Raw genomic sequence first — 57,671 nt, forward strand, 5'->3', positions numbered from 1 at the left:
AGTGTCATGGATGGAATCAAAGCAGCGGGTCTTCAGCTCGAAGGTCTATACAGCTTCTTAAATCAATATGTACCGCTGTTTGAGGCGGGGATGGGATGGGTTGTACCAGCTATAGTGGGAGCAATCATCGGCCTTATTTTACCAGCAAATCAAAAGCAGTCAGATGCCGAAACCAAACAGAAAGTAAGTTAATAAAGACAATCATTGAAACAGGAGGACAGCGAATAGAGCTGTCCTCTTTTTGATGTCTGCCCGATATTCTGTTTCGGCTATAAAAGTCCTAATCATGCCTAAAAGGTAATGGGTCTAAAATTTGCAACATATACTATAGAAATCGTTTGTTGGGGGGATTAAATGGTAACAGCTTATAAGCATGAACCATTGACAGACTTTACTGTTGAAGAGAATAAACGGGCGTTCATGGGTGCATTAAAAAAAGTAAATCGACAATTAGGAAAGGAATATCCATTACTCATTAACGGTCAGAGAATCACGAGCGGAGAGGTGATTGCCAGCTATAATCCTGCAAGAAAAACGGAATTAATCGGAACGGTATCAGCCGCAAATAAAGAGCTAGCAGAGCAGGCAATGCAGGCGGCACTATCAGCCTTTTCCTTCTGGAAAAATTGGTCTCCAGAGGCAAGAGCGCATGTTTTACTGAAGGCAGCGGCGATTATAAGAAGGCGGAAACATGAATTCTCGGCGTATTTAGTCAAGGAAGCCGGAAAGCCCTGGAAGGAAGCGGATGCGGATACAGCAGAGGCGATTGATTTCCTTGAATATTATGCACGGCAAATGCTTTGTCTTGAAGGTGGTGCACCGGTTAACAGCAGGGAGGGAGAGAACAATCAGTATGGCTATATCCCGCTTGGGGTTGGAGTGGTTATTTCCCCGTTCAATTTCCCACTCGCCATTATGGCTGGAACAACGGTGGCAGCGATTGTAACGGGAAATACCGTTCTATTAAAGCCGTCCAATAATACACCGGTTGTGGCGGCAAAGTTTGTAGAGGTGATGGAGGAAGCGGGTCTTCCAAAGGGTGTCCTTAATTTTATTCCAGGAAGCGGTGCTGAAATTGGGGACTACTTAGTTGACCATCCGAAAACACGGTTTGTGTCCTTTACAGGGTCACGTGAAGTAGGGTGTCGGATTTATGAGCGTGCAGCAAAGGTGCATCCAGGCCAGATATGGTTAAAGCGCGTGATTGCTGAAATGGGTGGAAAGGATACAGTTGTGGTGGATGAGGATGCAAATCTTGATTTAGCGGCAGCTTCGATTGTCTACTCAGGCTTTGGCTTCTCAGGTCAAAAATGCTCGGCAGGGTCGAGAGCCGTGGTTCATGAGAAAATTTATGAGCAGGTGTTAGAAAGGGCAGTTAAGCTAACGAAATCATTGACGGTTGGGAGCCCGGAGGAAGCCGAAACCTATATGGGTCCTGTCATTGATCAAGCTGCCTATAATAAAATAATGTCCTATATTGAAATTGGTAAGGAAGAAGGCAGACTTGTTGCAGGGGGTGAAGGTAATCCGGAAAGGGGGTTCTTTATCCAACCGACAATCATTGCCGATGTCAAGGAGAAAGCTCGTATTATGCAGGAGGAAATCTTTGGTCCTGTGATTGCTTTTTGTAAGGCTGGTAGTGTAGATCAGCTTCTAGAGATTGCTAATAATACAGATTATGGTCTAACCGGGGCCTTTATTTCAAAAAATCGTGACCATATCGAACGGGCAAAAAGAGAATTTCATGTTGGGAATTTATATATTAATCGTACCTGTACGGGTGCGATTGTCGGCTATCAGCCTTTTGGCGGCTTTCAAATGTCTGGAACCGATTCAAAAGCAGGTGGTCCTGATTATCTTCTTCTCCATATGCAGGCGCAAACTGTTTCGGAAACATACTAATCTCAGAATAAAACGACCAGCACAGTAACGATAGGTTATTTTCATAAATAAGGGATTCTTTTCGATACGGCTGAAAGGGTCCCTTTTGGCATAGGATCATGACCTTCTAGAAGGAGGGATCTTATTATGTTATCAGCCTTATCAAAGGGATTTTTCCTTTATTTATCAAAAAATAAAATGTTGAACAGAGCGGCGAAAAAATGGGGATTAAAGCTCGGTGCGTCGCAGGTTGTTGCGGGAAATTCGATTGAAATGATGGTAGGGAAAGTACGGGAATTAAATGAGAGAGGCTTGCTGTGTACACTTGATCATTTAGGTGAATTTGTAAACAGCAAGGAGGAGGCCGAGTCGGCAACAGCGGCCGCTATTCAGACATTAGAGGCTATCGCGAAGGAGGGATTAAATAGCCATTTATCCGTTAAAATGACTCAGCTAGGTGTCGATATCGACCGAGAATTCTGTGTTCAAAATATGAGAAGGATTTTAGAAACGGCGAGAAAATATGGGAACTTTGTCAGAATTGACATGGAGGATTATTCACATTACAAAGTAACCTTAGAAATTTTACAACACCTAAGAGAAAGCTATCCAAATGTCGGGACGGTCATTCAAGCCTATTTACGATGTGCGGAGGAGGATATGAGGCAGCTTCAGGGGGTACCATTGCGGTTAGTAAAAGGAGCCTATAAAGAGTCTCCAAAAGTTGCTTTCCAAAGTAAAAAGGAAATTGATGAAAATTTTATCAAGCTGATTAAGCTTCATTTGCTTAGTGGAAGCTATACTGCGGTGGCGACCCATGATCATCAAATCATTGCTCAGGTTATCTCATTTGTTGAGGAGCAAAGCATTTCGAGGAATCAGTTTGAATTTCAAATGCTCTATGGCTTCAGGACAGAAATGCAGCAGAATCTTGCAAACGAGGGCTATAAAATGAGGATTTATGTACCCTATGGCAATGATTGGTTTGCCTATTATATGCGGAGACTAGCCGAAAGGCCGCAGAATGTATCCTTTGCATTAAAGGGATTGCTGTTAAAATAGAAAAGGCAAACCGTCTGTTTGGTTTGCCTTTTCTCCGTTAACGGAGAAGGTGGGATTCGAACCCACGCAACGGTTGCCCGCCCTAACGCATTTCGAGTGCGCCCCCTTAGACCACTTGGGTACTTCTCCATCATATGGAGCGGGTGAGGGGAATCGAACCCCCGTCATCAGCTTGGGAAGCTGGTATTCTACCATTAAACTACACCCGCATGTTTTACTATATTAGTATATCATAATCAATAGTATTTTTCAGCAGTTAACCTCAAGGCACAGTAAAAAGTAATTCTCATCATGAAAATAGATCATTCTCATTTCTTTTACAATGAATAAGGTCTACTATATAATTATCGTATTTAAAACTAATTTTTCAGAAAAAGAATAAGAGGAGATAAACATTTATATGAGAGAGCGTGAATTACCGCTACATGAAAAAAGCATTGTTTTTGTTGGGTTCATGGGGGTTGGAAAAACAACGATAGGCAAGCTGGTTGCAGAAAAGTTAAATCGTGATTTTATTGATGTCGATGAAGTGATTGAAAAGGAGTTTGGCATGACTCCGAGAGAGATATTCGAAGCCTATGGAGAGAAGACCTTTCGTGAGCGGGAGAAAGCTTTGTCCATATCCTTGAGCAAACAGCCCTCTCAGGTTATTTCATTAGGCGGTGGTGCCTTCCTAAATGAAGAAATAAGACAAGCCTGTTTGGAGAATAGCCATGTTATTTTCCTTGATTTATCGTGGGAAGCCTGGAAGGAGCGGCTCAGCCTGATCCTCGACAGCCGGCCTGTTTTGCAAAATAAAAGCCTGGAGGAAATCGAAGAATTATTTTACAGCAGGCAAAAGGCTTATTCTCTAAGTCACATTAAGGTGAGTACGGATCACTTAAATGAAGAGGAAGCTGCTAATCATATTATGGAATCCTTAAAGCTGTCATGAGAATCGGAGGCCTAGCCATTTTAAAACACTCGTTATCATTTTAGATAACGAGTTTTTCTGTTTGGAGTTTGCTATCATTTTGGCATGAAATAACCACTTTTGGTAACGATAAGCATGACTAATGAATGAAGGTCTTTCAAGAAATTAGTCCTGTTTATAGGACCATGAAAGGGGTGCTTAATGTGAAAAGAATGAAGGATGCCCTGTCGATACAAGAGATGGTGGACTTTATTGCAGAGGAATTTGAAGCCTCCTTTGACTTCATGAAGAAAAAATTAGAAATCGAAGACAAAAGAGCCTTGCTTTTATACATTAAAACAGTTGTAAATGGTACCGAACTCCAGGAATATGTAATCAAGCCATTTTTTGAGCTACCCAACGAGCAGCATTTTAAAGCCTATATCACCTCTCTCCCACAGCAGATGGAGATAACAGGTAAGGAACAGCTACTCGATCAACTTACAAAAGGTGCTATTATCGTGGTCGTACAGGAAAGTATTCTCCTGTTAGATATGAAAAAGGTGAATACTGATTCAGTACAGCAGGTGAATCTTGAACCCACTATTCAGGGACCGGAATTAGCCTTAAGTGAGGATATCGCAACCAATATCAATTTAATTCGCCAGCGTTATCATAAGCCTTCACTTATAGTGGAAACTCAGGATATTGGTGAAAAGTCAAATCAATCCCTTGCCATTATGTATGACAGCGAATTTGTGAATGAGGATGTCCTAGAAAAAATAAAAAAGAAAGTCATGTCGATCAAGCATACTCCCTTAATACAAACAACGGCTGAGATGCAGCGGCTATTGAATGAAAAGAAACGGTCGCTCTTACCGATTTCGATGTTAACAGAACGAACCGATCGAATTATCTATAATATCGCAGGCGGTAAGGTGGTGTTATTACTTGACGGTAATCCGGTATCGCTGATTGCACCTGCTATATTTTTTGACTTTATGTCGGCAACAGAAGATAATTACCGACCGTATTGGTTGACGATTTTTAATAAATTCCTGCGGTACTTAGGTTAATTATTTGTTTAACATTGCCCGCCCTCTATGTTGCCATCACCTCCTATAATCCCGAGGTTTTCCGGTTTGAATTAGCGCTATCTGTGTCAGGTAGCCGCATCGGTGTTCCCTATCCGTCCTTCATCGAGGTACTTTTTATGTTAATTGTAATGGAGCTGTTAATTGAAGCAAGTATTCGCCTGCCAAAGGTGATTGCTGGCACGGCCACAACGGTAGGGGGCTTGATTTTGGGAACGGCTGCAACAGAGGCTGCCTTGACCTCTACGATTATGATTATCATTGTATCCGCAATGGCTATTTCCACCTTTGTGATTCCGATTAACGAAATGGGCTTTGCCGTTCGAATTATTAAATACGGTGTACTTCTGTTTGCGACGATTGGCGGATTGCTGGGATTAGTCTTATTTTTACTTGGCTTCTTTATGTATATGGCGAACATGGAAAGCTTCGGAGAGCCCTATTTTAAGCTGTATATTCAAAGGAAAACGGCTGAAATAAAGGGGGATACAACATGAGCCGCTATTTTTACTATATAACCTTTATTAATATGGTAACGAGCATGACTGCTTCGATGCCGAAAATACTATTGATGGAAAGAGACGGTGGAGCGATAGTAAGCATACTTGTTTCTGTTCCAATTGGCCTAGTGGTTTGTTATTTAATTGGGCGTTTTTATCAGAATTACCCTGGGAAGGGGTTGCCGGAATTAATGGATGATTATATACCTAAATGGATTAAACTCCCCTTTTTATTCATAATAGGTGTTGTTTGGTTTGTTGCAGGACTCCTTTCCGTTGTGATGTATTCGTTTTTTATTAAACGCTTCTTAGCACCTAATGCGAATTTAACGTATATCGTATCCATGATATTGCTCTTTATTTACTATGGAGCTTTAATGAAGTCAAAAAAAATTCTATATATACTAGAATTGATTTTTATTTTTACCGTTCCCTTTATTATGCTGTTGATTTTTAAAGGCTTTACAACTGATTATTTTGAAATAGATTATGTCATGGTTGCCGTGATGCATATACAGAATTATCCGACCTATGATTCGATTTGTGCCGCTTCGTTTATTTTTTGGGGTCCAGCAAATTTAATCATTTTTAATCAAGTACTGACAAAAAAACAAGAGATGTCTTGGAAATCGGTTGTTATTATTGGTTTATTTGGGGCGGGTGTGCTGCTAACAAGTTATTTTTCGCCAATCGGCCTGCTTGGATTTGAGAATGTCGGAACCGTGATAAATCCTGGCATTACCGCCTCCGATACTCTGCAATTTCGTTATGGGATTATTGAGCGTGTGTTATTCGTGGTGTTAACACTTTTTTTAGCGATTACATTTGCTAGCATGTTAACTCATTGGCATGTTGCGCTAGAGGTATTAAAGAATGTGATTTATTTCGAGAAATTCCAATGGAAAAAACACAATCTTACCTCCCATCTTTTCCTTGTTCTTTTTTGGATCATAAGCCTACGGGTTGTAACTTATTTATCGGAATACCAGCTTGTTAAATATACAAGCTATTTTTATAATTTGTTTCCTGCTCTTCTAACAGTAATGTTCCTATTATTCTGGATGATCAGAAGGAGGGCTAAGGCGTGAAAGTTAATCTGCGAAAGTGGAAATTCACCTTCCTTGCGCTGGTTCTCGTTGGAAATAGTCTTCTACAGACCGGCTGTGGTTTTAAAGACATTGATAAACGATTGTTTGTATTAGCGATTGGTGTTGACCAAGCTGAAGGCAAAGAAAATCGCTACAAGGTAACCTTGAAGCTAGCCTTGCCTTCTGGCTCATTAAAAGAAGCAACCGCCACCATGTATACTTATGTAACGAAAGAGAGCACAAAGCTGGCAGACGCGATCCGCCAGTTGAAGACCTATGTCGATAAAGAATTTGACTTTGGTCATCTGAAGACGATAGTGATTGGAAAGGCGCTGATGAATGATGATGTAAGTGAAATTACGGATATGTTTTTAAGAAGAAGAGACTTTCAACGAATAACATGGGTGGCGGTTGGCGATCCAACCGCTGAAAAGGTGTTAAAAACAGAACCAAAATCAGAGATGCCGGCATCGGTCTCGTTATTTAATCTTTTTGCCGAAACGGGTGTAGAAAGTCCCTATATTGTGACTACTTATCTTTTTGAATTAAGACGAAGAATGAAGGAGCACGGAATTGATCCAGTCCTGCCGGTTATACAGGTGAATAAAAAAAGCACCAGCTTAATTGTCAATCACCTTCTTATCTTAACTGGACGGAGAGAGCCGTTAGAGCTGAATCCGAGACAAACCAAAATCTATAACATGCTGAGGAATAACCTCAATAAAATGGAGATCAAGGTTAAAAAAGAGGACCTTGAATACATCATATCGATTGACTCACTTAAATCGAACTATAAAATTGTGACTTCAAACAAATCTAAGCCGGTAGTAAAAATGAACGTGGATTTAGTTGGAATCATCGAAGAATCGGATCAGTACATAAATGGAAGAAAATTAGATGAATTGGGAAGCTTTGCGGGGAAAGAAGTGGAGAATTGGGTTCACGATTTGTTTACGACGTTGCAGGAAAAGAACACGGATCCCATCGGCTTCGGACTACGTTACAAGGCAACTCGATTACATCATAAGGATCTTTTTTCGAACTGGAAACAAGAAATATATCCTAACTTAACATTAGATGTAAAGGTTAACGTAGGAATCAAGAGTACGGGAATGATTGAGTAAATGTTGAGGTGTGAAGAATAAATAAAAAAAAGAGAGGCTAGCGCAGGTTCTTAGAATCGAACTGCGGGCCTCTTTTTTTAGCCTATAGATTGATCAGCATTCTGTCCGGAGAATTGGCTGTGATATAGCTCCGCATAAAACCCATTTTGTGCTACCAATTCTTTATGGTTTCCTTGTTCAATCACCTTACCCTCATTCATCACAAGGATTACGTCAGCATCCTTAATTGTAGACAAGCGATGGGCAATGACAAAGCTGGTCCGGCCTTTCATTAAATGATTCATCGCGTTTTGAATATGTATCTCTGTCCGAGTGTCTACACTGCTTGTTGCTTCGTCTAAGATTAATATCGGTGGGTCAGCTAAAATAGCGCGGGCAATGGTTAATAATTGCTTTTGACCTTGAGAGATATTGGTAGCTTCTTCGTTCAGGATGGTATCATAGCCATCCGGCAGCGTCCGAATAAAATGGTCAGCGTGTGCTGCCTTTGCGGCTTGAATGACATCATCATCGGAAGCACCTTCACGACCATAGGCAATATTGTCGGCAATACTGCCATGAAACAGCCATGTATCCTGTAGCACCATCCCAAACAGGCTGTGTAAATCGCCGCGCTTTAGCTCCGTGATATCGATCCCATCAATCGTAATATGACCCTTATTGATTTCATAGAAACGCATCAATAGGTTAACGAGCGTCGTTTTTCCAGCACCTGTTGGCCCAACAATGGCGACGGTTTGACCAGGCCGAACAGTTAGATTCATATCCTCAATCAGTAATTGATCCTCCGTATAGCCAAAGTCAACATGCGCAAATGAAACTCTGCCCTTTGGCAAGGTAATCACTTTGGTCTCACTCGCTTCCGGAACCTGTTCCTCTTCATCCAAAAATTCAAACACCCTTTCAGCAGAGGCAACAGTTGCTTGAATAATGTTGGCAATGTTGGCTGTTTGAGCTATAGGCTGTGTAAACTGGCGTGAATACTGAATAAATGCTTGGATATCCCCGACTGAAATAAATCCTTTGGTGACAAACACACCGCCGACAATACTAATCAGAACATAGGCGAAGTTCCCGACAAATGACATCAAGGGCATGATAATGCCGGAGATGAATTGGGCTCTCCAACTATGCTGATACAATTCTTCGTTGATATCCGTAAATTTCTTAATTGCCTTTTTTTCATAGCTGAACGCTTTGATAATCTCATGTCCGGTATACATCTCTTCGACATGACCACTTAATTGCCCTAATGTTTTTTGCTGTCCGACAAAATACCGTTGTGATTTTTTAGCAACAAACATCGTGATGACCGCACTTAGCGGCAGGGTAACAAGCAGTATCAGTGTCATAACAGGACTTATCGTAAGCATCATAATGATAACCCCAATAATGGTGACGATAGAGGTTATGATCTGCGTCAAGCTTTGCTGCAGTGTTGTACTAATAGTATCGACATCATTGACAATTCGGCTTAAGGTTTCTCCTGTTGTTGTGCCATCAAAGTATTTAAGAGGTAGCCTATTTATTTTTGCCTCAGCTTCCTCCCTTAACGTATAGACGGTTCTTTGCGCAACACTGGCCATCACATACTGCTGAATCCAGCCGAACAAGGAGCTGAGTAAATAAAGTCCGGCTAACAGCCCGAGGATTCGAAAGAGATAGTCGAAATCAATTCCGGCACCAGGAATGCCGTTGAATTTGTCCATCATTCCTTCAAAAATTTTCGTTGTCGCCATTCCGAGTAGTTTTGGTCCTAATATGGAAAATACCGTACTGAGGATGGCGGCAATTAAAACCGTTAGTAATCGAAATCGATAGGGAGCTAAATAGCGGATTAATCTTTTTAACGTTCCTTTAAAATCCTTTGCCTTTTGCACAGGGAGCCCCATCCCTCCATGCGGTCCAAAACCGGGCCCCTGATGCTTAGCAGGTTGTTTTTCCTTACTCATGCTAATTCCTCCTCTGTGGCTTGAGAAGAGACAATTTCCTGATAGACTCGGCAGGTTCTTATCAATTCATTATGGGAGCCGATTCCCGCCACATTACCTTCATCAAGAACTATAATTTGGTCAGCGTCCCTGACTGTTGACACCCGCTGTGCCACAATCAATAGGGCCGCATTTCTCGTTTCACGCTTTAAAGCTGCACGCAGCTTAGCATCTGTTTTGTAATCTAACGCAGAAAAACTATCATCAAACAAGTAAATCTCCGGCTTTCTTACAAGAGCTCTAGCAATGGACAGACGCTGCTTCTGTCCTCCGGATAGATTAGTCCCGCCTTGGGAAATAGTCGATTCTAGTCCTTTTTCTAGCTTTGAGACAAACTCATCGGCCTGTGCTGTCTGAACAGCCTCAAGTAGTTCTTCATCTGAACTGTTTTCATTACCGAACAACAGATTTTCCTTCACTGTTCCAGTAAAAAGAACAGCCTTTTGCGGTACGAGGCCAATTTTTCCACGAAGAGTTTCTAGCGTCATGTCCTTGATGTCTATTCCATCGACAAGAATCGCACCGGAATCTGTTTCATAGAAACGGGGAATCAGCTTCAGCAATGTAGACTTGCCTGAACCTGTCCCGCCGATAATGGCAGTAGTTTCACCGGGGCCTGCTTGAAATGTTAGGTTTTTCAGGGCAGGAACCTCAGCACCTGGATAGCTGAATGTCACATTCCGGAATTCTAGATAGCCCTTCCTTTGGGGACTAACCGGGTTGGAGGTTTCCTGCATATCAGGCTGCATTTGCAGCACTTCCTGAATCCGCACTGCAGAGGCTGAGGCACGTGGTATCATGACAAACATCATCGACAGCATAATCATTGAAAACATAATTTGCATCGCGTACTGAATGAACGCCATTAAGCCTCCAACCTGCATATCCCCTGTATCAATTCGAACGGCTCCGAACCAAATAATGGAGATAACGGTGTAGTTCATTATCAGCATTAAGGCAGGCATTAACAGAGCCATGATTTTATTCACTTTGATGGAGGTGTCAGTTAAATCAGCATTTGCCCGTTGAAATCGCTTCTTTTCAAAGGCAATTCGGTTAAAGGAACGAATGACTCGAATTCCGGTTAAATTTTCCCGTAATACACGATTCACCTGATCCAGCCGTTTCTGAACAAGCTTAAATAATGGAATACCCTTCCATACGGTAAGTAAAATGACAGCAAAAAGAACCGGTATAGCCACAAGAAAAATTTTCGTCAATTCCGGGTCCTGAGAGAAAGCCATGATGATACCGCCTACTGCCATGATTGGCGCCGTTACCATCATGCGAAGAATCATATTAACGACCTGCTGGACCTGTGTAATATCGTTTGTTGTTCTAGTAATTAATGATGCCGTTCCAAATTGATCAAACTCCTGGAGGGTAAAGTTTTCAACATGGGTAAAAATCCTGTGACGCAGGTCTTTCCCGAACGACATTGATACTTTTGCGCTATAGTAACTGGCAGCTATCGCACAGAGAGTACCAAGAGCAGCCACCAAGAGCATGTAGCCACCTATTTTCCAAATGTAAGGGATGTCCTGGTGGACCACACCCTTATCAATAATATCTGCCATTAAAGTCGGTAAATACAATTCAGACAGAGATTGGAAAAAGATGAGGGCAAGCACAAGAACAATCAAAAGTTGATATGGCCTTAAATAACGTATTAATTTAAGCAATTTACATTCATCTCCATTTGTGATTCTCTTCAATAGACTTTATTTATAATACTATAAAAAATAGTATAGGAGTAAACTTTTGGAAGATATATCTCCGATGGGGAGAAAGGACTGTGGTGGGTTTATAAGCAGGCAAAATCATGTTGATACAAAAAGGGTGTCACTTAAGACACCCTTAAAATTATTTCGTTAATGTGCATGGGAACGTGGATGGTTACGAAACAAGGTATACCCATTCCGGCGCATATGGAAGAGAAATCCAAGAATCATTTCCAGCAATCCGATTCCCAAGAAAGCGTAATGCAGCCAATTAACTCCGCTTAGCCAATATAATTGAGCTAAAATCCACAGAACCAAAATAAATCCAAGAATCATAGTGAGCATTCCGGCATAACGATAATTCTTAAAAGCTAAATAAGAGACCATTAAGCTGCCGATTCCATTAACAAAGAATAAGAAGATAGCAGGAATTAAATAGTTCTCAAACGGGGAATTCTCTAGAAGCGCGAGCTGAACACCCATACTCTCACCGCTCGGGTCTAAAATGGCCCCCAATCCACCAGCTGCTGCTCCGATTCCCACAAACAACAATATGGCCCCAGTAACAGTAGGTAAAAACTTCCTTTTGTTCATGTCCTCAACCTCTTTCAATTAAAATTAGAAGAAGCGCAGTCAAAGCAAATGAAGTATTTTCCTACTTTTATTATATAATATTTTGGAGAATTGATATATGGCGTTCGAGGTAGCGACTCAAATTTCAGAAGAAATTGAGATACCCTCTTCGTATCCTATATAATTTTACCAATAAAACAATAAGGTATAAGTCTAGCGATAATGATCCAAAGGAGGGTTCCACAGTGAAACATCAGAACAATGAAATCATCTATTGGTCCTTACTAGAACATAACTACTGGAAAATGTATTTGGCTGCAACCGAAAAGGGGCTTTGCTTTGTCGGGTCACTTAATAAGCCCTTTGATGAAGTAACGAGCTGGTCCCAAAAGGCGATTCCGGGAAGTACATTGGTGGAAGATGCCAAGAAGCTTCAGCCCTATATCGCGCAAATCAAGGAATACCTTGAAGGTACCCGCACAAGCTTTTCCATACCCTTTGACTATCAAGGAACTGAGTTTCAACAGGCTGTCTGGAAGGCGCTTTGTGAAATTCCATATGGAGTAACGAAATCCTATTCAGATATTGCCCAGCATATCCAAAAGCCTTCAGCAGTCCGAGCTGTAGGGACAGCGATTGGGAAAAACCCGATTCTTATTTCTATTCCCTGCCATCGTGTTGTTGGAAAAAATGGTGCCTTAACCGGTTTTCGGGGCGGATTAGAGATGAAAAAGCTACTGCTAGATTTAGAACGGAGAGGTTGAACGGAAGGAGATTTATCTATTAATAAGGTTCTATGACTATATTCAAACCTTAATTCGAGCGAACAGTGACATCACTGCTCGCTCTTTGTCTACCTTAGGAAGCGACCTTAATCGCTCTACCAAACGGGACCTTTGGCAGGAATTCATCCGGTACAAGCCAAAACATTTCATAATCTACGTTTTCCATGTCCTCATAGATATAGCCGGTCACATCAGTAATATAAAATAAGGTATCAATCTTTTCTGTCTCCGCCCACTCTAATACTAAAGTGTAGGAAGCTTTTCCATGGGTTTGATATTTAATTGTATCGGCCTTCACCGGCGCAATGCTTCTTATTTTATAGTCGGCTTGCACGAGCAGGGTATCAGGCTTTACCGTCTCAAAAAGCTTGACGATATTATTAATCAGGATGGTTGGAACCTCGCTTGTAGAGGTATCGACAGCGAGTGCAATTTTTTTGTCTTGTCGAGCTTGAATCATAGATAATAAGGTCTTTTGCCATTTCAAATCAAACATCCCCTTTTCAGACATTTAGCAGCAGTTCTTATTTTGCATTTTAGTAGGAAAAATATTAGGCTGAAGTCAAAAAAATTAGCCTCGTAGAACATTTCTTGTACATAAAAAAGCTGTAAACTCCATGATAGAGAGAATACAGTTTTTATTTGTTTTCATAAAAGTAAGCCTCGTATTATGTATCAATATTTAATCTAAACAAACCATCAGTGGAAAAAATCCCCACTGATGGAGTCATTATTATGATAATCGGTTGCTATAATCCTCAAAGCCAAACTGTCTAATCACTTTAATACCTTCTTCATCATTATAGGAAGCGATAGAAGGCAGGTTTACCCCATTAAACATATGGTTTTTCACCATTGTATAGTGGGCCATGTCCGTGAAGACCACCTTATCACCAGGCTTTAACGGCTGTTTGAAGGAATAATCACCAATCACGTCGCCAGCAAGGCAGGTCATACCGCCAAGTCGGTACGTGTATTCATTCTCATTCGGCTTGCCGGCATCGATAATCGTTGGTCGATACGGCATTTCGAGTACATCCGGCATATGGCAGGTTGCGGATGTATCAAGAATGGCAATTGGCATACCATTATCAACAATATCAAGCACTGTTGTTACAAGATAACCGGTATTCAAGGCAATCGCTTCACCAGGCTCTAAATAGATATCCACGTCATATTTGTTTTTCATAAAAAGAATGGATTCCACTAAGGTGTCAATATCATAATCGGGTCTTGTAATATGATGACCACCACCAAAGTTCAGCCATTTCATTCCTTTTATATACTCACCAAACTTTTCATCAACCACTTTGATCGTACGAGCAAGCGTATCGGAATTCTGCTCACACATCGTGTGGAAATGCAAGCCGTCAATCCCGTCAAGCTCATCTGGTTTAAAGTTATCTAAGGTAACGCCAAGTCGAGAAAACTTATAGCAAGGGTCATACAGTGCGGTCTCAATCTCGGAATATTCCGGGTTGATGCGAATCCCCGCTTCAATTTTTTTCGGATGGTTCTTCACCTTGTCCTTAAATTTCTGCCACTGTGGAAAGGAATTGAACACAATATGATCAACATAGCCTAAAAGCTCATCAATCTCACCATCTGAATAGGCGGGGGCATACGCATGAACCTCCTTGCCCATTTTCTCATAGCCTAAGCGAGCCTCAAATAAGGAGCTGGAGGTGACACCCTTTAAATATTGACCAACTAAAGGAAATACAGAATGCATGGAAAATCCCTTTAGTGCGAGCAGAATACTGCATCCTGTCCGCTCTTGAACGGAGTTTAAAATTTCAAGATTCTTTATTAACAGTCTTTCATCTACCACATAGGCAGGTGACGGTAAAGCAGCAAAATCAATTTTCTTCATTTCATATACCTCAATCTAATAGCGTTGGCGAGAAGCTTTCTTGCCATGGCAGCCCATTTTTATTTAATTCGTCCATAAATGGATCGGGGTCAAACTCTTCGACATTGTATACACCAGGCTTTTTCCAGATCCCTTTCATGACAAGCATGGCACCGATCATGGCTGGAACACCCGTTGTATAGGAAATGGCTTGTGAGCCAACTTCTCGATAGCATTCCTGATGGTCACAAACATTGTACACATAATAGGTTTGCGGTTTCCCATCCTTAACACCTTGAATAATACAGCCGATATTGGTTTTCCCTTTCGTTCTTGGTCCTAATGATGCTGGATCAGGGAGGACGGCTTTAAGAAACTGCAGGGGAATGATTTCTTTTCCTTCAAATTCGATTGGCTCGATGGAAGTCATTCCAACATTTTCAAGTACCTTTAAATGCGTTAAATACTGTTCAGAGAAGGTCATCCAAAAACGAATGCGCTTAACTCCTTTAATATGAACGGCTAAAGACTCTAATTCCTCATGGTACATCAGGTAGATATCCTTAGGACCGATTTCCGGTAAATCATAGACCTTTTTTTCTGCTAATGGCGGTGTTTCAACCCATTCCCCATTCTCATAATAACGGCCGTTTGCGGTTATTTCACGAATATTAATTTCCGGGTTAAAGTTTGTTGCAAATGGGTATCCGTGGTCACCTGCATTGGCATCGACAATATCAATCGTATGAATTTCGTCAAAATAATGCTTTTGCGCATAGGCTGTAAATACGCCTGTCACACCTGGATCAAAGCCGCTACCAAGAAGTGCGGTCAGCCCGGACTGCTCAAACTTTTCTTTATAGGCCCATTGCCACTTGTACTCAAATTTCGCAGTCTCAGGCGGCTCATAATTTGCAGTATCCACATAATGTACACCTGTTGCAAGACAAGCATCCATGATGGTTAAATCTTGATAAGGGAGAGCAACATTGATCACTATATCTGGTTTGAAGCTTTTTATGAGGTCAATCACTTCTTCAGTATGGTCAGCATCCACTTGTGCTGTAGTGACTTTTGTTTTGCCGCCCTCAACTTTATTTTTTATTGCCTCACATTTTGCAAGCGTTCTGCTTGCAATACAAATTTCCTCAAAGACATCCGGGTTCTGACAGCATTTATGTACAACAACATTGGCTACGCCGCCAGCGCCAATAATCAACGCTTTTCCCAATCTAATCCCCCCTAATCAATATTGAAAAGCCAATCAGGCTGATTATACAGAAATTATAAAAAGCAATCAATAAAATACGACAAAATATGAGTCTCCTTTTTAGTAATGTCGTAATCGCTCTTGTCTATTCCTATTTTAAAAAAAAAGAAAAAATAAAACTCCTGCTGACTCGTAATCAGCAGGAGCTGGGGAATGGGAAATGCATTGAAACCATTATGCCTTTAATGATTTAATGCTTACTGCACATGCTTTAAATTCAGCGGTTCCAGAAATAGGGTCATATTCGTTTAGCGTTAAGACATTTGTTGGAACGTCACTGAAATGGAAGCTCATGAACACAAGACCTGGAGCAACCTGCTCTGTGACCTTGACTTTTACGGTAAGGGTGCCCCGTCTTGACGATACCTCAACCAAATCACCCGTTTCAATGCCAAGTCTTTCGGCATCGAGTGGATGAATATCAAGGCTTTCCTCTTTTTGCTTTATCTTCACTCCGCTTGCATAGAAACGGGTTTGTGAATGTGTGTTATAGGATTCATATCTTCTTCCTGTTGTTAGTGTAAATGGATACTCTTCATCAGGAAGCTCAAGCGGCTCGGTATAGGTAACAGGTACAAATGGTGACAATTGCGCATCTGTAGTCTTATTTTCATGGAACCGCGTGTGAAGAATAAATGTTCCTGGATGTGACTCATCAGGACAAGGATAGTGGAGACTATATTCCTTATCAAGCCGGGAATATGGCATACCTCCATACATTTCCCAGGCAAGTGCTCTTAGCTCATCCCAAATTTCTTCACTGCTTTGATAGCTCATTGGGTAACCAAGCCGGGTAGATAGATCACATAAAATCTCCCAATCATCCTTCGTATTTGGATGTGGAGTGACTGCCTGGCGGACACGCTGAATGCGGCGGTCGGTGTTCGTATAGGTTCCTTCCACCTCGCCCCATGATCTTGCAGGTAGAACGACATCAGCAAGCCTAGCTGTTTCCGTTAAGAAAATATCCTGCACAATTAACAAATCAAGCTTTTCCAGCAGCTGCTTTGTATGGTTCATATGAACATCTGCCATCAGTGGATTTTCACCGATGACATAAAGAGCTTTCACTTCCCCGCGTTCCATTCGCTCAAAGGTTCTTGTCTGCGTATCGCCTGCGATGGGATTGATGGATACCTTCCATGCCTTTTCGAAGCGGGCACGGTACTCATCATTTGTTAAGCTTACAGCACCTGGCAGCTGGTTTGGAAGACAGCCCATATCACCGGCACCTTGGACATTGTTTTGTCCGCGCAGCGGCATAATTCCACAGCCTTCTTTGCCAATATGGCCTGTCAGTAAGGCAAGATTGGCAACATCAAAGACATTGTTGACACCGCAATGATGCTCTGTAATCCCAAGTGTATAGGCAATCATGGCACTGTCTGCCGTTGCGTACTCCCTTGCTGTGTCCACAATATCCTGTGCTGACAAGCCGGTTATCGTAGCGGCATATTCCGGTGTATACCTTTCCGTCATTTCTTTTAATCTATCAAAGTCATTTGTATAGTTTTCAATAAAAGCAGGGTCATATAATTGTTCATTAATAATGACATGAATCATCGCATTCATCAGCGCAATATCTGTCCCGACATGAAGCGGCAGGTGACGATGAGCACTTTTGACCATGTCAATTTTGCGCGGGTCAATGACAATCAGCTTCATCCCTGATTTGACTGCCTTCTTCATTCGATTCGCAATAATCGGATGTGCTTCTGTTGTATTGGAGCCCATTAGTAAAAGGACCTCTGTACGATCAAAGTCCTCGAGTGTGTTTGTTGGAAACCCACTACCAAATATAGTTGCCAGACCGGCAACGCTTGGAGCGTGTCAGGTTCGGTTACAGCCGTCAATATTATTGCTGCCGATAGCTGCTCTCATGAATTTTTGCGTTATATAGTTTACTTCATTCGTACTTCTGGCAGTTGCAAAGGCCGTAATCGCCTCTGGACCAAATTCAAGCTTAATGGCTTTTAATTTATCAGCGATATAGCTATAAGCCTCTTCCCAAGTGGTTTCCACCAGCTGTCCGGCTTTACGGATAAGCGGTGAAGTTAAACGGCTTTTAGCATGAACATATTCATAAGCAAAGGAACCCTTCACACATGTCTGTCCTTTATTGACAGGAGCATCTTTATCTCCACGGATTTTGACAATCCGGTTTTCTTCTACTTCAACAACTAATCCGCAGCCGGTACCGCAATAGCCGCAAACGGTTTTAAACTTTGTTGTCTCTCCCATACATACTCCTCCCATTTGGATCATTATGGTGCTTCTAACTTCATTCAGCAAAAGTCCTCCACTTCTACAAGTGGGGGATGAAGGCAAATGGTTCTTCGATTCAGTGGGGGTTCAAACCCCGGCTGAATGAAGTTAAGCCTCCGGTGGATGTCACGGATTTTTTATAGGTAGTTTATCGAGCGAGCTCGATAAAAATCCGGACGCAAATTCGTCGGGCGAATTTGATTTCGAATTGGGGTTTATTTCATAAATGAAGAATCGTTTAGTAAGATATATTCGTAAACGCTTTCGAACATTTCATATTGAATACATTAAGCCCCATATTTATTATACAAAATAATAAAAACAGCAACGGTGACGGTTGTCACAAAAGTGTGAACAATAAAGAACCCAACAAAACAATAGAGGATGCTTGTCGGGTTCAAAGAAGAAAGGTAATAAAGCTTATCCTGCCTGATTTATTTTCGTTTCAGGTGGTAGTTTATTTTTTGTATTCGGAATTTTATTAGGTTGAAATTGTATTTCATCTGAGGAAAAGACAAGGACAATCATCATACCGTGAATTGCCTTCGCTTTAATTAAAATTGGTTCATTATATATATTCTTGAAGGTAAAGTCTGGTCCGTACCAGCTGACCGTTGCATCACGCCCAGGCGGAACATAACGGACACGTTTACTATGAGAGTACCGCTCCATTATTTTCATACCGGAACGGTCTACAGCGTTAAAGAGAGTAGAGGATACCTGGCAAATACCGCCGCCAATTCCTTCAGAAAGCTCTCCCTTGACAATGATGGGTGCCGATAAATAGCCCTTTTCCTTTGTCCGTTTGCCAACTATTTTATTAAAGGAAAATACTTCTCCAGGAAATACAACATAATTATCAATCGCTTCAGCGGCCAAAAAAATATTATGAGACCGTTCTTTATTTCGGCTATTAAAGTAAGTAACATAATGGCCAATGCGTTTGTTCTTGATATTAGACAGTATTTCACTATCAACGCGGGGATATATAGTCCTTGTTGGAGCCGGCAGGGTAGAAGCTGGACCATTTTGATAAAAATAAGTAAAAAGCTGCTCCATAAATGCTTTTTGGTTCAATTCAATGCCCGCTTGCTCCGGAATAATCCGGCCTGAATCATCAATCTCGGCGTCAACTGCTTCTCTTCTAATCTGGCTATCGAGCTGATCTGACAACTGATTGAGCTTTTGCATATCCGGAAGTGGGAATCCGGGTATAGGTGAAGTTAAATCGGATTGACTGATGATCATGATGGGTTCATTTTCATAGGTAATGGTCAGTTGATCAGAATCCTGCTGCTGCTGGAGAACAAGAAAAAGTCCTAAAATCCATGCTAAATTCACTCTATTCACCTCAACATTAGTATTAGAAGGGTGAATATTTTTATGTGAAAAAAGTGAAAATTCCTGGTGAAAAAGTCTATCAGCAAATTTTTTGAATTAATTGCGGTGAATTATTCTTTGGCGAATTAACTAAGCTAGACACCTCATAGGCTTCGATTAATTCCTCTGGAAGCGGCTTTAATAATTGATTCAATTCCCGTGTATCATGGTTCGACGGATTTAACCAAGTCTGTTCATCCTCTTTTTTCAGAATAACAGGCATCCGGTCATGAATATCCTTTACCACTGCATTGGGTGTCGTTGTGATGACAGTACAAGTATAAATTGTGTTTCCACTAGGTTCTTTCCATCTCTCCCAAAGTCCTGCCATCGCAAAAAGCTCATCTGATTTCAGCTTAATACGCATGGGTGTTTTATTCTTTTGATCCTGTCTTTTCCACTCGTAAAAGCTGTCAGCAATCACTAAACAGCGTCTTTTTTTATAGGCCTCACGAAAGCTAGGTTTTTCGGCTAACGTTTCAGCTCTTGCATTAATGAGCTTGAAGCCAATTTTTTCATCCTTTGCCCAGGAAGGGATGAATCCCCATTTTAAATAACCTAAGCGATTTCTGGTGCCGTCATTAATAACTGATAATACCGAATGAGAGGGGGCTATGTTGTAGCTCATATGATAGAGCTCCTCTTCCAGCGCTGCCTCAATTTCAAATCGATTAATAATCTCTGTAAAATCAGCTGTTAAAGTAAACCTTCCGCACATGCTCCATCACCTCTTACTGTAGATACAATAATTGTAACCTTCCTAGTAAGGGAATAGCAAAGGGCTGGAGCTGGAATTAAAGCGGTATCAAGGTAGAAGAGGGCCTGTTCCAAACATACTTGTGAAGTATGAATGATCGTGGCGTAATCTTTGGAACAAGCACCATTAAGATCATCTAGTCTATGACCAAGGCTTCCACCATTTTTTCTTTTCCTTCTTTGTAGCCGCGACTTCTCTGTAGCTTGAAATCATTTCTTGGAAAATTTCCTCTCTTTTTTGGACTTCCTCCTGTGATTGCTTGAGCTCATTAATAGATTCAATTAAATAATCCTGCTGAACATCAAAGAATTGGGAGACGCTTTTCATTTCCTCCTTGGCTTCATTCACCTTTTTCGATACCTTCTCTAGGAGCTTCTGATTGTCTCTTTCCGCCATTTTAGCATTTGCGTTAATCCGCTTAGCAATCCTTTCGTAAGTAGATTCCGAGCCCTTCAGAATATCGTAGGAAAGAGTTCCGAAGGTTTCGGAGGTCTTTTCCGAAGCCCTCACGATGGCATTGGAGATTTCCTCAACCTCTATTTTTCTTTTATCATTAGATCTTTGAATCGACTTAGATATCTCTCTTACGGTGACGAGAGAAGAATTTGAAATTTCATTTTTCATGCCATCCAGCAAGTCATGATTACTTTGCTTGATTTCATATTTAATGTCACGTTTAATTTCGCTTAACAGATCCTTTTTAAAGGCCTCCATTGCTTGTTGAAAGGCTTCTAGGTTTGACGGCTGGAGTTCATTGACTGGTGCGGGTTGAAGGGTATTTTCTTGTTGGGGCTGTGACGGTGGTGCTGCTTCGAATGCTTCGGAAGCAGGGTCTAAATCTTGGTTTAGGTGTTTTTCCAATAAGGTTCTAATCATCCCTTTTGGGACATTCTGCTCCCGCATTTCCTTTACCTTATTTAAAAGTTTAATTTCATTCTCCGTATAATATCGAGCGCCCTGCTGGGTTCGAGGGATCTTGAGAAGCCCGTTTAAATCCTTTTCCCATTGTCTAATGGTTCCGGTTGGAATATTTAAAATTTGTGATACTTCTTTAATTGAATAAGCACGTAGGATTTGTCTGTTATTCATCATTCCATTCCTTTCTGACAAATTGAATTTGGTTTTAGATATATTCTGTCTCGTGGCTACTGTTTTCCTGCTGTATGACAAAAGCTATCAAAAGAAGATGGGTTTCAACAAAAGAGCAAAAAGGCCAGGTTATGAAATGAATAATAAAGTATAGTAACTAAATATAGAATTCCAAGCGTGGAATAAACGGGATATAGAAACTCCCAATCGTCAAATTTCCACAAATTTTTCACGAAAATAGTAGAGGACGTTCTTGACATTTGATAAAATTCTAATAAATAAGATATTTAACTTCATTCAGCAAATGTTTTTTGTACCGAAAGCTTGCGACAGGTACAGAAGTTCTCCACTTCTACAAGTGGGGGATGAAAGCAAATGGTCCTTCGATTCAGTGGGGTTCAATCCCGGCTGAATGAAGTTAAGCCTCCGGCGGATGTCACGGATTTTTTAAAGGTAGTTTACCCGAGCGAGCTCAGGTAATCCGGACGTAAATTCGACGGGCGAATTTGATCGATAGCACAGGTCATCATCACTATTCCTGAAAGGATTTTTTTTTGTGACAATTCTCAATACTTTATTCAGGCATTTTCCGATTTGGATTATTGTCTGGGTAAGGAGATAATGATTTTGACAATAATACTTTTACTAAATGATTGAGATTTGAGGAGAGGTTTTATGAAAACAGATGTTCAGATTGCACAAGAAGCTTCAATAAGACCAATTAATGAAATAGCAGAATACCTTGGAATACATGATGATGAATTAGAGCTATACGGAAAATATAAAGCAAAAGTCTCCTTAGATGTATTAGAGCGTCTAAAGGATAAACCTGATGGGAAGTTAATTTTAGTAACGGCCATTAATCCTACTCCAGCTGGGGAAGGGAAAACAACGGTCAATGTCGGACTTTCAATGGGGTTAAATAAAATTGGGAAGAAGACCATTACGGCGTTAAGAGAGCCATCACTTGGACCGGTATTTGGGATAAAGGGTGGTGCAGCTGGGGGCGGCTATGCTCAGGTCATTCCAATGGAGGATATTAATCTTCACTTTACCGGTGATTTTCATGCCATTACATCAGCCCATAATTTGCTTGCTGCCATGCTGGATAATCATCTACATCAGGGCAATGCACTTAACATTGATCCGAAAAGGGTTGTATGGAAAAGAGCCCTTGATATGAATGACCGTGCTCTTCGTAACATTATTATTGGCCTTGGAGGAAAAGGGGACGGCTTTATTAGGGAAAGCGGCTTTGATATAACGGTTGCTTCAGAGATTATGGCTATTCTGTGCCTGGCAACAAGTTTTAGTGATTTGAAGGACAGGCTATCAAGAATGGTAGTGGCCTATTCAACGGATGGAAGTGCTGTAACCGCAGGCGACTTAAAAGCAACTGGTGCTATGACACTATTATTAAAGGATGCTATAAAACCTAATTTAGTACAAACGCTTGAAAATACACCAGCATTTATCCATGGTGGTCCTTTTGCCAACATCGCCCATGGCTGTAACTCCGTTATGGCTACAAGAATTGGAATGAAGATAGCTGACTATGTTGTGACCGAAGCCGGATTTGGAGCAGATTTGGGTGCGGAGAAGTTCTTTCATATTAAAAGCAGATACGCCGGGTTAAAGCCTGATGCTGTCGTTGTTGTCGCGACAATACGAGCGTTAAAGATGAACGGCGGAGTAACAAAAGCTGAACTCGGTGATGAAAATCTGAAGGCTCTCAATGATGGTTTTGTCAACCTTGAAAGACATCTTCAAAATATTAATAAATTTGGGGTCCCGGCATTGGTGGCAATCAATCAATTTCCTACAGATACTGAAGCTGAAATTCATTTACTAACAGAAAGATGCAGAGAAAAAGGAGTCGATGTTATTTTAACAGACGTTTTCACAAAAGGTGGAGAGGGAGCTGTGGAGCTGGCTGAAAAAGTGGTGGAGGTTTGTGCCACTAAACCATCACACTATCGTCCGCTTTATGCTGTAGAGGGATCTATTGAAGAGAAAATTACGACCATTGCAACGGAAATTTATCGGGCAGAACGGGTTGAATTAACTGCTGAAGCTAAGCGGCAAATAGAGGAAATCACAACGCTTGGTCTGTCTCAGATGCCAGTATGTATTGCCAAAACCCAATACTCTTTTTCTGATAATCCAGCGCTGCTTGGAGCTCCAACTGGATTTACGATAACCGTTAGAGAAATAAAAGTAAATGCAGGTGCCGGTTTTATTGTGGCCATAACCGGTACGATCATGACGATGCCCGGATTGCCAAAGGTTCCGGCTGCTAATGGAATGGATATCACGGAAACCGGAAACATTATCGGTCTTTCTTAATAACAGGAGGTAATTTATGGGAATCAAATTAGCCGGAAAACCGGTTGTCGAAAACTTAAGAGAACAAATCAAAGCAAGAGTAGCCGTTCTCAACGAAAAGCAAGTAGCACCTACATTGCTTTTAATCAGAGTCGGGCAACGTGAGGACGATATTTGGTATGAAAGAAGTATTTTAAAAAATTGTAACCTGCTTGGCATTCAATGCCAGGTAAGAGAGCTTCCTATAGATGTCACAATGGATGAACTAAAGCAGGTATTCCAGGAAGAAAACGATAACCCCAATGTTCATGGAATTATGATTTTCAGACCTCTGCCGGAACAGCTTGACCCGGAAGAAATTCGAAATCTAATCGACCCAGCGAAGGACATTGACTGCATGTCGCCTGTCAATCTTGAAAAAGTATTTGAAGGGAATAGCAATGGGTTTGCACCGTGTACGCCAAAAGCTGTAATTGAGCTTCTAAAGCATTATGATATTCCATTGCAAGGCGCCAATGTGGCTGTGGCGGGCAGAAGCTTGGTCGTCGGCAAGCCGCTTGCGATGCTGCTTTTAGATGAGCACGCAACTGTGACGATTTGTCATTCTAGAACGAAGGATATGCCGGCTGTGACAGGAAAAGCAGATATTGTCGTTGCAGCGATTGGCAAAGCAAAGTTCATGACGGAAGAGTACTTCACTGAAGGGCAGATTGTTGTGGATGTTGGGATCAATGACGACGGCAATGGAAAAATTGCCGGAGATGTTGATTACGATGCTGTGTTTGATAAAGTAAAAGGCATTACGCCCGCTACAGGTGGGATTGGTCTCATTACAACAACCATATTACTGAACCATGTCGTACAGGCTTGTGAAAATTTAACAAATGGCCGTAAGGAGCATAGTCCAGTATAAGGATGAAGCGGGAAGGACTGATATTGCCTTCCTTTCTATTTTTATTTATTTTTATTCAGAACGGAGGAATTACCTTGCTAGAAAAAAGTAGCAATCAATTTATTGAAGAGCTTTCCTCAAAGGCCCCTATTCCCGGTGGAGGCGGAGCCTCAGCATATGTCGGGGCATTAGGAATGGCATTGGGAAGTATGGTTGGGAATCTAACGATTGGAAAGAAGAAATATAAAGATGTCGAAGAGGATGTAAAAGTGCTTCTCGAAAAATCTGAAACGATCATTCGAAATTTAAAAAGTCTGGTCAGTAAGGATGCAGAGGTATTTTATCCCTTATCACAGGCCTATGGAATGCCCTCTACTACTGAAGAGGAAAAAAAGAAAAAGGATGAGGTTCTACAAGCGGCTCTAGTGGATGCGACAATGGTTCCGCTAGAAATTGCTAGAAACTGCGTTGATGCTATCCATTTACATGAAGAATATGCCCGCAAAGGAACTCGCATTGCCATTAGTGATGTAGGCGTTGGAGTGATTTTTTGTAAAGCGGCTCTTCAAGGGGCAAAGCTGAATGTCTTAATTAATACAAAGATTATGAAGGATGCAGAGCTGAAAAAGAAGGTTGAGACTGAATTAGCTGAAATCGAGAGAATGGGTTTAGCAAAGGCAGACGAAATCTATCGTGAAGTTGAAAGCATGCTGCAATCTTAAAAGAGTTGATCGTAAGGAGTGTCAGATACTACTATAAAAGTGGTGTCAGACGCTCTTTTTTGTTTAACTTCATTCAGCAAATGCTTTTTGTACCGAAAGCTTGCGACAGGTACAGAAGTCCTCCACTTCTACAAGTGGGGGATGAAGGCAAATGGTCCTTCGATTCAGTGGGGGTTCAAACCCCGGCTGAATGAAGTTAAGCCTCCGGCGGATGTCACGGATTTTTTAGGGGTAATTTATCGAGCAAGCTCGATAAAAATCCGGACCCAAATTCGGCGGTGCGAATTTGATAGGAATGAGATGCTCTAGTAATAAATAACAAAATTGAATGGACACACTTTTGTCATTGCCTTTCTCGTACTGATTGTGATAATTTCACATTGTTGGGTAAAAGCAACGGAGAGGTGGAAATATATGAGTTACTATAATCCCAAAGAGATTGCTGATATCTCTATTAAAAAAGGGGTAGAAAAAGTAGAGTCATCCAAATTATCTATGGCGATCCTTGGCTTTTTGGGAGGGGCCTTTATCTCATTAGGATATCTAGCATATATTCGTGTAACGGGCACGATGCCGCATGAATGGGGAAGTTTGGTCACCTTTATCGGGGCAGCCGTTTTCCCGGTTGGGCTAGTATTGGTCTTAATTGCTGGTGGAGAACTTCTAACTGGTAATATGATGGCGGTGAGCATTGCCTATTTTGCTAGGAAAATTAGCTTCACTCAATTAATGAAGAACTGGCTGCTTATTGCTTTTTATAATCTCCTTGGAGCACTATTTATTGCTTACTTTTTTGGACATTTTGTGGGCTTGACTGAAGGGGCTTTTTTAGAAAAGACGCTACATACTGCTGAAGCGAAGGTAAATGATCCATTTTGGGTAGCGTTTGTTTCCGGAATTGGATGTAACTGGCTTGTGGGGATTGCGGTTTGGTTATGTTACGGAGCAAAGGATGTCGCTGGAAAAATTCTAGCGATTTGGTTTCCAGTCATGACTTTTGTATTAATTGGATTTCAACACGTTGTGGCGAATATGTTTATTATTCCAGCAGCTATCTTTGCCGGACATCTATCCTGGACGGAATTTGTGTTCAATGTCATTCCTGTCTTTTTAGGTAATGCGGTTGGAGGAGCAGTCTTTGTCAGTCTCATGTATTTTCTGGTTTATCAAAAGGAAGCTTCAAAAATTGGCGCCTTTTCTGTTGATAAGGATATTAAAAAAGCCGGCTAATGGCTGTGACGCTGTTTGAAAAAATCTGCTCGATTCTTTCAAACAGCCATTTTTTACTATCTAAAAAGGCGATACCTAAGGGTACCGCCTTTTTGAGTCTATTTGATTATGATTGCTTAACTTCCTGCTTAACTTCTTCCCAATAATATTGAACAGCTTCTTTACGGACAACCTCAGGACATTCTACTTCATCAGCCCAGTCATCATAATTGTTCTTACCGTGGATATGTTGAATTTCAACTGAATAGTACTTTTCTTTATATTTAAAAATTACTACAATCATTTCATCGAAGCCAGCATCATCGTTTCCAAGTTCCTGAACAAACTCTAGACCGTAATCAGGGTGATCTTTTCTTTCTGCTACAGATTCTAAAATAACATCTTTAGGGAACTTCATTTTATTCTCTCCTTACTTTTTATCCCGCTATTGATAACGGAATTACTATCAAATATTCAGCAGGTAATGTGCCCTGACTGATGGATGTATTCTTTATAAGCGTATTTTAATACGTTACTAGACAAAAAGAAATAAAAAATATCAGAAAAAATTGTCTAATTTGTGAATCAAAGAGGGCATGAATCGAACAAGCTCACATAATTAGTATTGGATAACAACCTGAATATATCCTGAAATGAATGGCTACACATTTTGTCCTGAATTCCCTTTTTTCTTAGCCTGTTTTTTCAAGACGGCTTTCTTCATTCCCTTCACTAAGTATCCGCCTTTAAAACTTGTTGGTTCATAGGCAACCACAAAGGCCTTCGGAGCATCTTCATTTAAAATATTCATTAGTTCCTTTTCTCTATTTCTTTTCACGACAATATCGAGCCGATATCGTCTGTTACCCTCGCGACCCTCACCTTCAAAAATCGTGACGCCAAAGCCTTCGCTTCTGAGCCTTTCAATTAATTCTGTATCATGATCGAGTAAGCTTACATTAACGGTTCGATATCCTATCGCTAATCTTCTTTCTAATAATCCTCCTAAAATGATTCCACCAGAATATCCTACAGAATAGGCAACCATATTCAAATAGTTCGACAGATCTGAAAAGATGATTCCTAAACTGATTACATAGATTAGTGCTTCTACACCGCCTAATAATGAAGCGATTTTTATCTCGCTTTTTACAAGAAATATTGTCCGAAGTGTTGTGAGTGGTACGATGACAAATTGCATCAATACGATTAACAGTGCATCTAACATATATGTTCGCCTCGCAATAAAAAATACATTCACTTGATAATAAATGTAACAAAAATCTGATGTCAAATTATTTTAATTAAGATAAAGTGAATCTTGTTAGTTCTTTCTCTTTTTGACATAGAATATTCATTATTACATTTCGTAAGTTGCTGCGTAAAAAAGGTGCTTACAGAAAAACGTCTTATACGCTACAATTACGATATTGATCGATTGCGTGAAGAATTAGAAAATAGTACTATTTTTACAAAGGTTCAAAAGATATCCTATTTTTAACTTCATTCAGCAGAAGTCCTCTACTTCTACAAGTCGGGGATGAATGCAAATGGTCCTTCGATTCAGTGGGGATTCAACCCCCGGCTGAATGTAGATAAGCCTCCGGCGGATGTCACGGATTTTTTAAAGGTAGTTTACCCGAGCGAGCTCAGGTAATCCGGACGCAAATTCGACGAGTGAATTTGATTGCTAGAGAGATGCAAAACATAACGAACCATTTGAGTATAAAGAGACGGAGTGGGAGAAATTGAAAAATACAGTCGTAGTCAGGGGTATAGCAATCGGTGAAGGGGAACCTAAGATTTGCGTACCTATGGTTGGTGAAAACATCATAGAACTTGAGAACGAGGCTGCTTTTCTTAAAACAATCGATTTGGATGTTGTGGAGTGGCGTGTAGATTTTTATGAGGGTGTTGAAGATATTGAAAAAGTAAAGCAAGGATTGGAGAGAATCCGTTCTGTTCTTTCTGACATCCCGCTCATTTTCACTTTTAGAAGTGCAAGAGAAGGCGGAGAAAAGGAAGTGAGCACACAGTATTACTTTGAAATGAACAAAGAAATTTGTCGGACAGGTCTTGTTGATATGGTAGATGTTGAATTGTTTCAAAACGAGCGGCAGATTCAATTGTTAATTGAAGAAGCACATCGTCAAAATGTCTTTGTTATTATTTCAAATCATGATTTTGCTAAAACTCCTACTAAGGAGGAGATTATCTCTCGACTTCGAAAAGCACAGGAATTAGGCGGGGACATACCGAAAATGGCTGTTATGCCAAGAAATACAGGTGATGTCATAACCTTATTAGAAGCAACAAATGAAATGAAGGAAAAATACGCTGATCGACCGATCATTACGATGTCAATGGCCGGTAAAGGAGTCATCAGCCGATTGGCAGGTGAAGTCTTTGGCTCCACCTTAACCTTTGCAGCGGCAAACAAGGCCTCAGCTCCCGGACAGGTGCCTGTCACCGAATTAAGGAATGTTCTAAAGCTGATTCATTCTAGCTTAGACTAAGAATGTCATAAAAATAAAAAAACCTTGAGATATATCTCAAGGTTTTTGGTTGATGGAGAATAGGGGGCTCGAACCCCTGACCTCTTGCATGCCATGCAAGCGCTCTCCCAGCTGAGCTAATCCCCCAAAGGATTGGTACAAAAGAAATTATAGCGGGAAATGACTGTCGATGCAAGAGCTTTTTGTGATTTTTTTTACATAAAATGCTGGAGTCTCCAAACTATTATTGTAAGCCACCAATTTCCGTTCTTTTTACGCCATCAATGCTGGAGACTTTATAATAAACATCGGTAATATTTCGGCGGAAATCAACGGTGACAAGGAGTCTAATGACGTGCTCACCACCTTTTACATCCTCGATATGAATTTTCCGAATGTGAATTTTTTGTTTTTCGAAAGCCTCAATGATAGAATCGAATTTATTTTTATCGTCTACCCTTAAGTTTATATTGATTTCCTTTTGTCGTAGTTGTCTTGGCCCGACCAAGCTGAAAAAGAAGGGGATGATTTCCACGCTGATAATTAACATAGCAACTCCTGCAAGTGCTTCAACATAATAACCGGCTCCCACCGCAATTCCAACCCCGGCAGCACCCCAAATGAGGGCAGCAGTCGTTAATCCCGAGATACTGTCATTTCCTCTTCGTAAAATCACCCCGGCACCTAGAAAACCAATACCTGAAACGATTTGGGCTGCAAGTCTAAGTGGATCCATCGTAATATTAATCTGGTCATTATGGGGGAACTTATAGGCTGATTCAATGGAAACAATGGTCAATAAGCAACTTACAATCGATATAACCAAGCTTGTTTTCAGTCCTACAGGTTTTCGTTTTAATTCTCTTTCCAGACCAATGACCATGCCTAAAATTGCTGAAATTCCTAGTTTCATTAAAACATCTAATTCTATACTGATCATCTCAACCGCTCTTTTCATTAAGACTATTTTTCTGATTCATGAACTTAACAGAATTGTACTTCTATTAAAAATATAACATAAAAAATAATGTTAATATAATATTGATATATGCATTTATAGAATAATAGCATTAAAGGAGCAGACAATGAACACACCAAAAATAAATCCCTATTTTGTACTTGTGATAGGTGTTATTAGCATTTCAACATCAGCCATCTTTGTAAAATTGACTTCCGCACCATCTGGTATTACGGCATTTTACCGGTTACTATTTACCGTCCTTTTTATGCTTCCTCTGTTTACTTATAAATATATGTCAGAGTTGAAGCTTATATCCAAAAAGGATTGGTTCTTTTCGATAATTTCAGGTGTCTTTCTTGCCTTTCATTTTATCCTGTGGTTTGAATCGTTGCGTTTTACTTCGGTAGCAAGCTCCACTGTACTAGTAACCCTGCAGCCATTATTTGCTTTTATTGGCTCTTATTTATTTTTTAAGGAAGTCTTCTCCGGAAAAGCCCTTTTATCATGTGTTTTGGCGATAGGGGGAAGTGTGATGATTAGCTGGGGGGATTTTTATGTAAGTGGGACAGCGTTATATGGAGACTTATTGGCGTTAATAGCCTGTGTGCTTGTGACGGTTTATTTTTTATTCGGACAAACAGTTCGGAAAAGAATCTCGCTCATCACGTACACCTTTGTGGTCTATTCAATTAGTACAATGACCTTGTTTATCTATGCTTTAACCAAGGGAGAATTGTTCTTCCCCTACGAATCAAGGGACTGGTTGTATTTTATACTTTTAGCGGTTTTTCCAACTTTATTAGGTCATTCCCTTTTTAATTGGTCATTAAAATGGTTGAGCACCTCCACCATTTCGATGGCTATCCTATTAGAACCTGTCGGTGCAGGTATTTTGGCGTATTTTTTATTTCAAGAAACAATTAGTTGGACACAAGCCTTTGGGAGCATCATTATCATCGCAGGTATCATGTTCTTTCTCTTAGATGAAAAGAAGGTGAAGAAGAAAATGAAAATAGGCTTAAAAAAGAGTGGTTAATATAAGTAGCTATTAATAGTAGAAAAAATGGATAGACTAAAATAGTCCCTATAGAGCATAGGGGCTATTTGTTTAACTAAATGCAAATGTTAGAGCAGAGAAGACAAAGGCCGACACGGTTGTTAAAATAAATGTTCCACCATAAACCTTATCGTCACTGTCAGCAATTTTGATTCCTTCAAAGTATGAATATAAAAATAAAAATACTGCCATGATGAACGACAGGTAGAGTGCGAGCGTTTGAGCCATGGTTCATCACCTTTCAAATTAATAGGGTTACTAGAACTTATGTAAAGTGTCATCACATTATGACTTCTATGTTTAACTTCATTCAGCAAATGCTTTTTGTACTTAAAGCTTGCGACAGGTACAGAAGTCCTCCACTTCTACATGTGGGGATGAATGCAAAATAGTACTTTGATTCAGTGGGGGTTCAAACCCTGGCTGAATGAAGTTAAACCTCCGGCGGATGTCACGGATTTTTTTAAAGGTAGTTTATCGAGCAAGCTCGATAAAAATCCGGACGCAAATTCGACGGGCGAATTTGATTGCTTTCCAAAATGCATCATGAAAGAACTATTGAAATCAGAAGCAATACATGCTATATTACTTCCTATCTTATAGAAAGCTAATGTAAAGTAAGTTGTCTTGTGCGAGAATAATTTTTATGAAACCTCTTGCAAAATTTATAAAAAACATTATAATAATAAATGTCTTAAAGAGTTTGGTGACAATAGCGAGAAGGTCACACCCGTTCCCATCCCGAACACGGAAGTTAAGCTTCTCAGCGCCGATGGTAGTTGGGACAAGTGTCCCTGTGAGAGTAGGACGTCGCCAAGCATGTGAATGGAGGATTAGCTCAGCTGGGAGAGCATCTGCCTTACAAGCAGAGGGTCGGCGGTTCGAGCCCGTCATCCTCCACCATTTTTAGTAGCTAGTTATTAGTTGGTTAGGTAGAGTAATTCCCTAACAACTAAAAACTAACAACTAGTAACTAGAATTAGCCGGCCTAGCTCAATTGGTAGAGCAACTGACTTGTAATCAGTAGGTTGGGGGTTCAAGTCCTCTGGCCGGCACCATTTATGATTATAAAAACATTATTTTGAGCCATTAGCTCAGTCGGTAGAGCATCTGACTTTTAATCAGAGGGTCGAAGGTTCGAGTCCTTCATGGCTCACCAAAGTTTTTTGCATAAGCAAAATAACTTTCCATATGCGGGTGTGGCGGAATTGGCAGACGCACTAGACTTAGGATCTAGCGCCGCAAGGCGTGGGGGTTCGACTCCCTTCACCCGCATTAACGCGGAAGTAGTTCAGTGGTAGAACACCACCTTGCCAAGGTGGGGGTCGCGGGTTCGAATCCCGTCTTCCGCTCCAAATTTTGCCGGGGTGGCGGAACTGGCAGACGCACAGGACTTAAAATCCTGCGGTAGGTGACTACCGTACCGGTTCGATTCCGGTCCTCGGCACTTTGCTTTTTATCATAGTAAAGCAAATGGATAGAAGTATATGCGCCCGTAGCTCAATTGGATAGAGCGTCTGACTACGGATCAGAAGGTTATGGGTTCGACTCCTTTCGGGCGCGCTTATTACGGGAAGTAGCTCAGCTTGGTAGAGCACTTGGTTTGGGACCAAGGGGTCGCAGGTTCGAATCCTGTCTTCCCGACCATTAAATAGATGGATTATTTTGGGGCCTTAGCTCAGCTGGGAGAGCGCCTGCTTTGCACGCAGGAGGTCAGCGGTTCGATCCCGCTAGGCTCCATCAAAGTATTTTGCTAAAGCAAAATAACTTGTCATCTTCATATAGTATTGTGGCGGTGTAGCTCAGCTGGCTAGAGCATTCGGTTCATACCCGAAAGGTCGTAGGTTCGATCCCTATCGCCGCTACCACTTATTTTATTTTTTGGACCTTTAGCTCAGCTGGTTAGAGCAGACGGCTCATAACCGTCCGGTCGTAGGTTCGAGTCCTACAAGGTCCACCATATACTTTTTTGTGGAGGAATACCCAAGTCCGGCTGAAGGGATCGGTCTTGAAAACCGACAGGCGGGTTAAACCGCGCGGGGGTTCGAATCCCTCTTCCTCCGCCATAAAAAAGTATGAATATCTTAATTTCTATTATCGCGGGGTGGAGCAACGAAGCGTTCCTTCATCGAATTAGTTGCGAGTTGTACCGATTGAGCTGCTGCTTGAGTAAGCTTCCTGAGATCGGGACAGTTATGACGCATACTATGTGTCGCATAAGGTACATCTTAATATTTTTTATTGTCGCGGGGTGGAGCAGTCTGGTAGCTCGTCGGGCTCATAACCCGAAGGTCGCAGGTTCAAATCCTGTCCCCGCAATTGTATTTCTAAGGAAACTTGGAAATACGCTGGTCCGGTAGTTCAGTTGGTTAGAATGCCTGCCTGTCACGCAGGAGGTCGCGGGTTCGAGTCCCGTCCGGACCGCCATTTATCTTAAATAAGGCTCAGTAGCTCAGTCGGTAGAGCAATGGACTGAAAATCCATGTGTCGGCGGTTCGATTCCGTCCTGAGCCATCATAATGGCGGCTGTGGCGAAGTGGTTAACGCATCGGATTGTGGTTCCGACATTCGTGGGTTCGATTCCCATCAGCCGCCCCATAGTCATTTCGCGGGTGTAGTTTAGTGGTAAAACCACAGCCTTCCAAGCTGTTGTCGAGGGTTCGATTCCCTTCACCCGCTCCATAAATTAATGGGCCTATAGCTCAGCTGGTTAGAGCGCACGCCTGATAAGCGTGAGGTCGATGGTTCGAGTCCATTTAGGCCCACTAGAGTTTTTTGCGAAAGCAAAATAACTTTCCTTTATTCCGCAGTAGCTCAGTGGTAGAGCTATCGGCTGTTAACCGATCGGTCGTAGGTTCGAATCCTACCTGCGGAGCCAATGGAGAAGTACTCAAGTGGCTGAAGAGGCGCCCCTGCTAAGGGTGTAGGTCGGGTAACCGGCGCGAGGGTTCAAATCCCTCCTTCTCCGCCATCTGGCCCCTTGGTCAAGCGGTTAAGACACCGCCCTTTCACGGCGGTAACACGGGTTCGAATCCCGTAGGGGTCATACTAAAAAAGCTGTTGACATTATAGGTCAACAGCTTTTTTAGTATCGTAAATACTTTAATAATCAATCAGTTAAATGATCTTTGTCTTTTCTTTTCCCTCCAGGGTTGTTTAAGTCTAAATCTGAAAAAAAGCCAGGCGATGGACCGCGAAACATGTCAAAAGCTAAAATTTTGTTATCTGGAGCTTCAAAAAATGGCACTTTCTCTTCCTTATTTTTCAACAAAAATTCTTCCTCTGAATGACTCATTGTAAACCACCTCTCTTGAAATTATTATTTAAAACATCAGCCTATTTTTATTATTCCAACTTCTATAAAAAATATGTCAAAACTGGAATATTTATGGTATATTATAGAAAATTTTTGAAAAATTTTTAATTTGTTGTCGAAAAAGATAAAAAAATTTTTCAAGGACTTTTTCTCTTTTAGCAGAATATATAACTAAATATGGGTATATGCTGTAATTTACTTTTAGTATAGGTGGGGAGAAATTTGATTAGCACTTCATTATATCCATCAGATTATCAAGTGCATCTTTTTCATGAAGGGACCTTATATGAATGTCATAAACTCTTTGGCTCACATATTATTGAGGTTGATCGTGAAATATGGACAAAGTTTTCTGTGTGGGCACCAAATGCAAAAGAAGTAAGACTTGTTGGAGATTTTAATAATTGGAATGGAAAAGGCTATTCGTTACATAAAATAAATAAACAAGGTATATGGACGATAAGTTTAAAAGAAAACTTGGAAGGCAGCTTATATAAATATGAGATTGTAACAAATTCCGGAGAGTCTATTCTCAAAGCAGACCCTTATGCTTTTTATTCGGAGGTTAGACCTAATACTGCTTCAATTGTCTATTCGCTCGATGGCTTCAAATGGGAAGATAGCCGATGGCTCAATTATAAAAGCAAACGGAATATATTAGCGGATCCGATCTCGATTTATGAAGTTCATCTTGGTTCCTGGAAGAAAAAAGAGGATGGCAGTTTATTATCTTATCGGGAATTGGCTACGGAGCTGATTCCATATGTATTAGAATTAGGTTTTACACATATCGAACTGCTGCCCATTGTTGAACATCCACTTGATATGTCATGGGGCTATCAAGGAACAGGTTATTTTTCAGCAACAAGCAGGTATGGCACTCCTCACGAGTTCATGTATTTTATCAATGAATGTCATAAAAATGGCTTAGGGGTCATTCTTGATTGGGTACCTGGACATTTTTGTAAGGATGCACATGGGTTGTACAGATTTGATGGCAGTTTTTTATACGATTATCCTAATGTAAACGATCGTGAAAATCCTGTTTGGGGAACAGCGAATTTTAATTTAGGAAGTAATGAAATTCATAGCTTTCTGATTTCCAACGCCCTATTTTGGATTCAATATTTTCATATCGATGGTTTTCGTTTGGATGCTGTGTCTAACTTGATTTATTGGCCAAATCAACATGGTAAGGTAAAAAACAATGACGGAATAAGCTTTTTAAAAAAACTAAATACCGTTATCTTTCAATATGATCCAACTGCACTCATGATTGCAGAAGATTCAACAGATTGGCCAAATGTGACAGCGCCTGTACACTATGACGGTTTGGGCTTTAATTATAAGTGGAATATGGGTTGGATGAATGATGTTCTTTCTTACATGGAAACTCCATCAAATTCAAGATGGAAAGTACATGAGAAAATGACTTTCTCCTTACTGTATGCCTTCAATGAAAATTTTGTTCTTCCTTTTTCTCATGATGAAGTTGTTCATGGGAAGAAATCCCTCCTTGATAAAATGCCGGGAGATTACTGGCAAAAATTCGCCCAATTAAGGCTATTACTAGGTTATATGATTGGTCATCCAGGGAAAAAATTATTATTTATGGGATTTGAATTAGGTCATTTTTCCGAATGGAAAGATAAGGAACAGTTAGATTGGCATCTCTTAGATTATGATATGCATCGGAAAATCAATGAATATGTTAAAGAATTACTCAAATTGTATAAACGCTCAAAACCATTATATGAATTGGATCATTTGCAGGCTGGGTTTGAATGGATTGATGTGAATAATCGGGAGCAAGCTATTTTTTCTTTCATTAGAAAAAGTAACAAGGAAAATGATTTGCTCATATTTGTATGCAATTTCACTCCTGTCGTCTATCACGATTATCGAATGGGTGTCCCTCAGAAGGGCTCCTATCGGGAAATTTTGAATAGTGATCATGAAAGCTTTGGTGGTTCTGGCGTTATCAATAAAAAAGTCCTTCAAGCAACAGAAGAGTCTTTTCATGGAAAACAATATTCAATTAAGCTGTCAATCCCGCCATTTGGGGTTAGTGTATTGAGATTAGTAAAACATCGGAAGGAGAGAAAGGGCGATGACAAAGAAAAAGTGCATAGCCATGCTATTGGCAGGAGGAAAAGGAAGTAGATTAAACGCCTTAACGAAGGATATTGCTAAACCTGCTGTTCCGTTTGGAGGAAAATATAGAATTATTGATTTTGCACTAAGTAATTGTACCAATTCAGGCATTTCAACTGTTGGTGTTTTAACTCAGTATCAGCCCTTAGTCCTAAACTCTTATATCGGAATCGGAAGCACCTGGGATTTGGATAGAATGGATGGGGGAGTCACCGTTTTGCCCCCCTACAGCGCTTCTTCAGAGGTGAAATGGTACACAGGGACTGCCAGTGCAGTATACCAAAACTTAAATTATATAGAACAGCATGATCCGGAGCATGTATTAATTTTATCAGGTGATCACATCTATAAAATGAATTACGAGGAAATGCTGGATTACCATATGAAAAAAAAGGCAGATGGTACTATTTCGGTGATTGAAGTTCCTTGGGATGAAGCGAGTCGATTTGGAATCATGAATACGGACGAAAATCTTGCGGTTACAGAATTTGCAGAAAAACCCGACGAGCCGCAAAGTAACTTGGCTTCGATGGGCATCTACATTTTTAAATGGGAAATTCTTAAAGAATATCTTTATCTGGATGCGAAAAATACAGAATCTTCCCATGACTTTGGCAAGGATATCATCCCAAAGCTACTTGAAGATCAAAAGAAACTGTTCGCTTATCCATTTAAAGGATATTGGAAGGATGTTGGGACGGTTAAGAGCCTTTGGGAAGCTAATATGGACCTATTAGATGAACAATGTGACCTTGATTTATTTGATTATGATTGGCGTATTTACTCCGTAAATCCGAATCAAAAGCCACAATATATATCCCCTGAAGCTGAGGTTAGTGAATCCCTGTTAAATGAAGGCTGCTCCATTGAAGGAGTTGTAACTAAATCAGTCCTGTTTCAAGGTGTTACGGTAAAAAAGGGAGCGATGGTCAAGGAATCAGTTATTATGCCTGATGCTGTTATCGGAGAAAATGTATTTATTGAACGAGCCATTGTCCCTTCACATGTTCATATACCTGACAACACCGTAATAAAAGCAGGTTCAAATCGGGAGAAAATTATTTTAGTAACAGATGAGATCGTTGCAAGTAATTAAAAGGCTTATAGAAACGGGGGAGATATCATCTTTCAGCCAAAAAGGAGAGGAAACCTCATGAATAAAAAGTTATTAGGTGTTATAGATGCAACAACCTATTTTGATGATTTAAAGGACGTAACGACACATCGGTCATTAGCGGCCCTTCCTTTTGCCGGAAGATATCGTTTAATTGATTTTGTCCTATCCTCGATGGTTAATTCAGATATTCAAAGCGTAGCCATTTTCCCAAAGTATCAGTACCGTTCTTTAATGGATCATTTGAGCTCAGGGAAAAATTGGGGGTTAGACCGTAAAAGAGATGGCTTGTTCTTTTTCCCGTCACCTAATTTAGATAGTCCAAGTGCGGGGATTGGATCCTTTACACACTTTGCTGCCAATCTTGATTATTTATACAAAAGTACGCAGGAATATGCCATTATCGCTAATTGTTATACCATCTTTAATATGGATTTTCAGCCTGTACTTGATCGGCATATAGATATGGGCTGTGATATTACGGAAATATGTCAAAACGGGCAATCACTCGATATGTATCTAGTCAAAAAGAGGCTCCTTATTGAACTAATTGAAACGAGACATCAAACAGGATTCACGTGTATGAAGGATGTCGTAAATGGTGTAGTGCCATATTCTTTATGTACGTATGAGTATCCTGGATTAGCCTATAAAATTGATTCCATTGCGGCTTACTATCAAACATCGATGAAGATTCTTCATCCATATGTCTTAGAACAATTATTTACTTCATCACAGCCTATTCTTACAAAGGTAAAGGATGAACCGCCGACCCGTTATCAAAAAGGAGCCGTTATGAAAAATGCAATGATTGCTAACGGTTGTATGATTAATGGAAGAGTTGAAAATAGTATTATTTTCCGAGGAGTCAAAATTGGTAAAGGAACCATTATTAGAAACAGTATTATTATGCAAAAATGCCAAATAGGTGAAAATTGTGTAATAGATTCGGCTATCCTTGATAAAGATGTTAGGGTAGAATCAGGAACCGTTATGAACGGTGTTGACAAAAAACCGTTAGTTATTCGAAAAGGTACAGTACAGGGAGCGTTGATGAACTCGTGAAAGTATTATTTGCTGTAAGTGAATGTGTTCCATTTATCAAATCGGGGGGACTTGCTGATGTAGCAGGTTCCTTGCCGAAGGAGCTTCAAAATTCCGGTGACGATGTGCGCATCATCATGCCAAAATATGGAACGATTCCAGATTCTTATAAACAAGAAATGAAGAAAAAAGCTGAGTTTAATGTCAGGGTTGGTTGGCGGAATCAGTATTGTGGAATTGAAGAATATGTGTATCAAAACATGACCTTTTATTTTATTGATAATGAACAATATTTTAAACGAGATCGTCTTTATGGATATGATGATGATGGTGAAAGATTCGCCTATTTTAATCAAGCTGTATTGGAAAGTCTCCCGCAGCTTTCCTATTATCCAGATATCATTCATTGTCATGACTGGCATACTGGAATGATACCTTTCCTTTTAAAAAGAAAATACCAGAATCTTGAGGAATTCTCACAGATTAAAACGGTATTCACAATTCATAATTTGCAATTCCAAGGAATTATGCCGAGGGAAGCACTAAAAGACCTGTTTGATTTAGATGACAGGTATTTTCATATAGATGAGCTCGAGTTCTATGGGAATATAAACTTTATGAAAGGCGCTCTTATCGCAGCCGATAAAATCACAACGGTAAGTCCGACCTATATGAATGAAATACAAAATGATTATTATGGCGAAAAACTAAATGGTGTTTTAGCGGCAAGAAGAGCTGATTTAAGTGGAATTCTCAATGGAATTGATGAGGAAGTTTATCATCCAGTGCATGACAAAAATATCATTCATCCTCTTCGTTCATCAGTGGTGCCATATAAACAAGCAAATAAGGTACATATACAGCAGCGATTTGCTCTGCCGGTGAAAGAGATTCCCCTGATTACGATGATAACAAGGTTAACAAAGCAAAAAGGATTAGAGCTAGTGAGAGCAGTCTTTCATGACATGATGCTGGAAGATATCCAAATGATTGTTCTAGGGACGGGTGACCCGGAGTTTGAACAATTTCTCCGAGAAATGGAATATCAGTATGGAGATAAATTTAAGGCATATATTGGCTTTGATGAAGAATTGGCGCACCAGCTTTATGCAGGTGCAGATATATTCCTGATGCCATCAAAGTTTGAGCCGTGCGGACTTGGACAATTGATCGCAATGAAATACGGAACAGTGCCTGTAGTCAGGGAAACAGGTGGATTAAACGATACAGTCCAGTCTTTTAATGAATTTACCTGGGAGGGAAATGGCTTTAGCTTCACAAACTTTAACGCCCATGACATGTTAAACACGCTAAGGAGAGCGATTCATTTTTATTATGAGAAGGCTGTATGGACTCATCTGGTCGAAACGGCAATGGAAATGAATTATAGCTGGTCACAATCTGCTTCAAAGTATCTAGAGCTATATGAGAATCTTGTCTCGAGGAGTGAAATGTATGTTCACAAATAAAGAGGAGTTCAAAAGACATTTCCTGCAGAGACTGGAAATGATGTGTGGAAAAAGTTTTTCCGAGAGTACAAAAGACGATCAATTTGATACATTGGGTCATATGATCCGTGAATATGTCAGCAAGGACTGGATCCAAACAAATGAACGCTATCGCTCATCAGAAGAGAGACAGGTATATTATCTTAGCATCGAGTTTTTACTTGGCAGGCTCCTTCGCCATAATCTACTGAATCTTGGAATTGAAAGACTTGTCGAGGAAGGATTGCAGGAATTAGGCATTGACCTAAATCAAATTGAAGAAGTGGAATCAGATGCAGGATTAGGAAATGGGGGACTTGGGAGGTTAGCTGCCTGTTTCCTTGATTCCCTTGCCTCGTTAAATTTACCTGGCCACGGCTATGGGATCCGATATAAGCATGGTTTATTCGAGCAAAAAATTATTGAGGGATATCAAGTAGAGCTACCTGAACTTTGGCTCAGGCATGGACAAGTTTGGGAGGTTCGTAAAGCCGATTTAGCGATTGAAATTCCATTTTGGGGACATGTGAAGGTAGTCGAGGATAACGGACGTCTTGCCTTTCAACATAAGGATGCGGTAACCATTACAGCTGTTCCCTATGATATTCCAGTTGTTGGCTATGATAATCAGACAGTCAATACACTGAGGCTTTGGAGTGCAGAGCCTTCTCCGTTTCCATTTCATAAGGATATTTTAAAATATAAGCGGGATACAGAGAGTGTTTCTGAATTTTTATACCCTGATGATACACATGATGAAGGAAAAATCCTCCGTTTAAAGCAGCAATATTTTCTTGTTAGTGCCAGTATTAATTCTATTATCAAAGACTATTTAAAAAAGCATGACCGTCTAGAGGATTTTCACCGTCATGTGTGTATTCATATTAATGATACTCATCCAGTCTTAGCCATCCCGGAACTGATGAGAATTCTGATGGATATGGGCGGACTAGGCTGGGATGAGGCATGGAACATTACGACGCAAACTATTTCCTATACGAACCATACAACGCTGTCAGAGGCATTGGAAACCTGGCCAATTCGAATATTCCAGCCATTATTACCGAGAATTTACATGATTGTAAACGAAATAAATGAACGCTTCTGTCAGAAATTATGGCAGCTGTATCCCGGTGATTGGAAACGGATTGAACGTATGGCAATCATTGCGCATGATCAGGTGAAAATGGCTCACCTTGCTTTAGTCGGCAGCTATAGTGTAAACGGAGTAGCGGCTCTTCATACAGAAATATTAAAGAAACGGGAAATGAATGATTTTTATCAAATTTTTCCTGAGAAATTTAATAATAAAACAAATGGCATAACACATAGAAGATGGCTGTTAAAATCAAACCCAATGCTGGCAGAATTAATTACGGAAGCGATCGGCACTTCTTGGGTGAAGCAGCCTGAGGAGCTCAGTAGGCTACTTGAATATAGGAATGATTCTGTTTTTCTTACACAATTAGATCATATAAAGAAGCAGAATAAACAAAAGCTGGCAAAGCGGATTCAAGCTCAGTCAGGGATTCTAATTGATCCTTCAACGATTTTCGATGTTCAGGTAAAAAGAATGCATGCCTATAAACGGCAGCTTTTAAATATCCTTCATATCATGCATATCTATAATAGTTTAAAAGAAGATCCGCAGTACTTATTCCAGCCTCGTACCTTTATTTTTGGTGCGAAAGCGTCACCTGGTTATTATTATGCAAAAAAAATTATTAAATTAATCAACACCGTAGCAGAAAAAGTCAATCATGATGATGAGGTGAATGATCGATTAAAGGTAATCTTCTTGGAAAATTATCGTGTATCATTGGCGGAGGATATTTTTCCCGCAGCAGATATCAGTGAACAAATTTCTACCGCTAGTAAAGAAGCGTCCGGAACCGGTAATATGAAATTCATGATGAATGGTGCCTTGACAGTCGGCACCTTAGATGGAGCAAATGTTGAAATTAAGGATAGAGTCGGAGAGGAAAATATCTTTATCTTTGGTTTGAAGGCTGATGAAGTATTGAACTACCAGGGTTACCGGTCGGTTGACTTTTTTCATTATGATAAAAGAATCCGTAAAGTAGTCGATCAGCTGACAAACGGCTTTTTTACTAATGTTGATGATGAATTTGAGGCAATCTATGATTCCTTGCTCATGCAAAATGACCAATACTTTGTACTTCGTGATTTTGATTCCTATGTGAATGTTCAAAGGGAAGTCAGCCGAACGTATGCGAATCGAGAAAAATGGTTAACCATGAGTTTAATTAATATTGCTCAATCTGGATATTTTTCAAGTGACCGTACAATCAAAGAATATGTAGATGAGATTTGGAAAATGGACCAGGCAGGTTATAAGAATCTCGTGAATTAAAGGATATTCCGCTTTCGAACTTGAAAAGTCAAAAAGCTTCTGCATCATGCAGAAGCTTTTCTTACTAAATGAAGGTTCCAAGGAAAATACCAATTGATAATAGTAGTCCGAAAAAAGTATTGGTCTGTGAGGTAGCCTTCATAGCGGGCATCATTTGGATAGGTGCCGTGTTATGAATAAATCCTTTAACCGCTGTTACCGCTTTCGGTATACTTAAAATCACAAGCAGTATCCAAGGGGAAACAATTCCAAACCCCATTAGCATAAATACCCAGACATAGGAAATAATAAACATAGACGCAAGAAAGACTATGGCATTTTTTTTGCCAAGTAAAATGGCTAGTGTTTTTCGCCCGTTTTCCTTATCACCTTCTAAATCACGAATATTGTTAGCTAAGTTAATGGCACCAACTAAAATCATAATCGGTGAAGCGGTTAAGATGCTTTCGATTGAGACAAAACCAGTTTGAATAAAGAATGAAATTAACACAATTACCATACCCATTAAAAATCCAGAAGCAAGCTCACCAAAAGGTGTGTAGGCTATAGGTACAGGACCGCCTGTATAAAGATAACCAGCTAGCATACAGCCTAGGCCGATTAATGCTAACCACCAGCTTGTGCTTATACAAATATAAATTCCTATTAATAGAGAGATTCCGTACAAGCTTAAAGCTAGTTTCATAATGGTTTTGGGCTGGATACCGTCTCTCACAATCCCTCCGCCAATTCCAACAGATTCTTCATTATCAAGTCCACGCTTGAAATCATAGTATTCATTAAATAAGTTAGTCGCAATCTGTATCAGGATACTAGCAACCATCATGGCTAGGAAAAGTAGCAAATGAAAAGTAGAGTCATAGCTCATAGCCAACACGGTTCCAAGTGTAACAGGAACAAATGCTGCCGTTAATGTATGGGGTCTAGTTAATCTCCACCATACCTTCCAATTTTTTTGTTTAGGCAGTGGAGAAGTGGCTGACTGTACCTGCGAATCCATCGAAAATTCCCCCTATATTTCTTTTACTGAAAAAATAATATTATGCATAGATGATTCTATGTATCAGAAAAAAGATTACTTTCAAAATAGTCCTGATTTTGAACATTTCGTTACAATTTTAGTTTATGGAAAGAGCCAGTTTGTGTCAACCACTTTACTTTCAAATATGGAATTTTTGTGGCAAATTTACAGTGGGAAATGTTTACAACTGCAAAAACAACTATATTATAGTAATATCTTAAAAGAAGGTTTATCAGGCGTTTTTATCCTTTTTATTTAAACCCACTTACGACTAAAGCTTGAGATAATAGTCATATGTACGTTAATATGATATGATATTTGAGTGTATTTGAAGTTAACCACAATTTAAAATAGATTGACTGTTACTGGAGGGGATTTTTTTGGTTACCATTCAACGGACGGAGCTGAAAGAAGGGATCCACGCAGCAATAGAAAAGGCAAAAAATAATTCTGCCTCCATATTAGTGAGCGAGGTGCAAAAAATCGACTCATGTTTACCTCTTTCTTTTTTTGCAGCCGGAAAAGATAAGTATGGCGGTGAAAGATTTTTTTGGAAACATCCTTCAGAAGAAAGCTATATGATTGGTTTAGGAATATGTAAGGAAATTGTATCGGATCAGGCAACTGACCGCTTTTTTCATGTAGAAAAGGAGTGGAAACGCTTTATCGATCAAGCTATTATCCTTGATGATGAACATGTACAGGGCACTGGCCCAACTGCCTTTGGCGGTTTTTCCTTTGATCCATACAAAGAAAAAACCATGCTTTGGTCTAACTATGCCTCTTCCTTATTTCATATTCCTCGTTTTATGTTAAGTGTGATAAAGGGGCAAGCCTTTTTAACAACGAATGTGATATGTCATCATGACCATTCTCCTTCGCTTTATCATTTAATAGAAAATGAACGGCAAGAGCTACTAGAGCATAGTAGTATGGAGCTGAAATTCGATTTAGCTGCATTGGTGCATAAGCAGGAGCTCGAACCGGAAGCCTGGAAACAGTCTGTTACAAAGGTCGTTGAAGACTTGAAAAACGGTCCGCTTAAGAAGGTTGTACTGGCAAGAGAGCTAAGACTTCAATTTAATAGCAAGATACACATTGAAGCGGTAGTAGAACGGCTACTAAAAGAACAAAAGGACAGCTACGTATTTGCTTTTGAAGCAAATGGTGACTGTTTCATCGGTGCATCACCAGAACGCTTAGTGAAAAAAGACAGCCATGAAGTGTTTTCTACCTGTTTGGCAGGTTCAATTGCTAGGGGGAAAGATGTGGTTGAGGATGAGCAGCTTGGCTATTCCCTCTTGACAGATGATAAAAATTTAATTGAGCATCAATATGTTGTGGATATGATAAAAGCAGCAATGGAGGAATCCTGTTCCTACGTAACGATACCCTCCCAGCCAAGCTTGCTTAAATTAAAGCATATTCAACATTTATATACACCTGTCATTGGTAAAGCCTGTGAACAGACATCACTTCTTACATTAGTCGAAAAGCTTCATCCTACACCTGCGCTCGGAGGTCTGCCAAAGGAGCCTGCTGTTGCAAAAATTAGAGAAGTAGAAATGCTAGACCGTGGCTTTTTTGCTGGACCAATCGGCTGGCTGGATTATAATGGAAATGGTGAGTTTGCTGTAGCGATTCGCTCCGGTTTAATTCAGGGTCATGAAGCTTCTATTTTTGCCGGCTGCGGGTTAGTCGAGGATTCTGTTGTCGAATCTGAATATGAAGAAACAAATATAAAGTTTAAACCGATGCTATCAGCACTTGGAGGAATCGAACAATGAATCATCAGGAAGCATTAACAGGCTATATAGCTTCTTTTGTATCAGAGCTAGTACAGTCAGGTATTAAGGATATTGTTGTCAGCCCGGGTTCGCGGTCAACTCCAATTGCGATGGTAATGGCGGAACATCCTGACCTTAGACTTCATATCCAAGTTGATGAACGCTCTGCTTCCTTTTTTGCTTTAGGGATTGCAAAAGCTTCCCAAAGACCAACCGTTCTTTTATGTACATCTGGAACAGCAGCGGCCAACTATTTTCCAGCCATTGTGGAAGCCAATATTTCACGTATTCCATTAGTCGTCTTAACGGCTGACCGGCCGCATGAACTGCGGGATGTGGGGGCGCCGCAATCCATTGATCAAATTCAGCTATATGGTAATCATGTTAAGTGGTTTGTCGAAATGGCACCACCGGAAGGCACAGAGGAAATGGTCCGTTATGCTCGCATGGTTTGTGCCAGAGCGGCTGCCACTGCCATGCAGGCTCCAGCTGGTCCGGTGCATCTGAATTTCCCATTACGGGAACCGCTTGTGCCACTGCTTGAGAATGAGCAGTTATTTAGCCAAAAGGAGAGAGTAAATGGGTATGTGAAAATTCAGCAGCCAACTGTGTCATTGCAGATGCATGAATTTGATTACTATGCTGAATTAATGAATCAAGCTGAGCGGGGAATCATCATTTGTGGACAAATGGATGATGTTCATTTTTCAAAAGCAATCACAGCATTTGCCGAGAAATGTCAGTTTCCTATTTTAGCGGATCCCCTTTCACAGCTAAGGAGCGGTACTCATAGCGGGAATGCCATTATTGACACTTATGATGGCTTTTTACGAAATATTAAGGCAAAAAAGGTACTAAAGCCTGATCTTATTATCCGATTTGGATCTATGCCCGTATCAAAAGCCTTAACCTTCTTTTTAAGAGAAAATCATACAGCCCAGCAATTAGTCATTGACGGAGGGATTGGCTGGAGAGACCCAGCGTTGGTCTCAACGGAGATGATTTATTGTCAAGAAACTCTTTTCTGCAATGAGATGGCGAAGAGAGTGGTAGAAAGGCATTCATCAAACTACTTCCAAAAGTGGCTGACCATAAATATGTATACTAAAAAATTAATCCATAAGATTGATGAAGCGGAAGAGTTGAGTGAAGGAAAGCTGTTTCACCAGCTGGCTGAATTACTTCCAGAAGAAGCAGCAATCTTTGTTGGAAACAGTATGCCAATCCGTGATTTAGATTCCTTCTTCCACTTTAATGAGAAAAGCATAAAAGTGCTGGCTAATCGCGGGGCAAATGGAATTGACGGGACAGTCTCAACGGCATTGGGTGTGGGTACGATCCATCAGCCGCTGTATTTAATTCTTGGCGATTTAACCTTTTTCCATGATTTAAATGGTTTAATTGCAGCGAAGCTTCAAAAGCTCAATATGACGGTATTATTAATCAATAATAATGGTGGCGGTATTTTTTCATTTTTACCGCAAGCGTCACATCCAAAGCATTTTGAACTCCTTTTTGGTACTCCGCTGGATTTGGATTTCAGTAAGGCGGTTGAGATGTATGGCGGAGAATTTACCTCTATCTCGAATTGGGAACAGTTTCCTGATGCCCTATTACAGGATCAAAATAAAGACGGGTTGCGTGTTATTGAAATCATGACGAATCGCAACAGTAATGCAGAAGAACACCGAAAATTGTGGGAATTTGTTTCCCGGGAAATAGATTCCTTGCTTGAGAAGGAGAATTCTTGAGATGAATGTAACCATTGATGGCATTCTCTATCATGTTGATACTATAGGTAAAGGTTTTCCCTTGCTTCTATTACATGGTTTTACAGGTGATTCCACGACCTGGAAGCCTTTTTTATCGCAATGGAGCCAGGAGCATCAGGTCATTACGGTTGATATCATCGGTCATGGGAAGTCAGCTTCACCAATAGAGGTTGAGAGATATGATATTCAATCTGTGGCAAAGGATATAAAGGGAATTCTTGAACACTTAGGAATTGAACAAGCAAATGTGTTGGGGTACTCTATGGGTGGAAGACTAGCCTTAAGCTTCTCCCTACTGTATCCGCAATTTGTATATAAGCTAATTTTAGAAAGTGCCTCTCCTGGATTGGAAACGAAACAGGAACAGGATAACCGTCGAATACAGGATACAAACCTCAGTCAGTTCATTCGAAAAAATGGAATAGAGAGATTTGTGGACTACTGGGAGAATATACCGCTTTTTCATACACAAAAAAAGCTTTCATTACATATGCAGCAGGAAATTAGAAAGCAAAGATTTGAAAACTCTGTAATAGGTCTTAGTAATAGCTTACTAGGTATGGGGACTGGGGCACAGCCATCCTGGTGGAATCGATTGCAAGAGCTGAAAGCCGAGACTCTTCTGCTCACAGGTGAACAGGATCAAAAGTTTTGCTTCATAGCTGAAAAAATGGTAAAAAAGATGAAGCATGCCAAATGGCAAAAGTTTAATGAATGTGGACATGCTATTCATGTGGAACAACCTGAAAAATTTGGTACAATAGTAAGTGTCTTTTTGTCAAACTAATGAGAAAAATGATAGTCATTATAGAAGGAGGAATTCAATATGACAGTAGAATGGATTGCAGGACGTCAGTATGAAGAGATTCTGTATGAAACGTATAACGGAATGGCAAAAATTACGATTAACCGTCCCCATGTTCATAACGCCTTTACACCAAGAACGGTTATGGAATTAATTGATGCTTTCGCATATGCCCGCGATGATTCAAGTGTAGGGGTTATCATCCTAACAGGAGCAGGGGATAAGGCATTCTGTTCAGGCGGAGACCAAAAGGTACGAGGACATGGTGGATATGTAGGCGACGACCAAATTCCACGCTTGAATGTCCTTGATTTACAGCGTTTAATTCGTGTCATTCCAAAGCCGGTTATTGCGATGGTAAAGGGTTATGCGATTGGCGGCGGCCATGTATTACATATTGTATGTGACTTAACGATTGCAGCGGATAATGCCATCTTTGGACAAACAGGTCCTAAGGTAGGTAGCTTTGATGCTGGTTATGGTTCTGGCTATTTAGCAAGAATTGTTGGCCATAAAAAGGCTCGTGAAATCTGGTACCTATGCCGACAATACAATGCCCAGGAAGCATTGGATATGGGACTTGTCAATACGGTCGTACCACTAGAGCAGGTCGAAGAGGAAACGATTAAATGGTGTGAAGAGATCCTTGAAAAGAGTCCAACCGCGCTTCGGTTCTTAAAGGCTGCCTTTAATGCAGATACTGACGGATTAGCCGGGATCCAGCAATTTGCTGGTGATGCGACACTTCTTTACTATACAACAGATGAAGCAAAAGAAGGCCGTGATGCATTCAAGGAAAAACGCCAGCCAGACTTTGATAAATTCCCTAGATTTCCTTAATAGCATCGATTATAAACGGAAATACACATGATTATTTTGACAAAAACACCTCAGCTTGATGGTTAGCCCCATCAGGCTGTTTTTCTTAAGAGGGTGAAGGATATGAAGCAAACCATCCCAAATTGGCTTAAAAAACGGGCTTATTTAACGCCTGAACGACAGGCTATTGTTTTTAATGGGAAAACCATTACTTTTGCAAAGCTGTATCAAGCAGCCTACGAAATGGCTGGAAAGCTAACTGCAGAAGGGATTAAAAAGGAACAGTTTACAGCGGTACTCTTGCCTAATCATCTTGATTCTGCTGTGATTCTGCTGGCGCTTCAGCTGCTAGGGGTTCGGGCTGTTATATTAAATAACCGATTGACTGCTGAAGAACTTATTTGGCAGATTCAAGACTCACAATCCGTTCAGTTACTGAGTGAGGGTCGGTTTCGAGTTAAGCTGGACATAATCGGTGCCAGTTTGACGGCCTTACCTGTTCTAACGAAGGAAGAATTGCAGCATGCATCTTTTGCGGAGCCACAAATAATAGAAGAAATCGATTTAGATGATATTTGTACGATTATGTATACATCTGGGACTACCGGTAATCCAAAGGGAGTCATGCAAACATACGGAAATCACTGGTGGAGTGCAACAGGCTCTGCCTTGAATCTAGGCTTGCATGAAAATGATTGCTGGCTTTGTACGGTTCCACTTTTTCATATTAGTGGATATTCGATTTTAATGAAAAGTATGATTTATGGCATGAAAATCGTTCTGCATGAAAAGTTTGATGTGAATGAGACTCTTAGCGACATTTATAAAGAAAAGGTAACGATGATGTCTGTTGTTAGTACAACACTAACCATGATTCTAGACCAGCTCCAGAATGAAAGGCTCCCGAAAAGCTTCCGCTGTATGCTGTTAGGCGGAGGACCTGCCTCACTGCCACTTTTAGAGAGGTGTGTTGAAAAGGAAATACCTGTCTTTCAAACTTATGGGATGACAGAAACATCATCACAGATTGTTACGCTGTCTCCTGAGGATTGTTTTCGGAAACTAGGCTCAGCAGGAAAGCCGCTTTTCCCTGCCCAAATTAAAATTATGCAGGATGGCCGTGAGGTAGCAGCATTTGAGACTGGAGAAATCGTGGTCAAAGGACCAAATGTCACAAACGGTTATCTTAACAGAGAAATGGAAACAAATAAGGACAGACAGGATGGCTGGCTGCACACAGGAGATATCGGATATTTGGATGAGGATGGTTTTTTATATGTCCTAGACAGGCGCTCTGATTTAATTATTTCAGGAGGAGAGAATATTTATCCAGCTGAAATTGAGGGAGTGCTGACGGCTCATCCGGCTATTAAAGATGCAGGTGTTATTGGTCGACAGGATAATAAATGGGGAGAGGTGCCAATTGCCTTTTTAGTCATGAATCAATCTGTTTCCGAAATGGACATCCTTGCTTACTGTCAGGAAAAGCTTGCTAAATATAAGCTTCCAAAAGATATTTATTTTATAGATGAGATTCCCCGTAATGCAAGTAAGAAAATCCTACGAAGAGAGCTACGTAAGCTCATTAATCATTAATGCTTTTTTTCTCAAGAGACTGACAGGTAAGAATGTTGGTCTCTTTGTTTTAGAAACGAGGAAGATTATTTTTCATGAATTTGAAATCCAAATCAGATATGATAAGGATAAATGATTTTTCTGAAAAAGGGGTAGACAGATGACAAAGGATACGATATTGGTTGTTGAAGATGAAGAGAAAATCTTACGCTTGCTGGAGCTGGAGCTTGTCTATGAAGGCTATGAGGTCGGAAAAGCAAATGATGGCCTGAAAGGGTTTGAATTATATCAAAATCGAAAATGGGATTTAATCCTGCTGGATGTGATGCTGCCAGGAATTAGCGGAATTGAGCTCTTGCGGCGGATTCGCTCACAGGATGTCCATACGCCTGTTATTCTGTTGACAGCGAAAAGCTCTGTCGAGGATAAAGTATCGGGCCTCGATCTAGGGGCAAATGATTATATCACAAAGCCCTTTCAAATCGAGGAATTACTGGCACGGATTCGTGTTGCATTAAGATTGAAGCCCGCTATTGAGCCAGTTGAAGATCTAGCAGTTTTACATATAGCCGATTTGAGTGTGAACGAAAAAACAAGAATGGTTATGAGGGGGGATAACCAGCTCGAGTTGACGCCCCGGGAGTTTGATTTACTTGTTTATTTATTAAAAAATAAGCAGCAGGTACTTAGCCGAGAACAAATTATCGAGGCTGTTTGGGGCTACGATTATTATGGGGATACAAATGTTGTGGATGTCTATATCCGCTATATTCGTAAAAAAGTTGACCTTCCACACGTTAATCCGTTAATCCATACGGTTCGCGGGGTCGGTTATGTATTGAGGGAAGGAAAATGAGGCTTCGCCAAAAAATTATTTTTTCAACGACCTTTCTATTTATTGGCTTATTTATCCTTATCAATTTTTCAATCTATTTTGTTTTCAGCTACTTAATTCTCGAAGGGGAAAAGGAGCAGGCAGCAGCAGAGACAGAAAAAATAGTGGATGGAATCAGTGAGTCGATAGGGGAGATTAAGACGGATAAGCTTCTTCGTGCCTATGTCCCAATAAATGGTATGATTCAAATTGTATCAAGCGAGCAAAAGCCTCTTTCTCAAGTCACTTCGCCTTCTGAAAAAAGCTTGAGCAGCCGAGACGTACACTATTATGAGACGGAAGTGAAAGAGAAGCTCACCTATAAGGATCAAACCTATTTATTTCATTCTATTCCGACAATAGGGGCAGACGGAAAAATTGTGAACCTGCAAATGATGAAAAATATTCAAAGTGCGATGGATGACCTGGCCATCTTAAGAATTGTTCTCTTATCCGTCACCATCATCGCCATGATTCCGCTCATTATTTCGAGCCGGGTGCTTAGTAATGTGATTACCAAGCCCATTACATCGCTGATTGACACAATGACTGAGATTCGAAAAAAAGGTGGCTTTAAACGAATCCAGCTTGAATCCCGCTCAAAGGATGAATTATATGATATGGGTGAGACATTTAACCATATGATGGATTTATTAGAGGCCAATTTTGAAAAGCAGGAGCAATTTATTGCCAATGCATCCCATGAGCTTAGAACACCTTTAACGATTATTGAGAGCTATGCCAGTCTAGTTAAAAGACGAGGACAAGCAGAGCCAGAAATTTTTCATGAGTCTATTGATGCGATTCATTCTGAAGCTGTTCGCATGAAGGAAATGGTCGAACAATTATTGCTGTTGGCAAAGCATAACGAAGAATGGAATATCCAATTGGAAATGATTGACCTTGGGGAGCATGTCAGTCAGACCATCAATACGTTTCAAAGTGCCTATCAAAGGGAGATCCAGTTTCAACAAAAACCGAATATTACAGCTCTTGCCGATACTCAAAAATTAAAGCAGCTGACCTATATCATTTTGGACAATGCTAAAAAATATAGTGAGGATGCAATACGTGTTGAGGTTGGCCAAAAAGACGGCATCCCGTTTATTCAAATTGCGGATAGAGGTGTAGGCATTCCGAAGGAGGATTTGAATAAAGTATTCGATCGTTTCTTTCGGGTGGATAAAGCAAGAAGCAGAAAAATGGGTGGAACAGGCCTCGGTCTTTCGCTCGCCAAGGAAATAGCTGCGGCAATGAATGCACACCTATCGATTGAAAGTGTTGAGGGAATTGGCACAACCGTAAATATTGAGCTATCAGGGACAGTAAATAAGGGATTCTCATGAATTTCTCATTTTTCCCGTGCATAATGAAAGAAAAGATTTGAGGTGACTAAATGAATAGAAGGCTGTTTCTTTGGATTGGTTGTGGGGCTGCGGTACTAATCATCCTAATTTTTGTAGCTACACAAATGACAGGGCCGATTTTTACAAAGGCAGATATGTTAACAGAGCAGGAAGCGCAGGCAATCGCAGAAGATCGTTATGCAGGGAAGGTGCAAAAAATTAATCAAAGTAACAATGATTTTGTCATGGAATTGGAAAGAAATACAGGTGTATACGAGATTAGGATAAATAGAGAATCTGGCGAGGTAACATCCTTAAAAAGAATCAGTCAAGCTTCAGAGTCAGAGGGAGCGACGAATGAGAAAAATGATGAAGCTACGGGTGAGCCTTTGAATCCGGAAACCCCTCCTGTCGATGAGGGTTCGAAAAGGCTGACGGAGCAGGAAGCAGCAGCAATAGCACTCGAGCAGGTGGCTGGAAATATTGATGATGTGGATTATGAGAAGGTCAATGGAATGGGCTTCTATTTTGTTGATGTCGAAACGACCGACGGACGTGAAGCAAAGGTAGAAATCAATGCGATTACCGGTGAGGTTAAATCATTAACCTGGGATGATGACGATGATGATTAAAAAAAGCCACCTCCGCTTTTCTCATTTCTAATCAAATTCTAATCTTTCTTTCTCTATCCTCTCATTTACCATGCGTATATTGAAAGTGTAAGGAGCAGGAAACAAAAAAGGAGGAACTTGATTATGAGTAAGAAGATATTGATTGGAGCTGTTCTATCAGCAGTTGTATTGGGCGGTTCAATCGCAGCGGTGGCTGCAAAGGATGATACAACAAAATCAGTTGCAGACGGTAAGAAGTCATTCATTACCCTTGAAGAAGCAAAAGCCATTGCTCTTAAGGAAGTGGATGGCAGAGTAGAAAGCATTGATTTAGAAACAAAGGTCGGTAAATCCTACTACGAGGTAGAAATTGAAAAAGACAAGATGGACTATGATATTTATATTGACGCGGTAACAGGTGAGCCCTATTCTGTAAAGCAGGATGATGACGATTTTGATGATAGGTATGATGATCATTTTGACGATGATGTTCGGTACGATGACGACTCTAAATCAATTAGCGATAAATCTAAACCAACAATGGAAGTTATTACTGAAGCAGAAGCAGCAGCGATTGCAGAAAAAGCGGTGAATGGAAAGATCGTTGAAATGGACAAGGAATATGATGATGGCTTGCTTGAATATCAATTTGAACTTCATACAGACCGTGGTGAAGCAGAGGTGGATATTGATGCAGCAACTGGAAAAGTCATTGAAATAGACTATGATGATAGGGACTAAAGAGAAAGAGAGTTCAGTTAAGAACTCTCTTTTCGTAATGTATAGGATTTAGGATTATTGCAAAGCCTTTTTTAAGGCCTCTTGATTATCGGTCATGATAGAAAAATAGTCACGGTTTTTTTTCATATCCTCTTCCGTTCTGACTGATAAATTGTGAAGTGTAAGAGCTTCAGCACCAATTTCAGCTTGAACAATTTCAGTTAACTTTGAGCTAACATTCTGTTCAAAAAAGATATAGTTGCTATTCGTTTTCTTAGCTGCTTTGACAATTTCTTCAAGAGCTTTCTGTGAAGGCTCACTGGAAGTAGATAAACCGGATATACTGATTTGTTCTAAGCCGTAGCGTTTTTCCCAATAGCCATATGCTGCATGGGAAACAATAAATTCTTTATGTGCAGCCTGGTCAGCTAGTTCTAAGAAGCTGCTGTCCAATTCATCAAGCTTTTGTATTAAGGCTTCATAGTTCTTTTCAAAAGTAGCTTCATTTTCTGGGCTTTTTTCAACTAATGCATTTTTAATAGATTGTGCTAATTCTTTCGAATAGATAGGATCGAGCCAAACATGTGGATCAATATCACCATGCGAATGGCCATGCTCCTCTTCATGTCCTGCATCATGTTCTTCTTCATGACCATGATCTGAGTGGTCATCCAGTTCATCAAAATGAATAGACTCTCCGGTAGCTACCATGGTAACCTGTTCTTTTTCTAATGTATTTTTCGCCTTTTCGACAAAGCCTTCGAGTCCTAGACCTACGTATAAGAATAAGTCTGATTCAGCCAGTTTTATCATATCCTTTTGTGTAGGCTCAAATGTATGCTCATCTGCCCCCGGTGGATATATTGTTTCTACACTGACATGCTCACCGCCTATTTCCTCAGTAAAAAATTGCAGCGGATAGACCGTTGTATAAGCGGTTAATGGCTTATTATCATCTGTATTGCCTGTTTCAGCCTGTTTATCTCCGCAGCCTGCTAAAAATAGGCTGACCGTAAGGATGGCCGTTAAACTTAAAATCCATTTTTTCATTTTCTTTCCCCTCTCATCACCCTATAAAACGTATTAATTACGATTTAAAAAAGAATATCCCCCAATTGATATTAAACGTAATCATTACGATTTCAATCTTACAAAAAATAATTATAAAATGCAAGTCAAAAAAATTGTTTTATTTTGGCGATTTTTTGTATGCTAATAAAGAAAAACAATCGTGAGGGGTTTGTGTATGAGATTACTAGATGAGGTACTGACGTATAATGAGAAATTTGTTGCTGATAAGAAATATGAAGAGTTTGCTACCGATAAGCTGCCTAATAAAAAGATGGTCATTCTAACCTGTATGGATACACGTTTATTGGAATTGCTCCCACATGCACTGAATTTTAAAAATGGCGATGTAAAGATGATCAAAAATGCTGGAGCAGTATTGAAGCATCCTTTTGGGAGTGTGATGAGAAGTATACTAGTAGCAGTGTATCAGCTGAAGGCAGATGAAGTACTTGTCATTGGTCATCATGATTGTGGTATGGGCGGATTAAAGGCCGATGATATCATTCCAAATATGCTGGAGCGCGGAGTATCTCAAAAGACACTTGATACATTAGAGTACTCTGGAATCGATGTGCAGAAATGGCTGAAGGGCTTTAGTAAAGTAGAGGATAGTGTTGCACATAGTGTAGATGTCATTAGAAATCACCCGCTTTTGCCAGGGAATACACCTGTTCATGGACTAGTCATTGATCCGGCAACTGGGAAACTAGATTTAGTAGTGAATGGCTACGAAAAATAAGATAAAAAAGATGGGGGATTCCCCATCTTTTTTATTGCTTCGAAATAGATTTCTTTTTTTTTCTCATCATACCTGGCCATTTTTCCGGTACTTCATCAATTCCTCCAGGGTGGAGCGGGTGGCATTTTAATATCCGCTTAACAGCAAGATAGCCACCCTTTAAGGCTCCAAATCGTTTGACAGATTCTAGCCCATAATGAGAACAGGTTGGGTAAAAACGGCATGTGGGCGGTTTTAATGGAGATATCACCACTTGGTAAAAACGGATGATGGCAATGAATGCGGCTTTAAGCATTTGATTTAATCCTTCTTTTTACATGTATTCGAATCCTTTGATAAACTTTTTTATAAAATCGGTGATAACAATCTTGATATAGATTCCTTAAACCGAATGATGATGCTTCTGCGGTTATATTCCTGCATTGTTAATTCCCTTGATAGCTTTAGATCCTCATAAAAGCTATCTGTCAGGGCTTCTGCAATTTTCTCATCATATATAAACGCATTGACCTCAAAATTAAGCCTGAAGCTTCTCACATCAATATTGGCGGTACCAACAGATGATAAGGTATGATCAACAATAATGGATTTGGCATGAATAAAGCCGTTATCATAAATGTACACCTTTGCTCCTGCTTTTAGGATTTGCCCGATATGGGAATAGGTCGCCCAATAGACAAAGGGATGATCAGGTTTATTCGGAATCATGATTCTCACATCTTTACCGGTGAGTGCGGCGATTTTTATTGAGTCGAGTAGACTTTCATCTGGAATGAAATAGGGTGTTTGAATCCAAATAGATTTCTTGGCAGAGGAAATCATTTTGATATACCCGTATTTAATCTGTTCCCATTCTGAATCAGGTCCACTGGAAACAATTTGCATGGCAATATTACCGGATGGCGTTGTTTCCGGGAAAAGATTGGGTAAATAGGAAATATCATGCCGGTGTGAAGCTTGGTTCCAATCTAAGATAAATCTTGTTTGAATCGCATGGACAGAGCTACCGGTAATCCGGAGATGTGTATCACGCCAATAACCAAATCTTTTGTTTAAGCCTAAGTATTCATCCCCGACATTAAAACCGCCAATGTAACCAACCATTCCATCAATAATGACCAGCTTGCGATGATTTCGGTAATTCAAACGTAAATTGATGAGCGGGAATTTCGATGGAAAAAAGGCTTCGACTTCACCACCGGCCTCCAGCAACTCCTTAAAGGCACTGCGACGTAACGATCGAGAGCCAAGGTCATCATAAAGAATACGTACCTTTACCCCTTGTTTTGCCTTCTCAACCAGCAATTGAATCAGTTTTTTTCCTATATCGTCATTTTTAAAAATATAATATTGCAAATGGATAAAATCGGTTGCCCCTTCAATATCCTTAAATAAGGCTTCAAATTTTTCTTTTCCATCTGTGAATATTTTGACCGAATTATCGGTTGTTAAGATGGCATCATTGTTTGCGAGCAGCATATAAATAAGACCTTGATTATTTTCCGTTATCTCGTTATGACAGTTGATTCTCCCGGACCGAAAGCTGGAGGTTTGCTCAGCAATTATTTCCTCAATTCCAATTTTCTTCTTATCCTCCCATTCAAACAAGGAGCTTCGGGTCAAATTTTGGCCGAAAAGCAGGTAGAGAATAAACCCTAAAATGGGAATAAAGAAAAGAACCATCAGCCATGCCCATGTTGGCCCAGCATCTCTGTTTTCCAAAAAGATGACGATAACAGCAAGAATCATATTTAAAAACAATATCAGGCTGACAATCAATGAATATAAATCCAAATCCATAGGTCATATACCTTTCTGAACATCATTTTATGCATCTGTTTTTCGATCTTGGTTAGCGTCAGATGAAGAATCGGCAGGAGGATCAATGGTATGATTATATTGATATGCTTTCTTCGTTACCTTCAGACTGACGATTAACACTAGAAATATAATGATAATTGAAATTATTAATACGGTTAACATTCATATCATCTCCTTTATTCAATTGTATTTTAACATGAAATAGAAAGAAACTTTTGATAATCCTTTCGAATTCC

At 40.3% G+C, this 57,671-nt stretch carries 48 protein-coding genes, 24 tRNA genes, 1 rRNA gene and 1 pseudogene (1 of these 74 cut by a window edge); 51 read left to right on the forward strand and 23 right to left on the reverse strand.

The window, feature by feature from the left end; translation table 11 throughout:
- The 3 genes from brnQ to BQ5321_RS06405 all read left to right on the forward strand — a co-directional run.
- Positions 1-192, forward strand: the 3' portion of a protein-coding gene (brnQ, locus tag BQ5321_RS06395) for a branched-chain amino acid transport system II carrier protein (protein ID WP_071393719.1). The gene continues 1,161 nt to the left of window position 1, outside the view; the window shows 192 of its 1,353 coding nt (coding positions 1,162-1,353); its start codon lies off the left edge, out of view; its stop codon occupies positions 190-192.
- 162 nt (positions 193-354) lie between these two features.
- Positions 355-1,902 (forward strand): L-glutamate gamma-semialdehyde dehydrogenase, encoded by a 1,548-nt coding sequence (pruA, locus tag BQ5321_RS06400; protein ID WP_071393720.1) that lies wholly within the window; start codon positions 355-357, stop codon positions 1,900-1,902.
- Positions 1,903-2,028: 126 nt separating this feature from the next.
- On the forward strand, positions 2,029-2,943 hold the full coding sequence (locus tag BQ5321_RS06405) for a proline dehydrogenase family protein (RefSeq protein ID WP_071393721.1): 915 nt from the start codon (positions 2,029-2,031) through the stop codon (positions 2,941-2,943).
- A gap of 41 nt (positions 2,944-2,984) precedes the next feature.
- On the opposite strand, the gene BQ5321_RS06410 is transcribed toward BQ5321_RS06405, so the two are convergent.
- Together BQ5321_RS06410 and BQ5321_RS06415 are read right to left on the reverse strand one after the other, a co-directional pair.
- Positions 2,985-3,072, reverse strand: a tRNA-Ser gene (locus BQ5321_RS06410).
- 6 nt (positions 3,073-3,078) lie between these two features.
- Positions 3,079-3,152 (reverse strand) — tRNA-Gly (locus tag BQ5321_RS06415).
- Positions 3,153-3,343: 191 nt separating this feature from the next.
- On the opposite strand from BQ5321_RS06415, the gene BQ5321_RS06420 reads away from it, so the two are divergent.
- From BQ5321_RS06420 to BQ5321_RS06435, 4 genes and pseudogenes are all read left to right on the forward strand, one after another.
- Positions 3,344-3,877, forward strand: a complete 534-nt coding sequence (locus tag BQ5321_RS06420) for a shikimate kinase (protein ID WP_071393722.1) — start codon at positions 3,344-3,346, stop codon at positions 3,875-3,877.
- 263 nt (positions 3,878-4,140) lie between these two features.
- Positions 4,141-5,426, forward strand: a pseudogene (locus tag BQ5321_RS06425) (spore germination protein).
- A complete protein-coding gene (locus BQ5321_RS06430) occupies positions 5,423-6,517 on the forward strand; it encodes a GerAB/ArcD/ProY family transporter (RefSeq protein WP_071393723.1) in 1,095 nt (364 codons plus the stop codon). The pseudogene BQ5321_RS06425 and the gene BQ5321_RS06430 overlap by 4 nt, the downstream one beginning before the upstream one ends.
- Positions 6,514-7,641, forward strand: a complete 1,128-nt coding sequence (locus tag BQ5321_RS06435; RefSeq protein WP_071393724.1) for a Ger(x)C family spore germination protein — start codon at positions 6,514-6,516, stop codon at positions 7,639-7,641. Before BQ5321_RS06430 ends, BQ5321_RS06435 begins: the two co-directional genes overlap by 4 nt.
- Positions 7,642-7,718: 77 nt before the next feature.
- Here BQ5321_RS06435 and BQ5321_RS06440 read toward each other — a convergent pair whose 3' ends face one another.
- The 3 genes from BQ5321_RS06440 to BQ5321_RS06450 all read right to left on the reverse strand — a co-directional run bounded on the left by BQ5321_RS06440 (position 7,719) and on the right by BQ5321_RS06450 (position 11,947).
- Positions 7,719-9,593: an ABC transporter ATP-binding protein gene (locus BQ5321_RS06440; RefSeq protein WP_071393725.1), complete on the reverse strand. Its 1,875-nt coding sequence runs from the start codon at positions 9,591-9,593 to the stop codon at positions 7,719-7,721.
- A complete protein-coding gene (locus BQ5321_RS06445; RefSeq protein ID WP_071393726.1) occupies positions 9,590-11,314 on the reverse strand; it encodes an ABC transporter ATP-binding protein in 1,725 nt (574 codons plus the stop codon). The genes BQ5321_RS06440 and BQ5321_RS06445 overlap by 4 nt, the downstream gene beginning before the upstream one ends.
- A gap of 189 nt (positions 11,315-11,503) precedes the next feature.
- Complete coding sequence (locus BQ5321_RS06450; protein WP_071393727.1) at positions 11,504-11,947, reverse strand: hypothetical protein; 444 nt, start codon at positions 11,945-11,947, stop codon at positions 11,504-11,506.
- Between the two features lie 224 nt (positions 11,948-12,171).
- Here BQ5321_RS06450 and BQ5321_RS06455 point away from each other — a divergent pair, with 224 nt between their 5' ends.
- The gene (locus BQ5321_RS06455; RefSeq protein ID WP_071393728.1) at positions 12,172-12,690 is read left to right on the forward strand and encodes a methylated-DNA--[protein]-cysteine S-methyltransferase; all 519 of its coding nucleotides are present in this window, start codon (positions 12,172-12,174) and stop codon (positions 12,688-12,690) included.
- Positions 12,691-12,784: 94 nt separating this feature from the next.
- Here BQ5321_RS06455 and BQ5321_RS06460 read toward each other — a convergent pair whose 3' ends face one another.
- The 7 genes from BQ5321_RS06460 to BQ5321_RS06495 all read right to left on the reverse strand — a co-directional run bounded on the left by BQ5321_RS06460 (position 12,785) and on the right by BQ5321_RS06495 (position 21,327).
- Complete coding sequence (locus BQ5321_RS06460) at positions 12,785-13,198, reverse strand: VWA-like domain-containing protein (RefSeq protein ID WP_071393729.1); 414 nt, start codon at positions 13,196-13,198, stop codon at positions 12,785-12,787.
- A 246-nt stretch (positions 13,199-13,444) separates the two neighbouring features.
- On the reverse strand, positions 13,445-14,584 hold the full coding sequence (nspC, locus tag BQ5321_RS06465) for a carboxynorspermidine decarboxylase (protein WP_071393730.1): 1,140 nt from the start codon (positions 14,582-14,584) through the stop codon (positions 13,445-13,447).
- Between the two features lie 10 nt (positions 14,585-14,594).
- Positions 14,595-15,794: a saccharopine dehydrogenase family protein gene (locus BQ5321_RS06470; protein ID WP_071393731.1), complete on the reverse strand. Its 1,200-nt coding sequence runs from the start codon at positions 15,792-15,794 to the stop codon at positions 14,595-14,597.
- 213 nt (positions 15,795-16,007) lie between these two features.
- On the reverse strand, positions 16,008-18,098 hold the full coding sequence (fdhF, locus tag BQ5321_RS06475) for a formate dehydrogenase subunit alpha (RefSeq protein WP_315970114.1): 2,091 nt from the start codon (positions 18,096-18,098) through the stop codon (positions 16,008-16,010).
- Between the two features lie 420 nt (positions 18,099-18,518).
- Positions 18,519-19,439: a VanW family protein gene (locus tag BQ5321_RS06485; RefSeq protein ID WP_071393734.1), complete on the reverse strand. Its 921-nt coding sequence runs from the start codon at positions 19,437-19,439 to the stop codon at positions 18,519-18,521.
- Between the two features lie 79 nt (positions 19,440-19,518).
- Positions 19,519-20,196, reverse strand: coding sequence for an SOS response-associated peptidase (locus BQ5321_RS06490; protein WP_071393735.1), 678 nt, complete (start codon positions 20,194-20,196; stop codon positions 19,519-19,521).
- Between the two features lie 180 nt (positions 20,197-20,376).
- The gene (locus BQ5321_RS06495) at positions 20,377-21,327 is read right to left on the reverse strand and encodes a MerR family transcriptional regulator (RefSeq protein WP_084786674.1); all 951 of its coding nucleotides are present in this window, start codon (positions 21,325-21,327) and stop codon (positions 20,377-20,379) included.
- 672 nt (positions 21,328-21,999) lie between these two features.
- Here BQ5321_RS06495 and BQ5321_RS06500 point away from each other — a divergent pair.
- The 4 genes from BQ5321_RS06500 (at position 22,000) to BQ5321_RS06515 (ending at position 26,493) form a co-directional block, all read left to right on the forward strand.
- Positions 22,000-23,670 (forward strand): formate--tetrahydrofolate ligase, encoded by a 1,671-nt coding sequence (locus BQ5321_RS06500; RefSeq protein WP_071393737.1) that lies wholly within the window; start codon positions 22,000-22,002, stop codon positions 23,668-23,670.
- Positions 23,671-23,686: 16 nt separating this feature from the next.
- The gene (locus BQ5321_RS06505) at positions 23,687-24,562 is read left to right on the forward strand and encodes a bifunctional 5,10-methylenetetrahydrofolate dehydrogenase/5,10-methenyltetrahydrofolate cyclohydrolase (RefSeq protein WP_071393738.1); all 876 of its coding nucleotides are present in this window, start codon (positions 23,687-23,689) and stop codon (positions 24,560-24,562) included.
- 74 nt (positions 24,563-24,636) lie between these two features.
- Positions 24,637-25,263, forward strand: coding sequence for a cyclodeaminase/cyclohydrolase family protein (locus BQ5321_RS06510; protein WP_071396804.1), 627 nt, complete (start codon positions 24,637-24,639; stop codon positions 25,261-25,263).
- 414 nt (positions 25,264-25,677) lie between these two features.
- Entirely contained in the window at positions 25,678-26,493 is an 816-nt protein-coding gene (locus BQ5321_RS06515) for a formate/nitrite transporter family protein (protein ID WP_071393739.1), read from the forward strand.
- 106 nt (positions 26,494-26,599) lie between these two features.
- On the opposite strand, the gene BQ5321_RS06520 is transcribed toward BQ5321_RS06515, so the two are convergent.
- Together BQ5321_RS06520 and BQ5321_RS06525 are read right to left on the reverse strand one after the other, a co-directional pair.
- The gene (locus BQ5321_RS06520; protein ID WP_071393740.1) at positions 26,600-26,890 is read right to left on the reverse strand and encodes a hypothetical protein; all 291 of its coding nucleotides are present in this window, start codon (positions 26,888-26,890) and stop codon (positions 26,600-26,602) included.
- Between the two features lie 243 nt (positions 26,891-27,133).
- Positions 27,134-27,700, reverse strand: a complete 567-nt coding sequence (locus tag BQ5321_RS06525) for a DUF2179 domain-containing protein (RefSeq protein ID WP_071393741.1) — start codon at positions 27,698-27,700, stop codon at positions 27,134-27,136.
- 520 nt (positions 27,701-28,220) lie between these two features.
- Between BQ5321_RS06525 and aroD the strand changes: the two genes are divergently transcribed.
- Positions 28,221-28,988: a type I 3-dehydroquinate dehydratase gene (gene aroD / locus BQ5321_RS06530; protein WP_071393742.1), complete on the forward strand. Its 768-nt coding sequence runs from the start codon at positions 28,221-28,223 to the stop codon at positions 28,986-28,988.
- 53 nt (positions 28,989-29,041) lie between these two features.
- Here aroD and BQ5321_RS06535 read toward each other — a convergent pair.
- Both BQ5321_RS06535 and BQ5321_RS06540 read right to left on the reverse strand, forming a co-directional pair.
- Positions 29,042-29,114, reverse strand: a tRNA-Ala gene (locus BQ5321_RS06535).
- A 97-nt stretch (positions 29,115-29,211) separates the two neighbouring features.
- Positions 29,212-29,907 (reverse strand): MgtC/SapB family protein, encoded by a 696-nt coding sequence (locus tag BQ5321_RS06540; protein ID WP_071393743.1) that lies wholly within the window; start codon positions 29,905-29,907, stop codon positions 29,212-29,214.
- 145 nt (positions 29,908-30,052) lie between these two features.
- Between BQ5321_RS06540 and BQ5321_RS06545 the strand changes: the two genes are divergently transcribed.
- Positions 30,053-30,964 carry a DMT family transporter gene (locus BQ5321_RS06545; RefSeq protein WP_071393744.1) on the forward strand — a complete coding sequence of 304 codons (912 nt, stop codon included), beginning with the start codon at positions 30,053-30,055 and terminating at the stop codon, positions 30,962-30,964.
- Positions 30,965-31,036: 72 nt separating this feature from the next.
- Here the strand turns inward: BQ5321_RS06545 and BQ5321_RS24385 are convergent, their stop codons facing one another.
- A complete protein-coding gene (locus BQ5321_RS24385; protein ID WP_187143723.1) occupies positions 31,037-31,213 on the reverse strand; it encodes a hypothetical protein in 177 nt (58 codons plus the stop codon).
- Positions 31,214-31,687: 474 nt separating this feature from the next.
- Between BQ5321_RS24385 and rrf the strand changes: the two genes are divergently transcribed.
- From rrf to BQ5321_RS06660, 22 genes are all read left to right on the forward strand, one after another.
- Positions 31,688-31,804 (forward strand): 5S ribosomal RNA (rrf, locus tag BQ5321_RS06555).
- A gap of 8 nt (positions 31,805-31,812) precedes the next feature.
- A tRNA-Val gene (locus BQ5321_RS06560) sits at positions 31,813-31,888 on the forward strand.
- A 79-nt stretch (positions 31,889-31,967) separates the two neighbouring features.
- A tRNA-Thr gene (locus tag BQ5321_RS06565) sits at positions 31,968-32,043 on the forward strand.
- A 25-nt stretch (positions 32,044-32,068) separates the two neighbouring features.
- A tRNA-Lys gene (locus BQ5321_RS06570) sits at positions 32,069-32,144 on the forward strand.
- Positions 32,145-32,178: 34 nt separating this feature from the next.
- A tRNA-Leu gene (locus tag BQ5321_RS06575) sits at positions 32,179-32,260 on the forward strand.
- Positions 32,261-32,265: 5 nt separating this feature from the next.
- Positions 32,266-32,340: transfer RNA gene (locus BQ5321_RS06580), tRNA-Gly, on the forward strand.
- 6 nt (positions 32,341-32,346) lie between these two features.
- Positions 32,347-32,432, forward strand: a tRNA-Leu gene (locus BQ5321_RS06585).
- 42 nt (positions 32,433-32,474) lie between these two features.
- Positions 32,475-32,548: transfer RNA gene (locus BQ5321_RS06590), tRNA-Arg, on the forward strand.
- Between the two features lie 7 nt (positions 32,549-32,555).
- A tRNA-Pro gene (locus tag BQ5321_RS06595) sits at positions 32,556-32,632 on the forward strand.
- 20 nt (positions 32,633-32,652) lie between these two features.
- Positions 32,653-32,725 (forward strand) — tRNA-Ala (locus BQ5321_RS06600).
- A 51-nt stretch (positions 32,726-32,776) separates the two neighbouring features.
- Positions 32,777-32,853, forward strand: a tRNA-Met gene (locus tag BQ5321_RS06605).
- 15 nt (positions 32,854-32,868) lie between these two features.
- Positions 32,869-32,945: transfer RNA gene (locus BQ5321_RS06610), tRNA-Ile, on the forward strand.
- Between the two features lie 13 nt (positions 32,946-32,958).
- A tRNA-Ser gene (locus BQ5321_RS06615) sits at positions 32,959-33,051 on the forward strand.
- Between the two features lie 179 nt (positions 33,052-33,230).
- Positions 33,231-33,304 (forward strand) — tRNA-Met (locus tag BQ5321_RS06620).
- 31 nt (positions 33,305-33,335) lie between these two features.
- A tRNA-Asp gene (locus tag BQ5321_RS06625) sits at positions 33,336-33,412 on the forward strand.
- Between the two features lie 14 nt (positions 33,413-33,426).
- A tRNA-Phe gene (locus BQ5321_RS06630) sits at positions 33,427-33,499 on the forward strand.
- An 8-nt stretch (positions 33,500-33,507) separates the two neighbouring features.
- Positions 33,508-33,583 (forward strand) — tRNA-His (locus BQ5321_RS06635).
- 10 nt (positions 33,584-33,593) lie between these two features.
- Positions 33,594-33,667, forward strand: a tRNA-Gly gene (locus BQ5321_RS06640).
- A 9-nt stretch (positions 33,668-33,676) separates the two neighbouring features.
- Positions 33,677-33,750, forward strand: a tRNA-Ile gene (locus BQ5321_RS06645).
- A 38-nt stretch (positions 33,751-33,788) separates the two neighbouring features.
- Positions 33,789-33,863 (forward strand) — tRNA-Asn (locus BQ5321_RS06650).
- Between the two features lie 2 nt (positions 33,864-33,865).
- Positions 33,866-33,956: transfer RNA gene (locus BQ5321_RS06655), tRNA-Ser, on the forward strand.
- A gap of 3 nt (positions 33,957-33,959) precedes the next feature.
- A tRNA-Glu gene (locus BQ5321_RS06660) sits at positions 33,960-34,031 on the forward strand.
- A 63-nt stretch (positions 34,032-34,094) separates the two neighbouring features.
- Here BQ5321_RS06660 and BQ5321_RS06665 read toward each other — a convergent pair.
- Complete coding sequence (locus BQ5321_RS06665) at positions 34,095-34,280, reverse strand: hypothetical protein (RefSeq protein WP_071393746.1); 186 nt, start codon at positions 34,278-34,280, stop codon at positions 34,095-34,097.
- Between the two features lie 243 nt (positions 34,281-34,523).
- On the opposite strand from BQ5321_RS06665, the gene glgB reads away from it, so the two are divergent.
- Genes glgB through BQ5321_RS06690 form a run of 5 tightly spaced genes read left to right on the forward strand, consistent with a single transcriptional unit; the run spans position 34,524 to position 42,474 of the window.
- On the forward strand, positions 34,524-36,464 hold the full coding sequence (gene glgB / locus BQ5321_RS06670) for a 1,4-alpha-glucan branching protein GlgB (protein WP_071393747.1): 1,941 nt from the start codon (positions 34,524-34,526) through the stop codon (positions 36,462-36,464).
- A complete protein-coding gene (locus tag BQ5321_RS06675; protein ID WP_071393748.1) occupies positions 36,412-37,551 on the forward strand; it encodes a glucose-1-phosphate adenylyltransferase in 1,140 nt (379 codons plus the stop codon). Before glgB ends, BQ5321_RS06675 begins: the two co-directional genes overlap by 53 nt.
- Positions 37,552-37,608: 57 nt before the next feature.
- Entirely contained in the window at positions 37,609-38,634 is a 1,026-nt protein-coding gene (locus BQ5321_RS06680) for a GlgC family sugar phosphate nucleotidyltransferase (RefSeq protein WP_071393749.1), read from the forward strand.
- Positions 38,631-40,082 (forward strand): glycogen synthase GlgA, encoded by a 1,452-nt coding sequence (gene glgA / locus BQ5321_RS06685; protein WP_071393750.1) that lies wholly within the window; start codon positions 38,631-38,633, stop codon positions 40,080-40,082. Before BQ5321_RS06680 ends, glgA begins: the two co-directional genes overlap by 4 nt.
- Positions 40,069-42,474, forward strand: a complete 2,406-nt coding sequence (locus BQ5321_RS06690; protein ID WP_071393751.1) for a glycogen/starch/alpha-glucan phosphorylase — start codon at positions 40,069-40,071, stop codon at positions 42,472-42,474. Before glgA ends, BQ5321_RS06690 begins: the two co-directional genes overlap by 14 nt.
- 64 nt (positions 42,475-42,538) lie before the next feature.
- Here the strand turns inward: BQ5321_RS06690 and BQ5321_RS06695 are convergent, their stop codons facing one another.
- A complete protein-coding gene (locus tag BQ5321_RS06695; protein WP_071393752.1) occupies positions 42,539-43,474 on the reverse strand; it encodes a 1,4-dihydroxy-2-naphthoate polyprenyltransferase in 936 nt (311 codons plus the stop codon).
- Between the two features lie 401 nt (positions 43,475-43,875).
- On the opposite strand from BQ5321_RS06695, the gene BQ5321_RS06700 reads away from it, so the two are divergent.
- The 9 genes from BQ5321_RS06700 (at position 43,876) to BQ5321_RS06740 (ending at position 53,825) form a co-directional block, all read left to right on the forward strand.
- A complete protein-coding gene (locus BQ5321_RS06700; RefSeq protein ID WP_071393753.1) occupies positions 43,876-45,282 on the forward strand; it encodes an isochorismate synthase in 1,407 nt (468 codons plus the stop codon).
- On the forward strand, positions 45,279-47,033 hold the full coding sequence (gene menD / locus BQ5321_RS06705; RefSeq protein WP_071393754.1) for a 2-succinyl-5-enolpyruvyl-6-hydroxy-3-cyclohexene-1-carboxylic-acid synthase: 1,755 nt from the start codon (positions 45,279-45,281) through the stop codon (positions 47,031-47,033). Before BQ5321_RS06700 ends, menD begins: the two co-directional genes overlap by 4 nt.
- Position 47,034: 1 nt before the next feature.
- Positions 47,035-47,841 (forward strand): 2-succinyl-6-hydroxy-2,4-cyclohexadiene-1-carboxylate synthase, encoded by an 807-nt coding sequence (menH, locus tag BQ5321_RS06710; RefSeq protein WP_071393755.1) that lies wholly within the window; start codon positions 47,035-47,037, stop codon positions 47,839-47,841.
- Between the two features lie 39 nt (positions 47,842-47,880).
- On the forward strand, positions 47,881-48,699 hold the full coding sequence (gene menB / locus BQ5321_RS06715) for a 1,4-dihydroxy-2-naphthoyl-CoA synthase (RefSeq protein ID WP_071393756.1): 819 nt from the start codon (positions 47,881-47,883) through the stop codon (positions 48,697-48,699).
- A gap of 102 nt (positions 48,700-48,801) precedes the next feature.
- The gene (locus BQ5321_RS06720; protein WP_071393757.1) at positions 48,802-50,274 is read left to right on the forward strand and encodes an o-succinylbenzoate--CoA ligase; all 1,473 of its coding nucleotides are present in this window, start codon (positions 48,802-48,804) and stop codon (positions 50,272-50,274) included.
- Positions 50,275-50,413: 139 nt separating this feature from the next.
- Entirely contained in the window at positions 50,414-51,109 is a 696-nt protein-coding gene (locus BQ5321_RS06725) for a response regulator transcription factor (RefSeq protein WP_071393758.1), read from the forward strand.
- Positions 51,106-52,473, forward strand: coding sequence for a sensor histidine kinase (locus BQ5321_RS06730; RefSeq protein ID WP_071393759.1), 1,368 nt, complete (start codon positions 51,106-51,108; stop codon positions 52,471-52,473). Before BQ5321_RS06725 ends, BQ5321_RS06730 begins: the two co-directional genes overlap by 4 nt.
- A gap of 50 nt (positions 52,474-52,523) precedes the next feature.
- Positions 52,524-53,105, forward strand: coding sequence for a PepSY domain-containing protein (locus tag BQ5321_RS06735; RefSeq protein ID WP_071393760.1), 582 nt, complete (start codon positions 52,524-52,526; stop codon positions 53,103-53,105).
- Positions 53,106-53,228: 123 nt separating this feature from the next.
- Positions 53,229-53,825: a PepSY domain-containing protein gene (locus BQ5321_RS06740; RefSeq protein ID WP_071393761.1), complete on the forward strand. Its 597-nt coding sequence runs from the start codon at positions 53,229-53,231 to the stop codon at positions 53,823-53,825.
- 54 nt (positions 53,826-53,879) lie between these two features.
- On the opposite strand, the gene BQ5321_RS06745 is transcribed toward BQ5321_RS06740, so the two are convergent.
- On the reverse strand, positions 53,880-54,854 hold the full coding sequence (locus BQ5321_RS06745; RefSeq protein WP_071393762.1) for a metal ABC transporter solute-binding protein, Zn/Mn family: 975 nt from the start codon (positions 54,852-54,854) through the stop codon (positions 53,880-53,882).
- A gap of 196 nt (positions 54,855-55,050) precedes the next feature.
- Here BQ5321_RS06745 and BQ5321_RS06750 point away from each other — a divergent pair, with 196 nt between their 5' ends.
- Complete coding sequence (locus tag BQ5321_RS06750; RefSeq protein ID WP_071393763.1) at positions 55,051-55,614, forward strand: beta-class carbonic anhydrase; 564 nt, start codon at positions 55,051-55,053, stop codon at positions 55,612-55,614.
- Between the two features lie 31 nt (positions 55,615-55,645).
- Here BQ5321_RS06750 and yidD read toward each other — a convergent pair whose 3' ends face one another.
- The 3 genes from yidD to ytzI are packed head-to-tail and all read right to left on the reverse strand — an operon-like array spanning position 55,646 to position 57,597.
- Entirely contained in the window at positions 55,646-55,909 is a 264-nt protein-coding gene (yidD, locus tag BQ5321_RS06755; protein ID WP_071393764.1) for a membrane protein insertion efficiency factor YidD, read from the reverse strand.
- 50 nt (positions 55,910-55,959) lie between these two features.
- Positions 55,960-57,408, reverse strand: a complete 1,449-nt coding sequence (gene cls / locus BQ5321_RS06760; RefSeq protein ID WP_139187882.1) for a cardiolipin synthase — start codon at positions 57,406-57,408, stop codon at positions 55,960-55,962.
- 33 nt (positions 57,409-57,441) lie between these two features.
- Positions 57,442-57,597 (reverse strand): YtzI protein, encoded by a 156-nt coding sequence (ytzI, locus tag BQ5321_RS23990; protein WP_139187765.1) that lies wholly within the window; start codon positions 57,595-57,597, stop codon positions 57,442-57,444.
- Between the last annotated feature and the right edge of the window lie 74 nt (positions 57,598-57,671).

Origin of the sequence: Bacillus tuaregi, from assembly GCF_900104575.1 — a bacterium.
Taxonomy (GTDB): domain Bacteria; phylum Bacillota; class Bacilli; order Bacillales; family Cytobacillaceae; genus Bacillus_BD; species Bacillus_BD tuaregi.

Bases quoted from the DNA above. Each gene is read 5' to 3' on its own strand.
- pruA (WP_071393720.1), top strand. From the start codon at position 355: ATGGTAACAGCTTATAAGCATGAACCATTGACAGACTTTACTGTTGAA.
- BQ5321_RS06405 (WP_071393721.1), top strand. From the start codon at position 2,029: ATGTTATCAGCCTTATCAAAGGGATTTTTCCTTTATTTATCAAAAAAT.
- BQ5321_RS06420 (WP_071393722.1), top strand. From the start codon at position 3,344: ATGAGAGAGCGTGAATTACCGCTACATGAAAAAAGCATTGTTTTTGTT.
- BQ5321_RS06430 (WP_071393723.1), top strand. From the start codon at position 5,423: ATGAGCCGCTATTTTTACTATATAACCTTTATTAATATGGTAACGAGC.
- BQ5321_RS06440 (WP_071393725.1), bottom strand. From the start codon at position 9,593: ATGAGTAAGGAAAAACAACCTGCTAAGCATCAGGGGCCCGGTTTTGGA.
- BQ5321_RS06450 (WP_071393727.1), bottom strand. From the start codon at position 11,947: ATGAACAAAAGGAAGTTTTTACCTACTGTTACTGGGGCCATATTGTTG.
- nspC (WP_071393730.1), bottom strand. From the start codon at position 14,584: ATGAAGAAAATTGATTTTGCTGCTTTACCGTCACCTGCCTATGTGGTA.
- BQ5321_RS06490 (WP_071393735.1), bottom strand. From the start codon at position 20,196: ATGTGCGGAAGGTTTACTTTAACAGCTGATTTTACAGAGATTATTAAT.
- BQ5321_RS06495 (WP_084786674.1), bottom strand. From the start codon at position 21,327: ATGATGAATAACAGACAAATCCTACGTGCTTATTCAATTAAAGAAGTA.
- BQ5321_RS06500 (WP_071393737.1), top strand. From the start codon at position 22,000: ATGAAAACAGATGTTCAGATTGCACAAGAAGCTTCAATAAGACCAATT.
- BQ5321_RS06505 (WP_071393738.1), top strand. From the start codon at position 23,687: ATGGGAATCAAATTAGCCGGAAAACCGGTTGTCGAAAACTTAAGAGAA.
- BQ5321_RS06515 (WP_071393739.1), top strand. From the start codon at position 25,678: ATGAGTTACTATAATCCCAAAGAGATTGCTGATATCTCTATTAAAAAA.
- BQ5321_RS06520 (WP_071393740.1), bottom strand. From the start codon at position 26,890: ATGAAGTTCCCTAAAGATGTTATTTTAGAATCTGTAGCAGAAAGAAAA.
- BQ5321_RS06525 (WP_071393741.1), bottom strand. From the start codon at position 27,700: ATGTTAGATGCACTGTTAATCGTATTGATGCAATTTGTCATCGTACCA.
- BQ5321_RS06540 (WP_071393743.1), bottom strand. From the start codon at position 29,907: ATGATCAGTATAGAATTAGATGTTTTAATGAAACTAGGAATTTCAGCA.
- BQ5321_RS06545 (WP_071393744.1), top strand. From the start codon at position 30,053: ATGAACACACCAAAAATAAATCCCTATTTTGTACTTGTGATAGGTGTT.
- BQ5321_RS24385 (WP_187143723.1), bottom strand. From the start codon at position 31,213: ATGGCTCAAACGCTCGCACTCTACCTGTCGTTCATCATGGCAGTATTT.
- BQ5321_RS06665 (WP_071393746.1), bottom strand. From the start codon at position 34,280: ATGAGTCATTCAGAGGAAGAATTTTTGTTGAAAAATAAGGAAGAGAAA.
- BQ5321_RS06675 (WP_071393748.1), top strand. From the start codon at position 36,412: ATGACAAAGAAAAAGTGCATAGCCATGCTATTGGCAGGAGGAAAAGGA.
- BQ5321_RS06680 (WP_071393749.1), top strand. From the start codon at position 37,609: ATGAATAAAAAGTTATTAGGTGTTATAGATGCAACAACCTATTTTGAT.
- BQ5321_RS06690 (WP_071393751.1), top strand. From the start codon at position 40,069: ATGTTCACAAATAAAGAGGAGTTCAAAAGACATTTCCTGCAGAGACTG.
- BQ5321_RS06695 (WP_071393752.1), bottom strand. From the start codon at position 43,474: ATGGATTCGCAGGTACAGTCAGCCACTTCTCCACTGCCTAAACAAAAA.
- menD (WP_071393754.1), top strand. From the start codon at position 45,279: ATGAATCATCAGGAAGCATTAACAGGCTATATAGCTTCTTTTGTATCA.
- menH (WP_071393755.1), top strand. From the start codon at position 47,035: ATGAATGTAACCATTGATGGCATTCTCTATCATGTTGATACTATAGGT.
- menB (WP_071393756.1), top strand. From the start codon at position 47,881: ATGACAGTAGAATGGATTGCAGGACGTCAGTATGAAGAGATTCTGTAT.
- BQ5321_RS06720 (WP_071393757.1), top strand. From the start codon at position 48,802: ATGAAGCAAACCATCCCAAATTGGCTTAAAAAACGGGCTTATTTAACG.
- BQ5321_RS06725 (WP_071393758.1), top strand. From the start codon at position 50,414: ATGACAAAGGATACGATATTGGTTGTTGAAGATGAAGAGAAAATCTTA.
- BQ5321_RS06730 (WP_071393759.1), top strand. From the start codon at position 51,106: ATGAGGCTTCGCCAAAAAATTATTTTTTCAACGACCTTTCTATTTATT.
- BQ5321_RS06735 (WP_071393760.1), top strand. From the start codon at position 52,524: ATGAATAGAAGGCTGTTTCTTTGGATTGGTTGTGGGGCTGCGGTACTA.
- BQ5321_RS06740 (WP_071393761.1), top strand. From the start codon at position 53,229: ATGAGTAAGAAGATATTGATTGGAGCTGTTCTATCAGCAGTTGTATTG.
- BQ5321_RS06745 (WP_071393762.1), bottom strand. From the start codon at position 54,854: ATGAAAAAATGGATTTTAAGTTTAACGGCCATCCTTACGGTCAGCCTA.
- BQ5321_RS06750 (WP_071393763.1), top strand. From the start codon at position 55,051: ATGAGATTACTAGATGAGGTACTGACGTATAATGAGAAATTTGTTGCT.
- yidD (WP_071393764.1), bottom strand. From the start codon at position 55,909: ATGCTTAAAGCCGCATTCATTGCCATCATCCGTTTTTACCAAGTGGTG.
- ytzI (WP_139187765.1), bottom strand. From the start codon at position 57,597: ATGTTAACCGTATTAATAATTTCAATTATCATTATATTTCTAGTGTTA.